Below are 56,032 nucleotides of genomic sequence, written 5' to 3' on the forward strand. Positions count from 1 at the left end.
CGGGTGATTCGGGCGTGCGGCGAGAGTGCGTGCCAGGCGTCGCGGGCCCACGAAGATCCGCCGGACAGGCCCTAGGAGACGTCCACGCCGTGGGCGCGGGCGAGCCCTTCGAGTCCGTCGGCCCACCCCTGGCCGAGGGCGCGCAGCTTCCAGACGGGTCGGCCCGCCGTCGTGTGCCGGTACACCTCGGCGACGGCCATGGCGCGGATGCCGGGGTCGGCGGGCGGCTGGAAACTCCACGCGTGACCGGCGCCCCCGTCCAGGTTCAGGGCGGCATGGGTGAGGGCACCGCAGGTCAGGCCCGTGTCGACGTCCATGTTGACGGCGATGGTGACGCGGTGGACGTGCGGGGGCAGCGCGGCGGGGCGCAGGGACGCGCGCTCGACCGCGTACGGTCCCCCGGTCTCCTTGCCCAGCAACCGGACCGCGCCGGAGGCGCCGTCGGGCTGGTTGTAGAAGACGAAGTCCTCGTCACCGGCGACCCGGCCGTCCGCGCCGGTCAGGAAGAGTGTCAGGTCGGCGTCGGCGCCCGCGAACTCGAAGGCGATCCGCACCTCGTGCCAGGCGTCCTCGGGGAGGACGACGCTCTGTCCCTGGGCGAGCGTGGTCGCGGGGGTACGACCCTGCGGCACGGTACAGCCCTGCGGCGCGGACTGCTTCTGCTTCCACTCGGCGAAGGGGCGGATGCGATACGGGTCCGGCAGGGCGGCGGCGTGCGCGTCGGGCACGTTCGCGCGCAGGTCGCCGTCCAGGCCGGCCAGGGTCGCCTCGCCGGTCACGGGCTCGTCCGCGGAGTCGTCCTGGGCGCTTTCGAGGAGGCTCCGCAGACCGGGCAGTCTGCTGACGTCCAGGGGCTTGAGGGTGCTGGACAGGTTCCCGGCGACGGTGGTGGTGACCGCGCAGACGACGCCCTGCCCGATGTCGAGGAAGCGCAGCGCGTCCTCGGTCCGCTGCCAGGGTCCGGCCTCGATCGCCTGGCGTGTCCAGCGGCCGTAGGCCACGAAGCCGAGTCGCTGGGTGTTCGGGAGGCGGGTGAGGACGGCGAGGTCGATCGCGGTGATGCCCGGTGCGGTGGCGAAGGCTTCCTTCAGCGTGGCGACGATGTTGGAGCCCATGGCGGTGAGCCACCACAGGGTGCGGTCCCGTTTGGTGAGCTTCTTGAGGGTGGGGCGGCCGGTGGGGGTGACGCCGGGTGTCTGGTCGGGCAGTGCGTCGATGTCCGGCTGCCGCATCACCACGGAGAGGACCGAGCCGTCGACGCCCACCGCGCAGCCCGAGGCGGGGTTGTCCGCGAAGGCGTGGTTGACCGCGCCGCACACGGTCTCCTCGTCGTTGCCGGTCAGCGACCGCCACCACTGGTCCGCCTCGGCGACGAGCCGGGTGTGCGCCTCGCGCAGCCGGGTCTCCTCGGCGGCGAGGTAGGCGGGGGCGTCCGCCTCCGCGTGCCGCTTGGCCGCGTTCCGCGCGCTGCGGGCCAACAGACCGAGCCCGGCGAGGTGATGAGCCTGTGCCTCGGCCAACGCCCAGGCCAGGTGCAGTCGTTGCGGCTCGGGGACGACGGGCGGTGTGAGCGTCGGGAAGGATTCGAGGTGGACGCTGGTCATCTGCCGTCGCAGCTCGTGCAACTCGGCGATGGCGGCGTCCCGTTGTGCCTCCTGCTGCGCCCGTTCCGCCTGGCGGCGGGCCCGTTCGAGCTGGGCGGCAGAGGGTGCCACGGTCCGGCGTCGCGCCTGCGGGCGACGGGCGCCGCGCAGTGCGGTGGACGCCTGGAAAGGACCGGCGCCGGAGGAGAACCGCGCGCCTCCGCTGCCCGCGCTGACGCGTGCGATCCGGGGTCCGACGGACGCGCGTACACCGCGTGTCGAGACGCGCACGCTCATCCCGGGTACGCCCACACGAAAGCCGAAGCCCACGGTTCTCCTCTTGTCCTGGACGGGGTCGGGCCGCTGACGGAGCCTGGTCTACCGGTAGAAGACGGCGACGCCGCCGTGGTGCGAGCAGGCGCCCTGGTGGTGGGCGGCGTAGCTGTAAGTGCCGTCGTTGCACTGGGCGGTGGCACCGGCGGGGTGGGACGTACCGCCACCGGAGGCGGAGGAGCCACCGGTCGAGGAACCGCCACCCGAGGTGGAGGAACCGCCCGACGAGGAACCGCCGGAGGACGAGCCGCCGCCCGAAGTGGTGGACTTGGCGGCCGAGTTGCCGGAGGCGGGCTGTGCGGTCCTGGTCACCGTGACCGTCGGGCGCGGCTTGGGCTTGGCGGTGACCGTGACGGTCGGCGCGGGGGCGGGCGTCTTCGTGGCCGTCGCCGTCGCCGTGACGGTGACCTTCGGGCGTGGCGCTCCGGCGCTGGCCGAACTGGATCCCCCGCCGCCGATGACGGACCCGGCGACGAGCAGCGCGATGCCGCCGGCCCATACCCGCTTGCGCTTGTACAGCGGCCGGATGTCGGGCACACGGACGGGCTCGGGCGGCTGGACGCCCCACGGCTGCCCCGGCTGGTACTGACTCACGCGAAGACCCCCCACGACGAACACCGGACACCTGCGGCCCGGACAGTTGAGGACTTTACAAAATCTCCTCACGGAGTGCGCACCCCCGTTACACAACCGGGACAACACGCGGCACCGAAGCGATCACACGGCGCAAGCACCCCGGCGAAGCCGGACCGGACATTCCGGTCGACACAGGCCAGACACCCTGGCTCGTCGGCCGAAAATCGCTGCCGTGACGGGCGGTGAGGGCGGAGACTCGTGTCATGGCTGACATGGGGGCGTTCCGGGAAGCGGCGATCGCGTGGGCGGCCGGTGGTTCCGGCGACCGGGCGCGGGACTTGGCGGGACGGCTGCCCGTCCGGGCGGTCGTGCTGCTCGAAGGACCGAGCGACGCGGCGGCGGTCGACGCGCTCGCCGCGCGCCGGGGGCGGGATCTGGCCGCCGAGGGGATCTGCGTCCTGCCGATGGGCGGCGCGACGAACGTCGGGCGCTTCGCCCGGCTGCTGGGGCCGTCCGGTCTGGGACTGCACCTCACGGGGCTGTGCGACGAGGCGGAGCGCCGCTACTACGCCCGCGTCCTGAAGCGGGCCGACGCCGCGCGGCAGGGTTTCTTCATCTGCGCGGCGGATCTGGAGGACGAGCTGATCCGCGCCCTGGGCGTCTCCCGGGTGACGGAGCTGATCCGGACCGAGGGCGATCTGCGCCCGCTGCAGACCTTCCTGCGCCAGCCGGAGCAGCGGGAGCGCACCCCGCAGCAGCAGTTGCGCCGCTTCCTCGGCACGAAGAAGGGGCGCAAGATCCACTATGGTCGCGTCCTCACCGAGGCTCTCGACCCGGACGGCGCCCCCGCCCCGCTGGCGGAACTGATGGCCAGCCTCTGACGAACCAGCCCGCCGCCAGCGACAATTGACGCCCCATCAACGCTCCATCAGCAACTGTCGCCCAGCGCGTCCATCTCCCCGCCGAACCGCATCTGATAGTGGGCGGCGTAGTCGCCGGAGCGCACCAGGCGGCACTCCTTGCCGTCGGCGTAGTCGATGAAGGAACCGGCCCTGTTGGCGCGGAAGGACCCCACGTGGTCCACGAACCGGCTGGGCAGGTCCACATAGCCGCCGCGCCAGATGTAGGACTCGCCCGTGCCGTCCTCGCCCCGCCACAGACAGGTCGCGTTGCTCGGGCAACCCGGCAGCGCCTGCGCCTGGGTGGAGGTGCCGAGCGTCGCCGCCACCACCGTCCCGACGACCAGCGCGAAACTCGCCCACCGTGACCTCATGCGGTTCTCCTCACTGTTCCGGCGGTTGATCGCCTCCATTCTCCGGCGCGAAGAACGCAAAGTGAAGATACGTCTCCTATTCGACAGTTCACCCACATCGGGACAGCCGCTCCCCGTTACACCGCCGTGTATCCCCCGTCCACGGTGAGCGTCGCGCCGTGGACGTGCGACGCCTCGTCGCTCACCAGGAAGGCGACGGCGGCGGCCACTTCGGCCGGGGTGCCGCCGCGCCGGGCGGGCGTCCGCGTGGTGATCGGGGCGAGGTGCTCCTCCATCGCCGCCACCTTCTCGGTCAGAGTCGGGCCCGGGGCAACGGTGTTGACGCGGACGCCGTAGGGACCGTACTCGTCCGCCCACGACGTGGTGAGGGAGTGCACGGCGGCCTTGGTCATGCTGTAGAGCGCCGAACGCGCCGCGCCCCGCAGTCCGTTGATGGAGCCGAGGTTGACCACGGCGCCCTGTCCGCGCTCGGCCATGGGCGGGGCCAGCAGCCCGGTGAGCAGGAACACCGAGCGCACGCTGACGGCGAGCGCCTGGTCGACGGTCTCCTGGGCGACCTCGGCGGTGGGGGTGGGCGCGAGGAGGAGCGCGGCGTTGTTCACGAGGATGTCGATGCGTCCGCCCGCCGCGTCGAGCGCGTCGGCGGCGAAGCGGCGGATCACGTCGGCGCCGCCGGAGAGGTCGGCGCCGACGAAGACCGCCGCGCCGCCGTCCTTCTCGATGCGGGCCACGACCTCCGCGCCGCGCCGCTCGTCGCGTCCGCTGACGACGACGAACGCGCCCTCGGCGGCGAGCCTCGTCGCGATGGCGGCGCCGAGACCCGTGGTGGAACCGGTGACCAGGGCCGTGCGCCCGGTGAACCGCTCAGTCATGTTGCCGTGCCTTCCGTGCGGGACCGGTTCCAGGTGCCGAACCGGTCGGGGGCTGCCCAAGCTGCCACCCGGAAAATGGACCCGCAAGTCCAGAAAATGGCAGGATGGCGGCATGGCACGACGACTCACCGCCAAGGGCACGGCGACCCGGCAGCGCATCGTCGAGGGCGCCGCCGAGGAGATCCGCGAGGGCGGCGCGACCGAGACGACCCTGGACGACATCCGCGCCCGCACGGCCACCAGCAAGAGCCAGCTCTTCCACTACTTCCCGGGCGGCAAGGAGGAGCTGCTGCTCGCCGTCGCCCGGTACGAGGCCGACCGCGTCCTGTCCGACCAGCAGCCCTACCTGGGTGCGCTGACGTCCTGGCAGGCGTGGTGGGACTGGCGGGACGCGGTGGTCGACCGCTATCGCGCACAGGGGCAGCGCTGCCCGCTCGGCACGCTCACCTCGCAGCTCACCCGGGCCACGCCGGGCGCGCAGGCGGTCACCAGGGAGCTGCTGGCGTCCTGGGAGGCGCAGATCGCGGCGGGGGTACGGGCCATGCGCGAGCAGGGCGCGGTACCGCCCGGTGTGGACGCGGGGCGTACGGCGGCGGCGCTGCTCGCCGCGATCCAGGGCGGGGTGTCGATCCTGATGTCGACCGGCTCCCTCACGCACCTGGAGGCGGCGCTGGACCTGGGCATCGAGCGGCTGCTCGGCGCGCCCGCGCGCTCAGCGGACTGACCGCTCCGGCGCGGGCGGCGCGTCGGGCGTCGTCAGGGCCAGCGGTCGGGCTCGCGGGGTGCCGGGTCGTCCGGCTCCAGGGTGGTGGTGGTGAGTTCGTCGCCGTCGAGAATCTGGTCGCCGTACAGGTCCTCGAGCCAGTTGGTCTGGTAGATGGTGTCGAGGTAGCGCTCGCCGAGGTCGGGGGCGATGGCCACGGCGGTGATGTCGGGGTTGCCGTGGCGCGCGAGCCATTCCGTCGCGCCGCTGACGACCGTGCCGGTGGAGCCGCCGAACAGGAAGCCGCGCCGGGCCATGCGGTGGCAGGCGCGGATCGTGTCGGCCTCCTCGACCCGGATGACCTCGTTGACGTACGACTCGTCGAGGAGCGGGGGTCTCATGCTCATGCCGAGCCCGGGGATCATCCGGCGGCCGGGTTCGCCGCCGAAGGCCACCGAGCCCACGCTGTCGACGGCGACGATGCGTACGGGGCGGTGCCACTGCCGGAAGTAGCGGGCGCAGCCCATCAGGGTCCCGGCGGTGCCCGTGCCGACGAACAGCACGTCCAGGCGCGGGAAGTGGCGGGCGATCTGCGGTGCGGTGGTGCGGTAGTGGGCCTGCCAGTTGCCGGGGTTGGTGTACTGGCTGAGCCACACGTACCGGTCGTCGGAGGCGCACAGCGAGCGGACGTACTCGAGCCGGGTGCCCAGGAACCCGCCGTTCTCGTCCAGGTCGGCGACGATGTGCACCCGGCTGCCGAGGGCTTCCATGAGCAGCCGGGTGGACAGGTTGCACCGGGAGTCCGTCACGCACAGGAACCGGTAGCCCTTGCTGGCGGCGATCATGCTGAGGGCGACGCCGAGGTTGCCGGACGAGGATTCGACGATGACGGAGTCCGGCTTCAGGATGCCGTCCCGTTCGGCGCTCTCCACCATCTCGTTCGCGGCCTTCAGCTTGATGGAGCCGGCGAAGTTGAATCCCTCGCACTTCAGATAGAGGGGGTGGTCGACGACCGAGGTGAGGTCGACGAAGAGGTGGCCTTCGTTGAAGTCATGGGGAGCGGATATGACGGGCACGGTGGGCCTCCTGGTACCGGGGACGGGTGGCGGACCGACTCAGCCGTACCGGCGCAGGTCGTGGAAGAAGTGGTCGATGACGCGGAGGTCGCCGGCTCTCGCCGCCTGGTCGTAGACGTACTTGCCGACGGCGAGGTCGAGGACGCCGAGACCGAACGGCGAGAAGATCACCGGCCGGTCGGCGGGCGGTGCCGCCCGGCCGAGCATCACGTCGTTGAGGGTGCCGTTGAGGAAGTCCCGGTCGCCGGTGCGCTGTTCGACCAGGTGCGGGGAGGTGTCGGCCTTGAGGCAGTGCTCGACGTCGTCGACGAAGTTGGCCGAGGCGAGGAGGACTTCGGGGGCGAGGTCGCGCAGGGAGATGTGCAGGACCACGGGGTTGTGCTTGAACAGGGCGGGGTCGGTGACATGGGGTTCGCCCGCGATCGTGGCGAAGACGACCAGGTCGCTGTCGCGGATCAGGTCCTCGGGCTGCTCGTGGACGGTGATCTCGGCGGTGGTGCCGCTCTGTTCGAGATAGCCGCGGAATCCTGCGGCGCTCTCGGCGGCGACGTCGTGCACGCCGATGGTGTCGAACATCCAGCCGGTTCCGGCGAGGAAGGTGTGGATGTAGCGGGCGATGAGACCCGTGCCGAAGAAGCCGACGCGGGTGGGGCGCTGCCGGGTGCGGCTGAGCCAGTCGGCGGCCAGCGCGGCGGAGGCCGCCGTCCTGGTCGCGCTGATGATGGAGCTCTCCAGGCAGGCGAACGGGTAGCCGGTCACCGGGTCGTTGAGGATGAGCACCGCGGAGGCGCGGGGCAGCCCGGAGCGCACGTTGTCCGGGAAGCTGGAGATCCACTTGATGCCGTCGACGGCTGCGGAGCCGCCGAGGGAGGCGGGCAGCGCGATGATGCGCGAGCTGGGGCGGTCGGGGAAGCGCAGGAAGTACGAGGGCGGGTTGACCGACTCCCCGGCGCCGTGCAACCGGTAGGTCGCCTCGACCAGTTCGGTGATCTGCTTCTCGCGTCCTTCGAGCGCCTGGCGCACCTGGTCGCCGGAGATCACGGCGAAGGACGGCACCGAGGGCGGCTCGGGCGCCACCGGCTGTGCGGGGGTGGTCAGTTGGCTGGTCATCGTGTGCCTTCCTGCGGGTTCTGGGCGCCGTCGGCCACGCGGCGGGGCTCGGCCATGCCGACCAGCACCCGGCGGTCTCCGGTGAAGGGCTCTCTGCTGTGCGCGGTACGGATGTTGTCCACGAGCAGCAGGTCACCGGCCTGCCAGGGCTCGCGCCTGGTGTGCTCCTCGTACGTGGCGTTGAGCACCTGGACGACGTCCTCGCCGATCGGACTTCCGTCCCCGAAACGGGTGTTGAACGGCAGCCCGTCCTCGCCGTACTCGTCCACCAGGTACTCGCGGACCTCCGGGGCGAGCGTCCACTCGTTGAGGAAGGCGATCTGGTTGAACCAGCAGCGCTCGCCGGTGACCGGGTGGCGGACCACGGCGGGGCGGCGCTGCGCGGTGCGCAGGGAGCCGTCCGGCTGCCAGGTGAAGTCGATGGCCCGGTCCCGGCAGTAGCGCTCGATCGCGGCGCGGTCGGCGGTGCCGAAGGACTCCTCCAGGGTGGCGCCGATCTCGTCGTTGTAGGAGCGGGTCAGCAGCCAGCCCTCGCGCTCGAAGCGCTCCGTGACACCGGCGGGGAGCGCCCGCAGGATCTCGGTCGCGTCCGCCACGGCGGTGGCGCCGCCCTGCTCGGGCGCGGTGAGGCAGGCGAAGAGCATGAGACCGGGAGGTTCGAGGGTGTAGCTCAGTTCGTGGTGCATGCACATCGGCTGGTTGGCGGGCCAGGCCGTGGAGGAGTAGACCCCCGGGGCGAACTCCTCGCGGGGCGCGAAGGATTCCCGTTCCGTCAGCAGACCGCCGGTCAACCGGGAGAAGACGGCGCCGACCTGCTCCTCGTCGCGCAGCCCCAGTCCGCGGATCAGCAGCGCGCCGTGCTCGGTGACCTGGGTGCGCAGCACCTCGCGGTACTGGGCAGCCCAACTCGGCGCGTCGGCGGGGGTGTCGACATGGGCCACCGCCGGTCTGTCCGGCCGCGACTCGACGTCGAGCGGCGCTGCCAGGGATGAGGTCGACATCTCGGTTCTTCCTTTCGGTTGCCGGTCCGCGGCACGGCGGGGTCGGGGGAGGGAGGTCTGGAGGGTCAGGAGGGGGCGAGGGGTGCCATGGCGGCGAGGACCGCCTTGGCCGCCTCGTCCGGGCGCAGCCGGGTGAAGTAGTGGCCGCCGTCGGGGAGTTCGTGCAGGTCGACGCGCTCGGCCAGGAACAGCCAGTCCCGGTGGGCGTCCGCGTGCCCTGCCGTGTACGGGTCGTCGGCGGCCACGACGACCGTGACCGGGGCGGTGAGTTTCGCCCGGGGCGGGTTCTCCAGGGCGTCGCGGAAGTAGCGGTGCGCGCAGAGGCAGTCGTGCCGGTAGGCGGCGCCGACGCGTCCGGCGTGCGGCGCGTCGAGTTCGGCCAGCTCGGTGTAGCCGCCCTCCGAGGCGAGCCGGGCGGCGATCTCGCTGTCGTCCCGGTCGTCCAACTCCGCGATGGCGGCGCGTCGTTCGGCCAGGGTGCCGGGCAACTGCGCGGCGAGGAACAGCCGGGTCACCTCGACGCCGCGTTCCTGGAGCAGCCGGGCGGTCTCGACGGCGGGCGCGGTGCCCGAGGAATGCCCCCACAGCATGACCCGGGTCAGTCCGCGGGCGGTGATCTCGTCGGCGACGCGCCGCGCCACCTCGGGGATCGGGGCGAACGGCTCCTGGTGGGCGGCGAGATCGTGTCCGGGCAGGTCCACCGCGAGGACCTGGGTGCCGGAGGCCGCCAGCGCACCGGCCATCGGCTGGTAGTTGACGGCGTGGCCGCCCGCGTAGGGGAAGCACACGAGGGTGCTCTCCGGTGTTCCGGCGGTGTGCGCCAGTGGCTGGAGCAGTTCGGTGCGCGAACCGGTGGCGCCGTCGAGGAGGGCGGCGAGGTCGGTGAGGACCGGGTGGCGGGTGATGTCCTTGAGGGACACCGCGCGGTCGAGCGCGATGGTGAGCTTCACCGCGGTGAGGGAAGTGCCGCCCAGGTCGAAGAAGTGGCCGGTGCGCCCGATCCGTTGCTCGGGCACACCCAGCAACTCCGCCCAGACGGCGGCGAGTCTGCGCTCCACCGCAGTGCGCGGGGCGTCCGCGGTCTCTTCCCGCTCGGGCGCGCTCTGTTCGGCCAGCGCGGTGAGCGCCTTGCGGTCGGTCTTGCCGTTGGCGGTCAGCGGGAGCGCGTCCTGCCAGTGGAAGGCGGACGGGACCATGTAGGCGGGCAGGTCGGCGGCGAGCGTGTCGCGCAGCTCGTCCACGGGAAGCTGCCGCCCGGAGTAGAAGGCGATCAGGTGCTTGCCCTGTCCGGGCCGCTCGGCGACGACCACCGCGCCGTCGCGCACGCCGGGCACCCGCAGCAGGGTGTTCTCGATCTCCCCGATCTCGATCCGGAAGCCCCGGATCTTGACCTGGTTGTCCCGGCGCCCGAGGAACTCCAGCTTGCCGCCGTGGTGCCAGCGCCCCCAGTCCCCGCCCAGGTAGAGCCGCTCGCCGGGGCGGAACGGGTCCTCCAGGTACGCCTCGCGGGTCCGCTCGGGGTCGTTGACGTACCCCCTGCCGACGCAGACGCCGGAGAAGGCGATGAGCCCTGGGGCGCCCAGCGGGACCAGGTCCAGGTGCTCGTCCACGACGTACACGCGCACGTTGTTGACCGCGCGGCCCAGCAGCACCCGCTCGCGGGGTCCGTCGATGATCTCGTGGTTGGTGTCGTCCGAAGTCTCGGTCAGCCCATAGGCGTTGAGGAGCTTGACGCCGGGCTGGACGGCGAACCAGCGCTGGGTGAGTTCCGGCTTGAGCGCCTCGCCGGTCACCGACACGCAGCGCAGGTCGGGAAGTTCGCGGGGGTGCTGCTCCAAGTAGGAGACCAGGACCTCCAGATAGGAGGGCACGAGCTGGGTGACGCCGACCCGCGCCTCGGTCAGCGTGTCGACGAAGCGCTCCACGTCGACCAGCACGTCCTGTCCGACCAGCAGGGTCCGGCCGCCCACGAGCAGCCCGGACACCAACTGCCACAGGGAGATGTCGAAGCACTGCGGTGCCGTCTGTGCCACCGTGTCGCCCTCGCCGATGCCCAGGTCGTCGATCTTGGCGAAGAGGTGGTTCACCATGCCCGCGTGCTCGCACATCGCCCCCTTCGGCTCACCGGTGGAGCCGGAGGTGAAGTAGATGTAGGCGAGCTGGCCGGGGTCCACCGCGATGCCCGGGTCGTCGTCGGGGTGCCCTTCGGCGTACGCGTCCTCGACGAGCAGCTTCTCGGCGTCGGGCACGGTGGTGAGCGCCTGGTCGAGGGTGTCGGTGCTGCCCTTCTCGGTCAGCACCAGCCGGCACCCGGCCCGGGACAGCGTGGCGGCGATCCGGCCGGGCGGGAAGTGCGGCTCGATCGGCAGATAGGCGCCGCCCGCCTTGAGGACCGCGAGGGTCGCGGCCAGCCAGTCGAGATTGCGTTCGGTGACGACCGCGACCACGTTCTCGCGCCCCAGCCCCCGGGAGAGCAGCGCGCGGGCCAACCGGTTGGCGCGGGCGTTGAGTTCGCCGTACGTCCACTGCCGCTCGCCCTGCACCGCGGCCACCGCGTCCGGGTGGGTCCGCACGCGCCGCTCGAAGAGTTCGTGCGCCCGCGCGTCGGGGAGCGCCCGCTCGGGTCCGGCCAGCCCCTCAAGGAGTTCGCACGTCTCCCGCGCCGACAGCAGGCTCTGCCGGGTGTGCTCGGCGTCCGGTCCTGCGGTCATCAGCTTCAGCGCGGTGAGGTGGTAACCGGCGATGCGGGCGGCGCCGCCGGTGTAGAGGACGTCGGTCCGGTAGCGCAGCCGCAGCACCGGCGCTTGCCCGTCCCCGGTCCAGCCCACGTGCAGCACGACGTCGTCGGCGAGGGTGCCGTCGCCCGCTCCGCAGGTGACCTCGTACGACGGTTCCGTCAGGGCCAGTTCGCGCCGGAGCGCGGCCACCGGGAAGTCCCGGTGCGCGAGCACGTCGGTCCGCGCGCGGTCGGCCGCCGCGACCAGGTCGCGCCAGGTGCCGGGGGCGGCGGAGAGGCGCAGCGGCAGGGGTGCGCCGGTCGCGTCGGCGAGGTGCCCCGTGACCACGTCCTGTTCGCCGGAGAGGGCGGCCAGCACCTTGGCGTGCACCACCAGCAGGAGGGTGTCGAAGGACACGTGCAGCTCACGCGCCAGCGCGTGCACGGCGTCCGCCAGTGCCTCGGGCACGGGCACCTCGTACTCGGCCACGCCGGGTGCCGGTTCCCCGGTCCACCTCGGGACCTGGGTGAAGCCTCCGGCGGTGAGTATCCGGCACCAGAAGTCCCGGTCCGCCTCCACGTGCGCTTCCATCGGTTACTCCCTCAACTCACGGTCGTTGCGGCGGCGTTGTCCAGGGACGGGGGTGTTCTGCGGCCGGACGCGGCGGGTGGCACGGCGGTCTCCGGCAGGTCGGCGGCGGGGTTGCCGCCCCAGCGCGCGTGCGGGGGGACCTCCTCGCCCTTCATCAGGAAGGAGTCGGGCGCGAGGACGGCGCCGTCGCCCACCTTCACGCCGTAGTGCACGTGCGCGCCGACGCCCAGCGTGCAGTCGGCGCCGATCCGGGTGACGGCGGACTTGAAGGTGCCGTCCTCCTGCGAGTGGCACTGGATCTTGCATCCGGCGTTGAGCGTGGCGCCGTCGCCGATGGCGGTGAGCGTGCGCTCGGTGATGAAGCTGCCGTCGTCGAAGACCATGCGACCGATGCGCACGCCCATCAGCCGCCAGATCAGGGGCTTGTAGGGGGTGCCGTTGAAGATGTTCAGGTGCCGGTCGGGGATCTTCCACACCCGCTCCTGCTTCCAGAAGGCGCGGTCGTAGATGGAGCACAACTGGGGGCGCAGCCTGCGGAAGGACAGCAGGCAGCGTTCCACCACGATGTAGTAGGCGGTGGAGAGGAACAGCGTCATCGCCATGTACACGGCGATCACGACGTGTCCGACCACGCCGTAGAGGTTCACGGTGGCCAGCGCCAGGAAGGTGAGCGCGAGGACGTGCACCCAGCGCACGAACAGCATCAGGGCCATCGAGCGCAGGTTGTAGCGGTTCTTCGCGGCGAGACCCTGGCGCAGCGCTTCGCCGCCTCTGAGGTGGTCGAACCGCGCGTCGCGCTCCACCGTGCGGGGGATCTCGAAGCACGGTGAGCCGAGCAGCCCGACGCCTTCGCGGATCTCGCCGTCCAGCGGCACCATCACCTTGGTGGCCAGCAGGCAGTTCTCGCCGGTCCTGCCGCCTGCGGGGTAGGCGATGTTGTTGCCGAGGAAGTTGTGCGCGCCGATCGTCGCCCGCGAGAGGCGGAACGAGGTCGCGGAGTAGTCGGCGTTCACGACGGAGAGCCCGTCGGCCACCATCGTGCCGCTGCCCACGGTGACAAGGAGCGGGCTCTCGTGCTGCATCTCGGTGCCGAAGTTCGAGCCCGTCTGCTCGACGTGCGAGAGGTCGTACCCGATGCCGCGCAGGTAGTTCACGATGTACGAGCTGTCGCCGAAGAGCCAGGCGAAGAATTTGACGTTGGTCATGCGCGCGGTCGCCCGGTGCACCGCGTACCGGAAGCCGTAGAGCGGGTACACGCGGTCCGGCCGGACGACGAGGCTCAGCAGGCGCGGGAGCGTGCACAGCGCGGCGAAGCCCAGGACGACGAAGCCGACGAAGAGGACCAGCGAGAGCAGCAGCGAGTCCCACGCCAGCTCGGACAGCGTTAGCGCGGCAGCGGGCTCCAGGCGCTTGCGGATCGCCGGAACCTCGGTGAACAGCATGTACATCCCGCCCACCCCGAGCGGGATGTACAGCAGGAACAACTGGAGCAGGGAGGCGCAGCCGAACCAGGTGCGGCGCAGGGCGCCGCACGGCGCCGGGGCGACGCGCAGATAGTCGACCTCGGTGGGCTGGGCGGGCGATCCGTGCCGGTGCTCGCCGTCGGGGACGACCTGACCCCGGTGCAGGGACGAGGAGTGGCCGAGCTGCGCGCCGTCGCCCATCGAGGTGTCGATGTCCAGGACGGTCTTCTCGCCGACGTACACGTCGCGGCCGAGGGTGACGCGTCCGGTCTGGATGCGTCCCGAGTGGGCGCGGTAGCCGAGCAGGAAGGTGTCCTTGCGGACGACCGTGCCGGAGCCGATGGTCAGCAGGTCGGTGCAGACCGGCATGGAGTGGGTGAGGATCGTGACGCCCTTGCCGATCCGCGCGCCCAGGGCCCGCAGATAGAGCACATAGAGCGGGTTTCCGACGAAGAGAAGCATCGGATTGGCGTGGAGCAGCGACTTGACGATCCAGAAGCGCAGGTAAGCGGCGCTCCAGACGGGGAATTCACGGGGTTTCCAGCGGCCGATGAGCACCCATTTGGCGATGAGCGGTATGGCGCACAGGACCAGGAATCCGGCGCCGCCGAACAGCAGTGACCGCAGATAGATGTCCCACAGACCCGAACCGCCGGCGACCCATTCGTATCCGATGGCGGTGCCGAATCCGGCGACCAGTGAATAACCGAGGAAACACAGCGTCTGAAAAGTTCCGCACAGGACATGGGAGGCGCGGCTCACTCGCGTCACCGGCTCCGGCGGCGCCGTCCGCATCAGCGGTGAGACGGAGACCGGGGCGTCCACCAGGGGCTCGGCGGTGCGGTCGAGAGCCGTGGCCAGGCTGCGGAGCGTGGGGTGCTGGTAGATGTCCTTCATGGACGGCGAGGGCAGGTCTCCGCGTTTGCGGACCCGCGCGCAGAATTGCGCCATGACCAGGGAATTCGCGCCGAGGTCGTCGAAGAAATTGCCGTCGGGGGAAATACTCTCGACCCCTGTGACATCGGCCAGCACTTCCGCGAGGCGTGTTTCGGTGTCAGCCGTTGCGGGACCGGAACTGCCGCGCCTGACGACGGCGTCGCTTTCCGGTCCCTCCCTGTCAATCTCCGAGTGGACCTCCGAGGACTGCTCCACCATTTGATCTCCTCGAAGATGTCTGGATCGCTGGCCGCTTCAGTTTCGGCCCGCGACCGCGAGGCTGCCACTCCGAGTCGATCACCCCGGGACCGGGAATACGCCTGGCAAGCCCGTGATCCCTGGGTGCACGCGTGTGAGCGGCACTCCAGGGATCACCTGAACGGCGGAGCCGGGACGGGGTGGACAGAAGGTGCTCAGGCGACTGCTTCGAGTGACCGCGCCCATTCCTCGACGGTGCTCGTGGCGACGTCCGGCCTGCGGGTCAGCACCTGGCCGACGATCGCGTCGTGCAGGGCGGGGTCGGTGTCGGCGCAGGCGTCCGACAGGACGGTGACGCCGTAGTCGAGGTCGGCGGCCTGGAGGGCGGTGGACAGCACGATCCCGGCGGTGGAGACCCCGGCCAGGGCGAGGTGCTCGATGCCCTGGGCGTCGAGGATCTGCCGGAGGTTGTTGCCCGCGAAGGCGCTGACCCGGTTCTTGTGGACGACGGTCTCGCCCTCGGCGGGCGCGACCTCGGGGAGGATCGCGGCGCCGGGGTCGTCGGCCGTGTAGCGGCCCGACGGGAGGGCGCCGAAGATCTTGTTGCGGGGGTGCGCGTCGAGGTGCCCCTCGCTCAGTCGGAGCGCCACATGGATGACCGGCACACCCGCGGCACGCGCCGTATGGAGGGCGCGCACAGCTCGGGGCAGATAGCCGTCGGGCAGGTGAGGGGCGTGGGCCACCTGGAGATCCATGAGGAGCAGGGCGGTGCGGCGGGGCATGGGGGTGCCTTTCGTGCGTGGACACGTCCGGGGGGTCACTCGTGGACGCGTCCGGGGGGTCACTTCGCCGTCCGGGCGTCGGGCGTGGCAACCCGGCCGAGCGTGCGGTCGAACACCGTCAGCAGCAGGTAGAGGACACCGGCGCCGAGCATGACCCAGGCGAGGTGGTGCATCCCGCCGGTGTCGGCGTGGCGCCCGAAGGACGCGGCGGTCGCGGAGGAGGCGACCATCGAGCCGAGGTAGGCGAAGGTGCGCAGCAGTCCGGCCGAGGAGGCGATGCGGTCGGGGTCGGCCTGGAAGTAGACGGAGTTCTGCAGGGCCAGGTTGTTCAGCCCCTGCGGGACGCCGAAGACCAGGGCGGTCAGCGGCAGCATCCAGAACGGGCTCTTCCCGGAGAGCGTGAGGATCAGCAGACAGGCGACGATCTGTCCGACCGCGCCGGTCAGCAGCTTGGCGCGCACGCCCTTGCGGCGCCCGGAGACGATCGAGACCCCGATGGCCATCAGGAACATGGGGATCTGCGCCAGTCCGGCGTGGAAGGGGCTGAGCCCGTAGCCCTCCTCGGTCCACTGGCTGAAGCCGTAGAGGAAGGCGTAGGAGACGACATAGGCGACGAGCGCGCGGCCGTACGTCGCGATCAGCGGGGTGTTGCCGCCGAGGACCCTCAGGTCGATGAAGGGGTCGGCGGCGCGCAGTTCCCGCAGCGCGAAGGCGGTGCCCGCGGCGGCGGCGATCAGCAGCAGGTACCAGTCGCGCAGATGCAGGTTCATCAGGAAGAGCAGCAGCGAGGTGAGCGTCGCGGCGAACAGGGCCATGCCGGGCAGGTCGAGCCGGGCGGTCGCGGGTCCGGGCTCGCCCGTCGCGGGGGCTGATTTCGGCAGCCGCCACAGGCCGAGCAGAACTGCGGCCACCGCCAGCGGGACGTTCAGCGCGAAGGTGGCGCGCCAGCCGCCGACCGCGATCAGCAGTCCGCCGAGCAGCGGACCGATGACGGCGATGGTCTGGTTGGCGACCGCGAGCGCGGTGAGCACCCCGCCGGGGCTGTCGTGGCCGGTGCGCCGGGCTTCGCTGCGCAGCAGCGCCATCGCGGCGGGGTAGCCCGCGCAGGTGCCGAACCCGAGCAGGACGCGCGCGACGATCAGCACCCCGAGGTCGGGCGCGAGGGTGCCGACGACACCGGCCACGCCGACCAGACTCGTGCTGATCAGGAACAGTCTGCGCGGCCCGAACAGGTCGATGAGCCGCCCCACGACGGGCTGCCCGAGCGAGGTGGCCAGGTAGAGCGCGGAGACGAGCCAGGCGGTCTGGGAGGCGGGCGCACCGAGGGCGGCGCCGATGGGGACGAGCGCGACGGAGATGATCGTCGAGTTGATGGGGTTGAGGACGGAGCCCAGCATCATCGGCGGCAGCAGCCGCCGGTCGAAGCCGGGCCTGCCCGTCCCGGGTATCGCGTCCGTCTTCGCCTCAGTCACGGGTCAGCCGCTCCAGTACGGCCATGGCGGCGATCACGGTCTGCCGCTCGTCCTCGGTGCACTTCTCCAGCAACCGCCCCGCGAGCCATTCCGTACGAGCCTGCCGCCCCTCCGCCACGCGGCGCCTGCCGTCCGCCGTCAGCACGATGAGCAGGCGGCGCCCGTCGTCCGGGTCGGGGTGGCGCTCCAGCAGACCCATCGCGGCGAGCGAGGCGACGGTCGCGGTCATCGACTGGTGCCGTACGCCCTCGTCGGCGGCCAGTTCACTCGCCGTGACCCCGCCCTTGTCGGACAGCCGGGCCAGGACCGACGCCTGCCCCAGGGTGAGGTCGTCGACCTCGGACGCCTTCAGGATGCGGCGGCGCAACCGGCTGATGACCGTGCGCACGTCGCGCGACGCCTGGATCGCGGAGGGCGGCAGACCGGCGCCGGGGTTCGGGTGCTCACTCATGCGGCTTCTCACTCATGCGACCCACCGTAATCTCTACAGGCTTGGCTGTACAGCTTTGCCTGTGCAGCGTGATCACGAAGGTCCCGTACGGACTACCATCCGTGAGGTAACGCTTCCGAACAGTCACGGGCGACATGGCTCTCCGGCTGGGTAGGCGTAGGGGCCGGAGTGGAGGTGCGCATGACCGGACTGGCGGTCCCGCTGTGGGACGTGAGCAACGGGCAGGGGCTGCGACAGCTCGCGGAGCTGGGGCTGGCCCTGGTGCTGTCGACTGTCATCGGCTGGGAGCGGGCGGCCCAGCAGAAGAGCGCGGGGCTGCGCACGCACACCCTGGTCGGCATCGCCAGCGCCCTGATGATGGAGGTCTCGCAGTACGGCTTCACGGATGTGCTGGGTCTGGAGCACGTGTCGTTCGACCCCTCGCGGGTGGCGGCCCAGATCGTCTCCGGGATCGGCTTCATCGGCGGTGGCATCATCTTCGTGCGCCGTGACGCGGTACGCGGTCTGACCACGGCCGCCACGGTCTGGCTCACCTGCGCGGTCGGCATGGCCTGCGGGGGCGGGCTGCCGATCCTCGCCGTCGCGGTCACCGCCCTGCACTTCCTGGTCGTACGCGGCTACACGCGCTTCGCCGCCGGGGTGATGCCCTCGACGCCCTCCGCCTACGAGCTGCACATGACCTACCGCACCGGCACCGCGCTGCTGCCCCGGCTCATGGAGACCTGCACTCAGCGCGGATTCCGCATCGTCCAGGTCAAGGTCGAGCGGCTGCCCGGGCAGACCGACCCCGCCGCCCATGTCCTGCTCGAACTGGAGGGCATGGGCGACACCGGCGAGCTGGCCTCGGAGCTGTTCCAGGACCCCGGCGTGATCGACGTCGCGCTCAACGCGTCCACGGACGACGACTGACGCTCCCGCACCGAGACGCGCTCCCCTCCCCGCCGACAGGACGGACAATGGAGGGGAGGAGCCGAGCCATGGCACGGATGACGGTCGACGGTGACGAACTGGTCGTACACCTGTCGCTGCGCGAACGGGCGGCGGCCCGACATGCCGACGTCCGCGTACCGCTGGCGGCGGTCCGGCGGGTGACCGCCGAACCCGACTGGTGGCGTGCCCTGCGGGGACTCCCCCGGCGCGGCACCCGGCGGACCGGCACCCGCGTCCACCAGGCGGGGACGGACTTCACCGTCGTACGGCCCGGCAGACCCGCCGTGTGCGTGGAACTCCGTCCGCCCGCGCCCTTCCGGCTCCTCGCCGTCTCGGCGCCGACGGAGGCGCAGGCCCGGAGCGTCGCTCGGGCGCTCGGGCGGAGCGCGCCGGTGCTCGACACGTCCACGCGGTACCGGCAGCCGCTCCCGGTGCCCGGCGAGGGCCCGTCCAGAGCGGCGCTGACGGAGAGCCGTTCGAGTTTCGTTTCGGACCGACCGGCAACCCGGTTCCGGGACGGCCCGGTCGCGGAATCCCGGTCGGCCGGGCACAGGCGAGGAGGGTGAGCCCAGATGGCGCGTTCGGTCGGCATCGACCTCGGTACGACGAACTCGGTGGTCTCGGTGCTGGAGGGCGGCGAGCCCACCGTCATCACCAACACCGAAGGGACCCGGACCACCCCGTCGGTCGTGGCCTTCGCCAAGAGCGGCGAGGTGCTGGTCGGCGAGGTCGCCAAGCGGCAGGCCGTGACGAACGTCGAGCGCACCGCGCGCTCCGTCAAGCGGCATGTGGGCGACCACGGCTGGCGGTTCCCCGACGAGGGGGACATCGACGGCAGGCGGTACACCGCGCAGGAGATCTCCGCGCGGGTGCTGCAGAAGCTGAAGCGGGACGCGGAGGCGTACCTCGGCGAGGACGTCACCGACGCCGTGGTCACCGTCCCCGCCTACTTCGACGACGCGCAGCGGCAGGCGACCAAGGAGGCAGGCGAGATCGCGGGTCTGAACGTCCTGCGGATCGTCAACGAGCCGACGGCGGCGGCGCTGGCGTACGGTCTGGACAAGGAGAACGACCAGACGGTCCTCGTCTTCGACCTCGGCGGCGGCACCTTCGACGTGTCGCTCCTGGAGATCGGTGAGGGCGTCATCGAGGTCAAGGCCACCAACGGCGACACGCACCTCGGCGGCGACGACTGGGACCAGCGGGTCGTCGACCACCTGGTCACGACGTTCAAGAACCATCACGGCATCGACCTCTCCAAGGACAAGATGGCCGTGCAGCGGCTGCGCGAGGCAGCCGAGAAGGCGAAGATCGAGCTGTCCAGCGCGACCGAGACGACCATCGCGCTGCCGTACATCAGCGCCTCCGCCGACGGTCCGATGCACCTGGAGGAGAAGCTGACCCGCGCGCAGTTCCAGCAGTTGACGGAGGATCTGCTGGAGCGCTGCAAGGGACCGTTCCACAGCGCGGTCAAGGACGCCGGGATCAAGCTGTCCGACATCGACCATGTGATCCTGGTCGGCGGTTCGACCCGGATGCCGGCGGTGACGGAACTGGTGCGGGAGCTGACCGGCAAGGACCCGCACAAGGGCGTCAACCCCGACGAGGTCGTGGCCGTCGGCGCCAGCCTCCAGGCAGGTGTCCTCAAGGGTGAGGTCAAGGACATCCTGCTGCTCGACGTGACCCCGCTGTCCCTGGGCATCGAGACCAAGGGCGGCATCATGACCAAGCTGATCGAGCGCAACACCACGATTCCCACGCGCCGTTCGGAGATCTTCACCACCGCCGAGGACAACCAGCCCTCGGTGAGCGTGCAGGTCTTCCAGGGCGAGCGGGAGATCGCGGCGTACAACAAGAAGCTCGGCATGTTCGAGCTGACCGGGCTGCCGCCCGCCCCGCGGTCGGTGCCGCAGATCGAGGTGGCCTTCGACATCGACGCCAACGGGATCATGCACGTCTCCGCCAAGGACCTCGGCACCGGCAGGGAACAGAAGATGACGGTCACCGGCGGCTCGGCGCTCGGCAAGGACGACATCGACCGCATGGTCCGCGAGGCGGAGCAGTACGCGGAGGAGGACCACCGCCGCCGCGAGGACGCCGAGACCCGCAATCAGGCCGAACAGCTCGTCTACTCCACCGAGAAGCTGATCAGGGACAACCCCGAGAAGATCCCGGCGGACGCGCGCCACGAGACGGAGACCGCGATCGCGGACCTCAAGGAGCGGCTCAAGGGCGACGACACCGCCGCGATCCGGCAGTCCCTGGAGCGGGCGAGCGAGTCGGCGCAGAAGCTCGGCGCCGCCCTCTACGACACGGCGCGGGCGGAGAGCGCGGGCGGCGCGGAGAGCCAGCCGCCGCCGTCCGAAGGGGGCTCCACCACCGGCTCCCCGGACGAAGAGGTGGTGGACGCCGAGATCGTGGACGACGACAAGCGGGAGACGGGCTGAACATGCCGAGAGACCGGTCTCAGCGGGCGCAGCCCACGTCCAGCACCTCGATCACATCGCCGTGCACGGTGTAGACGAGCCAGCACCACTCGCCGAACGCCGCGGCCAGCTCAGGCGGTTCGGACTCGGCGTCCTTGGTGACCGCGTCGATGAGCGCGATGATCTCCGCGTGCGTCTCGTCGGGCACGCCGAAGAGCACGTTCGCCGCCTGGGGGATCAGTTCGACTCGCATGGGCGCCTCGCGACCGTCCGAAAGTCCCGTACGACCACCATAAGTCGACCCACCGCGTCCTTGTCGGCCCACGGGCAGGAATGAATGCCGCTTTCGTGCCTACTCGTACAGCATGACTCGACCCAATGACGACGTCGCGGCGCTGTTCCAGGAGTACGCGGACCTGATCTCGATCACCGGCGGGGAGGCGTACAAGGCGCGCGTCTACGAGAAGGCCGCGCGCGCCGTCGGCGGCTACCACGCGGACGTGTCCACCCTCGACGCCAAGGGGCTGCGGGAGATCCCCGGGGTCGGCAAGTCGATCGCGGAGAAGATCGAGGAGTACGTCCGCACCGGCGGTGTCACGGCGGTCGAAGAGCTGCGCGCGAAGATCCCGGCGGGTGTCCGGCGCCTGACGGCCATTCCCACCCTCGGTCCCAAGAAGGCGATGGCGCTCTACGACGAGCTGGGCATCTCCTCGGTCGAGGAACTTCTCGACGCGATCCACGCCGAGAAACTGCGCGAGCTGAAGGGCTTCGGCCCGAAGACGGAGGAGAAGATCCTCCACGGCGTGGAGTTGCTTCAGGCGTCCGGCGACCGCGTCCTGATCGACGTGGCCATGGACCTCGCGGACGAGATCGTGGCGGCGCTGTCCCAGGTGCCCGGCTGCCGTCGCTGCACCTGCGCGGGGTCGCTGCGCCGGATGCGGGAGACGATCGGTGACATCGACATCCTCGTGGCGGCCGAGAAGTCCGAGCCGTTGATGAAGGCGTTCACCGAACTCCCCTACGTCACCGAGGTGATCGCCCACGGCCCGTCGAAGACCTCGGTGCGCACCGACCGGGGACTCTCCGTGGACCTGCGGGTCGTACCGCCGGACTCCTGGGGCGCGGCACTGCAGTACTTCACCGGGTCCAAGGCGCACAACATCCGCACCCGGGAGCTGGCCGTGCACCAGGGGCTGAAGCTGTCCGAGTACGGTCTGTTCGACGTCGAGAGCGGGGAGAAGATCGTCTCCGAGACCGAGGAGGAGGTGTACGCCCGGCTCGGACTGCCGTGGATTCCGCCGCCGCTGCGTGAGGACCGGGGCGAGATCGAGGCCGGGCTGCGCGACGAACTCCCCGACCTGGTCCAGGAGTCGGACCTGCGCGGCGATCTGCACACCCACACCGATCTGACCGACGGACTCGCCCCGCTGGAGGAGATGGCGGAGGCGGCCGCGGCGCGCGGCTACGCGTACCTCGCGATCACCGACCACGGACCCGACCTGTACATGCAGCGGATGACCGAGGAACGGATGCTGGCCCAGCGCGAGCAGGTGCGCAAGCTCGACGGGACGTACGGCAAGCGGGGCAGGCGGCGCGGGATGCGGCTGCTGCACGGTGTCGAGCTGAACATCGGTCCGGACGGCGACGTGGACTGGCCCGAGGAGTTCCTGGCGGGCTTCGACCTGTGCGTGGCCTCGGTGCACTCGCACTTCGACCAGAGCCGCGAGGCGCTGACCCGGCGGATCGTCCGGGCCTGCGAGAACCCGTACGTCAACATCATCGGTCACCCCACCACCCGCCTCATCGGCAGGCGGAAACCGCTGGACGCCGACCTGGACGAGGTCTTCGCCGCCTGCGCCCGCACCGGCACCGCCCTGGAGATCAACTCCCACCCGGACCGCCTCGACCTGCGCGACGAGGACATCCTGCGCGCCCGCCGCCACGGCGTGAAGTTCGCCGTCGACAGCGACGCCCACGCGGCGATCCACCTGGCCAACACGCGTTACGGCGTGGGGACGGCGCAGCGGGGGTGGCTGACCAGGGACGACGTGATCAACACGTGGCCGGAGACGCGGTTGCGGCGCTTTCTGCGCAAGGGACGGCGGTCCGGCGCCCGGAACCGCTCCTGAGTGTCACCGGTCCCGCAACCGCTCCGCGCACCACTCCCCCGCCAGTCGCGCGACCTCCTCCAGGGCGCCCGGTTCCTCGAAGAGGTGGGTCGCGCCGGGTACGACGTGCAGCTCGTGCGGGACCCGCAGCCGTGCCGCCGCCTCCTCGTTGAGCCGCAGCACCTCGGGGTCGTCGCCGCCGACCAGCAGGAGGACCGGGGCGCGCACCTGCTCCAGCGCGTCCCCGGCCAGGTCGGGACGCCCGCCCCGGGAGACCACGGCGTAGACCCGCACCGGCCGCTCGGCCGCGGCCACCAGCGCGGCGGCGGCACCGGTGCTCGCCCCGAACAGCGCCACGGGTAGCTCCCTCGTGCTCTCCGGCTCCGCCAGCCAGTCGATCGCCGCCACCAGCCGACGCCCGAGCAGCGGAATGTCGAACCGGTGCTCGCCGCTGACCACGTCCTCCAGTTCCTCGCGTTCGCTGAGGAGGTCCATCAGCAGGGTCCCGAACCCGGCGTTCCGCAGCTCACCGGCGACCATGCGGTTGCGCGGACTGTGCCGCGAACTCCCGCTGCCGTGCGCGAACAACACCACCGCCCGCGCCCCGTCGGGCAACCCGAGATCACCCTCCAGCGCGGCGCCCTCGGCGGGAATCAGCACCATCTCGGAGATCACCGCGACCATCTCCCTCCGGGACCGGTCGACACCGGCCCCTCCGTACGGCGCCTCCCGCGTACCCGCCCAGCGGGGGTCTGCACACCGCACGAGGGGCCGACAGCCCTCGCGGATCGAACTCCCTCAGCGCCTCTCAGGCGGTCGCGAACCCGAAGCCGATGTCGTCCTCGATGACCGTGCGGGGCGAGACGGGGATCCTTTCCGGGTGCTCGAGCCCGAGGCGGCGGAACTCGATCCCGTCTCTCCAGACCGTTCGCAGGACTTCCTTGAGGAATTCCGTGGTGAGCTGCTCTCCGGCGCAGCGGCGGTAGCCGAAGCCGAAGGGCGCGTAGCCCGCCGTGTCGCAGACCGGGTAGGGCGTGCCGTCGACCACGCCGTAGACGGCGCCGTAGGCGCTGTTGGTCAGCTCGGCGCGGCGACCGTCCTCGACGGTGAACGGCGCGGGCGGGAAGGGGCAGCGGGCGAGTCCGGCCTGGTGGCTCTTCTTCTCGTCGTTGTCGGCGCTGGTGGGTGCCGTGCGGTAGCGGTCGGGGTCGAAGTCGTCCGGGTTCTGCCAGTGCAGGGGGTCGCGGCTGGTGGCGGAGTGGGGGGTGACCACGCTGAGGGAGCCCGGGGCGAGCCCGCGTACGGCTTCTACGGTGGACATGCTGCCGGGGTTCGGGGAGATGGTGCGGAACAGCTCCATGACGTACCGGTCGAGCGGGGTGAACGCGCCCTCCGCCCGGTCGGGGGCGTCGGCCATGGTCCGGGTGAACCACGAGCGGGCGGCCGGGTCGCCGTCGCTCGTCTCCATGCGGCTCATGGTGCGGTAGAGCATGTTGCCCCACTGGCTGAAGGCCAGGAAGTTGTGGAAGCACTCGAAGACGATGTCCTTGCGCCGGAAGTGCTCCCCTCCCCCGCCGTTCTTGAGCCAGTAGTGGACGAACGTCCCTTCCGGGTCCGGGATTTCGCGGTCGATGACGGCCTGCACCCGACGGTCGATCCACTCGCGCAGGAACGACCGCAGTTCGCGCACCCGCATGAAGTTCTCGTGGACGATCTCCTCGGTGGGGAACCAGTGGCCGAGCACGGCGGTGAAGCTGGTTCCGATCAATGAAGAACGTGACCCCTTCTTCCTCGGGGTTGGGCGCTCACCCGTGCCGCGTTCTCCTTGCTCAGGACGAGGTCGATGAGCGGCAGGGCCGGGCGCTCGCCGACGCTCTGGGTGCCCAGCAGGTACGGCTTCACCGCGTGGCTGACGTAGTCCGGTTCGAAGGACGGCGGGAACAGGCCGACCGATGCGCCGGGTGTGTTCATGGTGCTCTCCTCGGGCTGTGGTTGTCCGCTCGCGGGCGCGGGGGCGGTGTCAGCGGCCCTGCCAGTGGGGCGAGCGCTTCTCGGCGAAGGCGCGGGCGCCTTCCCGCGCGTCCTGGGAGGCGAGGACGGGGGTGACGATCCGGTCCTGCTCGCGCAGGGCGTCCTGGTCGCGGAAGGCGGTGCGCTCGTTGACGACGCGTTTGACGGCGGCGATGGCCAGCGGGGCGTTGTGCGCGACGCGGTCGGCGAGTTCCAGTGCCGTGGTGAGCGCTCCTCCGGGGTCGGTGAGGTGGTTGACGAGGCCGAGCCGCTCTGCGCGTTCGGCGGGCAACGGGTCCCCGGTGAGCAGGAGTTCGAGTGCGATGTTGCGGGGGATGCGCTCGGGCAGGCGCACCATGCCACCCTCGGGAGGGACGATGCCGTAGTGGACCTCGGTCTGGCCGAAGGTGGCGTTCCGCGCGGCCACGATCATGTCGCAGGCGAGCGCCATCTCCGTGCCGCCGCCCAGCGCGTAGCCTTCGACGGCGGCGATGAGCGGAGTCTTGAGGTCGGTGCGGGTGATGCCCGCGAATCCCCGTCCCTCGATGACGGGCGTGTCTCCGCGTGCGAATGCCTTGAGGTCCATCCCGGCGCTGAAGACGCCGCCCGCTCCGGTGAGGACGCCCACGACGAGGTCGTCGCGTCGTTCGAGTTCGTCGACGGCGGCTGCCAGCGCGTGCGCGGTGGCGCCGTCGACGGCGTTGCGGGCCTTCGGCCGGTCGATGGTGATGACGAAGACGTTGCCGTGCTGTTCGGTGCGCACCACGGGGGTGCTCGTCGGCTCGGTCATGATGCCGGTTCCCTTCTCCCGCCCCCGGGTGGTTGTCCCTCCCGTTCGTCTTCAGCCGACCACTCCGGCCGTACGCAGGTCCGTGATCTGCTGGTCGTCGTAGCCCACGTCGCGCAGTACCGCGTCGGTGTGTTCGCCGAGGTCGGGTGCGGGGCGCGGCGGGACCTTGCGCGCCTGGTCGAGTCGTACGGGGCTGTCGACGGTCAGCGGCGGCGAGGCGCTGCCGTCGTCGATGGGGACGACGATCCGGTTGGCGACGAGCTGCGGATCGTGGGCGAACTCCTCGATGGTCTGGACGACTCCGTAGGTGAGTCCGGCGGCGTCGAGCACCTCGCGCCATTCGGCGAGGGGTTTGGCGGCGAAGGTCTTGTCGAGGAGCGCGGCGATCTCGGCTGCGTGGGCGCGACGGCTGGGCGTGTCGGCGTACTTGGGGTTCTGCGCGGCTTCGGGACGGCCGATGGCCTTGAGGAACAGGGGGACTTGCTTGTCCTCGTTGGCGAACGCCAGCAGCAGCCAGCGGTCGTCCGCGGTGCGGTAGGCGTTGGCGAGCGCGTTCGGCGGGTCGGAACGGTCCACGGGGCGCGGCGACTTGCCGCCGAGGAGTACGGCCTGGAGCCACATGCTCGCCGCCCAGGCGCCCTCCGCGATCAGCGACGCCTCGACGCGCGAGCCCTCGCCGGTCCGCTCCCGCCGGTACAGCGCGGTCATGATGCCCGCGTACAGGGTGACGGCGGTCGGGTGGTCGCCCGAGCCGAAGGCGTTCATGGCGGGCGGCGCGTCGCGCTGGCGGGTGACGTCCATCAGTCCGCTGCGCGCCCAGTAGGCGGTGACGTCGAACCCCGGCAGGTGGGCATCGGGTCCTTCCTCGCCGAAGCCGGTGATGTCGGCGTAGACCAACCGAGGGTTGAGGGAGGCGAGGTCGTCGTAGTCCAGGCCCAGCTTGGTCCGGGTGCGGGGCGGGAAGTTGGTGACGAACACGTCCGCCCATTTCACGAGCCGTTCGAGCACGGCCCTGGCACCGGGCGACTTCAGGTCGAGGGCGATGCTGCGCTTGTTGCGGTTGTCCAGTTGCCAGGGGTAATTGACGCCGTCGACACGGGGGTTGGGCGGGACGCGGCTGAGGGCGCGGTAGGAGTCGCCGGTGCGGGGCGGTTCCACCTTGACGACGTCGGCGCCGAAGTCGCCGAGCATGGTGGCCGCGGCGGGGCCGGCGATGAAGCTGGCGACGTCCACGACGTGGAGTCCGTCCAGCAGGGGCGTGTCGGTCATGACGGTTCATCCCTTCCGAGCGGGTCGGGGTCAGCGGGCCGGTGTCGCCGGCAGGAAGGCGTTGTAGCCGGTGATGTCTCGGCCGACGATCAGCGCCTGGACGGTGTCGGTGCCCTCGTAGGTGTCGATGGCCTCGATGTCGCACAGGTGCCTGGCCACGTGGTAGTCGAGGATGATCCCGTTGCCGCCGAGCATGTCGCGGGCGTCGGCGAGGATGGCGCGGGCACGCTCGGTGTAGTGCATCTTGGCCAGGGAGACCCGCGGCATCGAGTACTTGCCCTCGTCCATCAACTGGGCGAGCCGGAACTGCATGCACACCATGTCGGTGACGTCGGCGAGCATCCGCGCGAGCCGGTACTGGATGAGCTGGAAGGCCGCGAGGGGCATCCCGAACTGCTTGCGCTCCTTGGCATAGGCCAGCGCTGTCTCGTACCCGGCGATGGCCGCGCCGACCGACTCCCAGGCCACGCAGTAGCGTGAGGCCAGCAGGACCTTCTCGGTGTCGCGGAAGGTGTGGCAGTTCTCCAGTTTGTTCTCGGCCGGAACCCGGACGTCCTTCAGGGAGATCTGCGCGTTCTGCACGCAACGCAGCGCCGTCTTGCCCGTGATGGCCTCCGCGTCGAAACCGGGGGTGCCCTTCTCGACCACATAGCCGCCCACGTGCCCGTCGTCGCCGCGTGCCCAGATGATGACGTGGTCGGCGAAGGTGGCGTTGCCGATCCACCGCTTGTAGCCGTTGAGCACATAGGAGTCGCCGTCCCGGCGGGCGGTCGTCTGGAGCTTGACCACGTCGGTGCCGTGCGCGGGCTCCGTCAGACCGAAGGCGCCGATCTTCTCCAGACGCGCCATCGGCGGCAGGAAGCGCTGCTTCTGTTCCTCCGAGCCCAGCAGCGCGATGGATGCCATGGCGAGCGCCGAGTGGACGCCCATGAAGGTGGAGATGCTCAGGTCGCCGCGGGCCAGCTCCATGATGACGATCCCGGCCGTCACGTTGCTCATCCCGGGACAGCCGTAACCGGGAACCTGGAAGCCAGCGATACCCAACTGCGCGAGCTTCGGCACCAGTTCGTGCGGGAACGCGGCGCGCTCCCAGTAGGGGTTGATGACCGGGAGGACCTCCTGGTTCATGAAGTCTCGGACCTCGTGCCTGAGTCGCTGCTGCTCCTCCGTGAGCAACTCCTCCAGCAGGTAGTAGTCGGAGTGCTCGGGACCGCCCAGCACCGGCGGCTGCACCACCTGTCCGTTGCCCGCCGGTCCGACGGCGCCCAGAGTGCCCTGGCCCGCGTCTGCTGCCGTGCCCTGTGTCGCGTTCATGTGCTGCGTCCTTCCGGGCTGCGGGGACCGGATTCGTCACCGGTCGCCCCTGTGGTTTCGAGGCTAGGAGCGGGCGGCGCGGCAGACATTGTGCGCAGAGTACGAAGTTTCCGGCGATATTGATGCCCATAGACCGTTTTGCCGGTTTCGCCCGGCTCGTAGGCTCGGTGCGTGAAGCCGCTGCATGCGGCACGCAAGGCCGACGAACCGCGAGAGACGATGGAGGAACCTCCCATGCGATCACAGCGCACACGGCGTCTTGCCGCGATCTCCGCCGCAGGCTTCCTGCTGGCGGGCGGGACCGCCCTCGGCGCGGCGGGCACCGCTTCCGCCGCCCCGTCGCACACCGACCACAGCACCTACGGCTACAGCCGCGACGACGGTGGCGGGCACCACCACAACGGCTGGTGGGACGACGACGATGACGACTACGGCTGGTCGGGCCATGGTGGTTACGGCCATGACGGCTACGGCGGCCATGGTGGCCACGGCGGGTACGGCGGTCATGGTGGCCATGGCGGTGGCGGTCACGGCGGTGGTGGCGGTCACGGCGGTGGCGGTCACTGACCCCGACGCGACCTGAGACGGTGGGCGACCCGCGACCGGCGGGCCGCCCATCGCGGGTCGGGAGCCCTCACCCGCCCGCCCCGGCACCGGCACCGGCACCGGCACCAGTCGGAGGGACGATCTCCCTCTTGAGGATCTTGCCGGTGGGTCCCTTCGGCAGCGCGTCCGTGATCCACACCTTGCGCGGATACTTGTAGGCGGCGACCCGGTCCTTGACGTACGCCCGCAGTTCGTCGGCCGTCGCCCGCGCGCCCGGCTTGAGGACGACGGCCGCACCGACCTCCTGGCCCAGATCGGGATCGGGAAGGCCGACGACGGCGGCATCGGCGACCGCCGGATGCCCGTACAGCACGGATTCCAGTTCCCGTGGATACACGTTGTAGCCGCCGCGAATAATGAGATCCTTGTTCCGGCCGACAATCCAGAAATACCCGTCCTGGTCGACCCGGGCGAGATCACCGGTGTGGAACCAGCCGTCCCGTATCGCTTCAGCGGTCTCCTCGGGGCGCTGCCAGTATCCCTTCATCACATTGTGTCCACGGATCGCGATCTCACCTATTTCGCCGCGAGGGAGTTCCTCACCGTCATGACCGATCACGCGCATTTCCACACCGGTGATCGGAGTCCCCACCGAACCGGGCCGGGGTCCGGATCGCAGGGTATTGAACGAGGCGACGGGAGAGGTTTCCGACAGGCCGTATCCCTCTAGCACCACACAGTCGAATGCCTCCCGGAAATCATGCTGCACCTGGGGCGGCAGGGCGGCTCCACCGGAAAGGGCGAGCCGGAGCAGGGAGTCGTCGAAAGTATCCAGGTCGGGCTGCTCCAGCAGTCTGCCGAAAATGGTCGGCACTCCGGCCACGACCGTCACCTGATGCCCGGAGAGGATTTCCAGCGCCCGTCGCGCGTCGAATCGCGGCAGCAAGGTCAGACAGGCGCCCGAGGCGACCGCGGCGTTGAGGGTGCAGGTCTGCCCGAAGGCGTGGAACAGCGGCAGGCCGCCGAAGATCACGTCGGCGGGCGCGAGCCGGAGCAGTTCGGTGGCCACGATGTCCCGGTTGCGGGTGAGGTTGGCGTGGGTCAGCTCGGCACCCTTCGGTCGGCCTGTGGTTCCCGAGGTGTAGAGGAGCACCGCGGTGTCGCCCTCGCCTCGGTCGACCACGTCGTCGGCGGACGCGTTCCTGGACGCGAAGACCTCGTCGAGGCCGTCGGAGCCGAGGACGACCACCTCGGCTCCGGTCTGCCCGGCTCCGGCCCGCGCCTCGTCGGCGACGTCGTGCCAGGCGAACAGCAGCCGGGTCCCGGAGTCGCCGAGGTAATAGGCGACCTCCCGGGACTTGAGCAGGGGGTTCATGGGCACGACGACACCCCCGGCCCGAAGCGCCCCGAAATAGCAGATCGCGAACTCGGGGGTGTTCGGCAGCATGATCCCCACCCTGTCCCCCGGTCTCAGACCGGACTCCCGAAGGAAATCCGCCGCACGGGCACTGAGGTCGTCCAGTGAGCGATAGGAGACGGTGCGGTCTCCGATACGCAAAGCCGTTCGGTCCGGGTGGACCTGGGCACTGACTGTCACTTGCGCTGCGAGATTCACGTCGTACTCACCCCAACTGTCGGGCGTGACCTTCGGAGAAATTACGGACACGAATAACCAATCCGTCCGGAACTCCACTGTACGACCATTTCGCAGTACAGTACTTCCGTGGAGACAAACAGCACCGAGGTCGCACGACTGCTGTCGGCCGTGGCTTCGAAAGTCAAGGTGCACATTTCACAGGTCACCGAAGACGTATGGGAATACATCGTTTCGGAGATCCCCGATCTGCGGGGCGACGAAGCGATTTTCGCCATGCACAGAGCCAGCGTCAACGAGAACATCGCCACGATCCTGCACATGTACGAGAGCAATGTCCCGTCGGAGAACGTCGGGAGTCCGCCCGCGGCGGTCGAGTACGCGCGGCGACTGGCCCAGCGGGGAATCTCGGTGAGCGCGCTCGTGCGCGCCTACCGCATCGGCCACTGCCGTTTCCTGCAGTGGTGCATGCGGGAGCTGAGCCAGCAGGACCCCGACGGCGAGGTCTGCGCGGCTGCCGCCCACCGCATGCTCACCATGAGCTTCCGGTACATCGACCAGGTGTCCGAGTACGTGATCGAGGTGCACCAGACCGAGCGGGACAGGTGGTTGCGCAACCAGACCGCTGTACGGACCGCTCAGGTGAAGGCGTTGATCGGGCACGAGCAGGTGGACAGGGAACGCGCCGACACGGACCTCGGGTACCGGCTCGACCAGAACCATGTCGGAATCATCCTCTGGCTCCCCGAGATGACGTCCTCCGACGAGAGCCGGATCGACCGCCTCGACCGCCTCGCGAGCGAGATCGCCGGTCAACTCGGCTGTCGTGAGCGTCCGTTGTTCATCGTGCAGGACGACTGCCTGGCCTGGGCGTGGCTGCCCTGCGGAACGAACCGCGCGGTGCCTCTCGACGTGATCCCGACCGTGGTGGAGAACCGGGACTCAAGTGCCCGTGTGGCGGTGGGAGATGTCGAGCACGGTGCGGCGGGATTCCGCACCACGCACCGACAGGCGCTCAGGGCGCAGGAGTTGGCGATGGCGGCGACGCCCGGCTCGCGGGTGACCGTCTTCGGCGCCGTCAGTCCCGTCGCCCTGCTGTGCGCGGACATCGACGACACGCGCACCTGGGTGTGGAACGTCCTCGGCGATCTCGCCGTGGACGACGAACACTGTGCCCGCCTCCGCGAGACCCTGCTCGTCTTCCTCAGTACCGGCTGCAGTTACACCGCCACCGCGAACCGGCAGATCCTCCACAAGAACACGGTGCAGTACCGGGTCCGCAAGGCGGAGGAGGCCGTCGGCAGCCCGGTCGCCGAACGCCGCACCGACCTGGAGGTCGCCCTCCTGGCGTGTCAGCACCTGGGGACGTCGGTCCTGCGCCCGGCTCACCCCGCCGCCACGGACGAGGCCAACACGCCGAGCCGTTCCGAAACCATGACCTGACGTACCGTCACCGCGACAGGATCGGCGGGGCCGGGGCGCGAGACCCCGGCCCCGCGCCGAATCAGCCCGCGCGTCCCGCGAGTTCGGCGCCCGTGTCCTCGTTGCGCAGCCAGATCGTGCGCTGCGGGAACGGGATGTCGATGCCCGCGGTGTCCAGTGCCTCCTTCACGCGGCGGCGGAGTTCCCGGGTGACGCCCCACTGCTGGAGCGGGACGGTCTTGACCGCGAGGCGGACGACGACGCCGTCGGCGTCCAGGGACTGCACGCCCCACACGCTGGGGTCCTCCAGGAGGAGGTCGGTGAAGGCGGGGTCCTGGCGGAGGGCGCGGCCGGTGTCCTCCAGAACCTGGTAGACGGTGTCGAGGTGGGAGTCGTAGGCGACGGCGACGTCGAGGACGGCGCGGGCCCAGTCCTGGCTGTCGTTGCGGACCCGCAGGACCTCGCCGTTGCGGATGTGCCACAGACCGCCGTTCAGATCGCGGACGTGCGTCAGGCGCAGACCGACGTGCTCGACCTCGCCCACGGCCTCGCCGAGGTCGACGGTGTCCCCCACGCCGTACTGGTCCTCGAACATGATGAGCAGCCCGGAGAGATAGTCGGCGACCAGGCTCTGCGCGCCGAAGCCGATGGCCAGACCGACCACACCGGCGCTCGCGAGCAGCGGGCCGAGGGCTATGCCGACCTGGTCGAGGATCATGGCGGTGCCGAGCAGGGCCAGCACGATCGTGACCACGCTGCCGAGGACCGAGCCGATCGTCCGCGCCCGCTGCTCACGGCGCTGCGAGGCGCGGGAGCGGTCCCGGAGCAGAACGGCTGCCCCTCGCCCGGAGCGCGGACGGCGCGGCTCGCCCTCTTCTCCGCCGGGTTCCAGAACACGCTGCACGACCCGGGTGATGGCCCGCTGGGCGACCCAGCGGATCACTCCCAGGACGACGACGATGAGCGCGATGCGCAGCGGCACTTCGACCAGCGCCGTGGTGTGCTGCTCCAGCCAGTCGGGCCACGCGGCGAGCTGGACGGCGGTGGCTGCCTCGGGGTGCGAGGCGAGGTGCGGTGTCGGCACGACTACTCCGTTTGCTGACGACTTTCACGTTCGGGTGCCGCCCCTACCCCGGATCACGCCAGGCATGATCGACCAGGTCGGACGGGGTTCTCGGTCCCGCCGCCGACCGCCCTCCCGCCGCCCGTCAACCCCCGTTGACACTTCGTCCGCCGTACCGGGACGCCTCGCCCGATTCCGTGATCATCTCGGGCATGATGAGCCGCCCGATCGGCTACGACACCCCCTGGAGCGAGCATGTCCCTCATCCCGTCCGAGCTGCGGTACGCCGAGTCTCACGAGTGGGTGCGCCCGGAAGCCGACGGTGCGATGAGCATCGGACTCACCGACCACGCGCAGAAGGCGCTCGGCGATGTCGTCTTCGTGGAGCTCCCGGTGATCGGGAAGACCTTCGAGGCTGGTGAGCCCGTCGGTACGGTCGAGTCGGTCAAGGCCGCCAGCGAGTTCTACGCGCCGGTGGGCGGCGAGGTGATCGCCGTCAACGACGAGGTCGCCGAGGACCCCGAGCTGATCAACCAGGAGCCCTACGACACCTGGCTCGTCCGGCTCAAGCCGTCGAACACGAGCGACTACGAGAAGCTTCTCGACGCCACCGCGTACCAGGCGGTCATCGCGGAGTGAACCCTCCCGGTCCCGACCGCGTTCCCTTCCGCGCGTTGCGCCGGAGGAGATCGGCGTTCAGCGCCGTGGCGAACAGGCACCAGGCCGCGTAGGGGGTCAGGGCGAGGGCTGCCGCCCGGTCGGTGGCAGCCGTTCGCCGCAGGAGGTGCGCGTTGCCGAGGTCCAGCAGGACGGTGCCGAGCAGTCCGGCCGCCAGGTTCCGCCGCCGGAAGCAGAGGTGGCTCCAGGCGGCGTTCAGCGCGAGGTCGGCGCCCAGGGCGACGGCCAGTCGCGCCCGCTCCCGGCCCCGCGTCCGGCCGAGCGCCCTTCCTCCGGCCCAGGCGATCGACGCGTACAGCGGCGTCCAGACCGCGCCGAACGCCCAGCCGGGCGGCTGCCAGGCGGGCTTGTCCAGTGACCGGTACCAGGTGCTGTCGGCGTCGACCGCGCGCGCCCCGGCCACGGCGGTCGCGGCGACCGCGACGGCGGCAGTGGCGGTCCACCGGCGCGTGGCGCCCGGCGGCGGATTCTGTCGAGTGGTCCTCACGAAGGTCATCCGTACCCCCTTTCCCGGTGCGGCCCGCACGAACGGATCTTCCGCCCACAACGGGGAACCCGTGGGGCGGGACGCGCGCCCGACGGGACACGGGCGGACGCGTCGTACGAGAGACCGCAACGCCGTACCGCCGAGGGCGGACCGGTGCGGGTGAGGAGGCGACATGGGTGACAGAGAAGAGCGGGGCGGCAAGGAGGACCAGGGCAACCGGGGGTACGGACACAAGCCGTTCAAGCGGTCCCGGAGTCATTTCACGGACCGGATCACCGCCGACGGCCGCGACGGCTGGCCGGTGGAGCCGGGCCGTTACCGGCTGGTGGTCTCCCGCGCCTGCCCGTGGGCCAGCCGGGCGGTGATCTCCCGTCGGCTGCTCGGTCTGGAAGAGGCGCTGCCGATGGCGGTGACCGACCCGATCCAGGACGACCGGAGCTGGCGCTTCACCCTGGACCCCGACGGCCGCGACCCGGTGCTCGGCATCCGCTACCTCGCCGAGGCGTACGAGAAGCGGGAGCCGGGCGCGCCCGGCGGGGTGAGCGTGCCCGCGATCGTGGACGTGCCCAGCGGCGAGCTGGTGACCAACGACTACCAGCAGCTCACCCTCGACCTGGCGACCGAGTGGACCGCCCTGCACCGCGAGGGCGCGCCGGACCTGTACCCGGAGCCGCTGCGCGAGGAGATCGACGAGGTGATGGAGGGCGTCTACCGGGACGTCAACAACGGTGTCTACCGTGCCGGGTTCGCCACCCACCAGAAGGAGTACGAGGAGGCGTGCGCCGGGGTCTTCCGGCGCCTTGAGACGCTGGCCGAGCGGCTCGCCGGGCAGCGCTATCTGGTCGGGGACACGATCACCGAGGCGGACATCCGGCTGTTCACCACCCTGGTCCGCTTCGACCCGGTCTACCACGGGCACTTCAAGTGCAATCTGTGGAAGCTGACGGAGAACCCGGTGCTGTGGGCGTACGCGCGGGACCTGTTCCAGACGCCGGGGTTCGGCGACACCGTGGACTTCGACCACATCAAACGGCACTACTACCAGGTCCACTCCGGCATCAACCCGACCGGCATCGTGCCGCTCGGCCCGGACCTCGGCGGCTGGACGACCCCGCACCACCGCGAGCGGCTGGGCGGCCGTCCCTTCGGCGACGGAACGCCTCCCGGTCCCGTGCCGCCCGGTGAGCGGGTCGGTCCTCCGGGGCAGCCCGCATGAGAAGCGTCTGGCGAGGAAGAAGCCTCCCATGGCGAAGAACACGACCAAACGCAAACTGCCGCTGGCCTACAAGCCGGTCGGCTTCGTCCTGAGCTGGACCGGCGGCGCGCTGGCCGGGCTGGCGTTCCGCAAGGCGTGGATGGCGATACGGCACGAGGAGGACGCCCCCGACGCGCTCGACCGCGACCGCGGCTGGGGCGAGATCCTCTTCGCGGCGGCGCTCCAGGGCGCGATCTTCGCGGTGGTGCGCAGCGCGGTCGACCGCACGGGGGCGAAGGCCATCGAGCGGTCGACCGGGGTGTGGCCGGTCGCGGACCAGGGGGGACGGGACTGATCCGGACGGGCGCCGTGGCACGGCGCGGTTCGGTTCGGCGGGTGGACGGGCGGCTCCGGCTCCGGCTCCGGCTCGTCCAACTGCCGAACCGGGCGCCGGGGATGGGCACGGGGCCGGACGGGGGTACACCTCGTCCGCGTCTTAGGCCGGATGCCGCGTCAGGATGCGAGGTCCCTCCGCCCCGCCGGAGGATCACGATCATGCGTCTCCTCACTTTCGCCCCGTCATGTGTCCGTCCCGCGCGACCCCGTGGTGCGCGGCTCCTCATATCCGCCCTCGCCTGCGGCGCCCTGCTGACGGCGGCCACGGGCTGCGGCGGCACCGACGGCCGGGCGAAGCCCGGCGGACCGGCGCACAACGGCAACCCGGCGGCGGCCGGCTCCGCGCACCCGGTGAACGGTCCGGGCATCCCCGGCATCGGAGAGCGGACCGGGGCGCGCATCCCGTCCGGCACACGTCAGCTCGTGGTGGTCTACGGCGAGGACCGGGACTCCGCCGACAGCCTGGCCGTGCTGTACGAGAAGCACGGCACGACGTGGGACCGCACCGCCGCCTGGCCCGCGCACAACGGGCGCCGCGGCTGGACGACGGACCATCAGCTCGACGACGAACGCAGTCCCGCCGGTGTCTTCACCCTCACCGACGCCGGAGGCTCGCTCAGGAGCCCGGGCACCAAGCTGCCGTACTGGTACGACGACAACGCCTTCGCCGCCTCCATCAACCAGGACGACGAGAACCACGCCCACGACTTCGACTACGTCATCGCCATCGACTACAACCACGTCAAGGGCACCCCGCCCTTCGACTGGAACCGCCCCGAGGGCGTCGAGAAGGGCGGCGGCATCTGGCTCCACGTCGACCACGGCGACGGCACCTCCGCCTGCGTCACCGTCCCCGAGTCCGCGATGAAGACCCTCCTTCACACCCTCGACCCGGCCCAGCACCCGGCCGTGGTGATGGGTGACCGGGAGCGCCTGATGCAGTGACCGGCGCTCTCGGTAGCGTGGGCATCTGCCGCATGGAGTGTCCATGCGTCCGGCGTGGCCGTGGGACGGCTGCCGACGAGGAGTGGTGAGGCCGCGATGAGTGAACCGACGAAGCCCGAGGTCCACGTTCCGGAGGGGGACGCTCCTGCCGAGCTGACCGTCCGGGACCTGGTCGTCGGGGACGGGCCCGAGGTGAAGCCGGGCATGGTGGTCAGGGTGCACTACGTCGGGGTGACCTTCGCGTCCGGGAAGGAGTTCGACGCCTCCTGGGACCGGGGCGAGCCGTACAAGTTCGGTCTGGGCAGCGGCAAGGTCATCAAGGGCTGGGACCGCGGAGTGCGGGGGATGAGGGTCGGCGGTCGGCGCGAGATCATCGTCCCCCCGCGGCTCGGCTACGGCAATCAGTCGCCCTCGCCGCTGATCCCGCCGGGCTCGACCCTGGTCTTCGTGGTGGACCTGCTGGACGCGTACTCCCCCGTCACCGGGTGGAGCAAAGACCAGTAACCCTGGCCGCTCCTCCAGGAATGGGGACCGCACGCACACACTCCCCCGTCGAACTATGTTGTCCCACCACATACGACCCCGACCTACGCGTTCCTACCGTGTGGCGACACGCAATCCGTCCCCGTCACACGCCAGGAAGTGGTGCCGATGTCGTCACCTACAAGCGCCCCGTCCGCTCCAGCGAAGCTCCCCCGCATCGTCGCCGCCAGTCTCGTCGGGACCACCATCGAGTGGTACGACTTCTTCCTGTACGGGTCGGCGGCGGCGCTGGTGTTCAACAAGCTGTTCTTCCCGGACTCCGATCCGCTGGTCGGGACGCTGCTCGCGTTCGTGACGTACGCGGCGGGGTTCGCCGCCCGGCCGCTCGGGGCGCTGGTGTTCGGGCACTTCGGCGACCGGCTGGGGCGCAAGCGGCTGCTGGTGCTCAGCCTGCTGCTGATGGGCGGGGCGACCTTCGCCATCGGTCTGCTGCCGACCCACGCGGCCGTCGGCACCGCCGCGCCGGTCCTGCTCACCGTGCTGCGGCTGGTGCAGGGGTTCGCGCTCGGCGGTGAGTGGGGCGGCGCCGTACTGCTGGTCTCCGAACACGGGGACGCGCGACGCCGGGGCTTCTGGGCCGCGTGGCCCCAGACCGGCGCGCCCGCCGGGCAGTTGCTCGCCACCGGTGTGCTGTCGCTGCTCACCGCCCTGCTCTCGGACGCCGCCTTCACCGACTGGGGCTGGCGCATCCCCTTCCTCCTCTCCGGCGTGCTGGTGCTCGTGGGTCTGTGGATCCGTCTGTCGGTCGACGAATCCCCCGTCTTCAAGGAGGCGTTGGCACGGGCCGAGTCCCATGGCGACCGCGCGACGGAGAAGCTGCCGCTGGTCTCCGTGCTGCGGCACCACTGGCGCGAGGTGCTCATCGCGATGGGCGCCCGGATGGCGGAGAACATCAGTTACTACCTCATCACCGCCTTCATCCTCGTCTACGCCACCACCGCCGCCGACGTCTCCCGGCAGACCGCGCTGAACGCCGTCCTCATCGGCTCCGCCGTGCACTTCGCCGTGATCCCCGCCTGGGGCGCGCTCTCCGACCGGGTCGGGCGGCGGCCGGTCTATCTGTTCGGGGCGATCGGCATCGGTCTGTGGATCTTCCCGTTCTTCTCCCTGATCGACACCGGCTCCTTCGGTCTGCTGATCCTGGCCGTCGCCGTCGGTCTGACGCTGAACGGCGCCATGTACGCTCCCCAGGCCGCCTTCTTCGCGGAGATGTTCGCCACCCGGGTGCGCTACTCGGGCGCCTCCATCGGCGCCCAGTTCGCCTCCGTGGCCGCCGGGGCGCCCGCACCGCTCATCGCCACCGCCCTGTTCGCGGAGTACGACAGCGCGACCCCCATCGCCCTCTACATGATCGCCGCGGCCCTGGTGACCGTGGTCGCCGTGGCGGTGGCCCGCGAGACCCGGCAGCGGGACCTCGGGGAGATCGGCGCCGGTGATCTCCGGGACGCTTCCCCGGACCCGGCGGCGAAGGCGGTGACCTCCTGATCCGGGTCTCCTGAGCAGAGTGGTCCGTGGTGCCGTTTCACCTGGCCGGTCGCCCCCGCTGCGGGGCGACCGGTCAGGTGCGTCTAGGACCGGTCAACCCGTGCAGCCGCAGCGCCAGTTGGATCTCCAGGGCGCGGGACGGGGTCTGCCAGTCGGCACCCAGGAGCCGGCCCACCCGTTCCAGCCGTTGGGCCACGGTGTTCACGTGCACATGGAGGGTGTCCCTGGTCCGGGCGGGGCTCATGCCGCAGGCGAAGTAGGCGTCCAGCGTGCGCAGCAGGTCGGTGCCGCGCCGTTCGTCGTAGGCCACGAGCGGGCCGATGGTGCGCTCGACGAAGCCGCCGATGTCCCGGTCGGCGGCGAGCAGCAGTCCGAGGAAGCCGAAGTCCTCGGCCGCCGCGCCGTCCCCGCCGCGTCCGAGGAGGTGCAGCGCGTCGAGGCAGCGGCGCCCCTCGGCATAGGCGGCGGCCACCGCGTCGGGTCGGTCGGCGAGGCCGGTGACCGGGGCGGAGGCGCCGACGGTGACCGGCTGGCTGACGGCGGTGCCGAGGTCGCGGGCGGTGCGGCGGGCCAGTTCGGTGGCGCCGTCTCCTTCGGCCAGCGGGAGCAGCAGCACGGTGCCGCCGTCGCGTGCGGCGGCCAGGCCGTGCCGGGTGGCGGCGAGGTGGGAGGCGGCGGACCACAGGCGTCGGCGGGCGGCGGCTTCCTCGTCGGCGTCGGCCGTGGGGGCGTCGAGCCGGGCGGCGAGGACGACATGGGTGGCGTCCAGGTCGGCGTGGAAACGGGCGGCGCGTTCGCGCAGCAGGCGGGGGTCGCGGTCGCGGGCGTCGAGGAGGTCGTCCAACAGCTCGCCGCGTACCCGGCGTTCGGCCTCGGCGGCGGAGCGGCGGGCGAGGAGGAGCAGTGAGGTGACCATGGCGGCGCGTTCCAGGGTGAGCTGGTCGACCGGATCGAGGTCCGGGTGGCCGCGCAGGATCAGGGCGCCTAGGGATTCGCCGCCCGCGACGAGGGCGGCGATCCAGTCGGTGCCGTGCCGTACCGCGTGGCCCTCGGAGCGGGAGGCTTCCAGGGCTTCGGCGGGTGCGGTGCCGGTCTCGGTGAACTCGACGGTGGCGCCGAGGACTTCGGAGACGGCGGCCGCCACGTCCGCGACTCCCCCGCCGCGCAGGACGAGTTCGGCGAGACGGTCGTGCACCTCCGAGGCGCGTTCGATGACGGAGCTGCGGTCGCGGATGATCTCGTTGGCGCGTTCGAGCCCGGCCAGGGCCGTGCGGGTCTCGGTGAGCAGGTTGGTGGCGTCGATGGCGGCTGCGGCGAGGGCGGCGAACGAGCCGAGCAGGGCGCTCTGTTCGCGTTCGAAGACCCTGGCGCGCCGGTCGGCGGCGTACAGGACGCCGATGACGTGCGGGCCGAGCATGAGCGGTACGCCGAGGATCGCGACCAGTCCCTCGTCGCGCACCGCGGCGTCGATGGTGAGGGTGTGCCGGAAGCGGGCGTCCTGGAAGTAGTCCTCGGTGACGTATGGCCGGGCGGTCTGCGCGACGAGCCCGCCGAGCCCCTCGCCCATGCCGAGGCGGAGCTGCTGGAAGCGGGCGGAGACGCAGCCCTCGGTCACCTGGAGGTAGGTGTCGCCGCGCTCGGGGTCGTTGAGGCTGAGGTAGGCGGTGTCGGTGCCGAGCAGGGAGCGGGCGCGTTGCACGATGGCCCGCAGGACAGCGTCCGCGTCGCGGAGTCCCGCCAGGTCGTGGGCGGTCTCGAAGAGCGCGGAGAGTTCCGCCTCGCGGCGGCGGCGCCCTTCCAGCTCCGCGCGGACGCGCAGCGCGAGGAGCTTGGCGTGCTCCAGCGCGGCGATCCGCTCGGCGGGCAGACCTTCGGCGCGGGCGAGGAGCACTGGGCGTTCGTACGTCTCCGGGGAGGCGTCCCGGGCGAGGAGTTCGAGGTACGGGATCTCCGTACCCGGTGGGGGCGGTGCCGCGACGGTCCCGGTGCCGGGGCCCGCGGCCTGGTGGGCTTGATCGCGAGACATGGTCACAGCATCGCCCATCGGCCGCCGGACGCGTCAGCCCTGTGGATAACTCCGTCCGCGGGCTCCGTGAGCCCGTTCAGTGGGCCGTCCATCCGCCGTCCATCACCAGGGAGGTGCCGGTGATGAAGGAGGACTGCGGGGCGCACAGATAGGCGACCGCTTCCGCGACCTCCTCCGGTTCGATGAGCCGCTGGAGGGCGCTGTCCTTGAGCAGGACCTCGGAGAGCACGCGTTCCTCGGGGATGCCGTGGGTCCGGGCCTGGTCGGCGATCTGCTTCTCGACCAGTGGGGTGCGCACATAGGCGGGGTTCACACAGTTCGAGGTCACGCCGTGGGGGGCGCCTTCGAGGGCGGCCGTCTTGGACAGTCCCTCAAGACCGTGTTTGGCGGCCACATAGGCGGACTTGAAAGCCGAGGCGCGCAGACCATGGACGGAGGACACATTGACGATGCGGCCCCAGCCCTGCGCGTACATGTGGGGCAGCGCGCCCCGGATCAGCCGGAACGGCGCCTCCAGCATCACGGTCAGCACGGTGTGGAAGACCTCGGGCGGAAAGTCCTCCAGCGGACGCACCAACTGCAGCCCGGCGTTGTTGACGAGGACATCGGTACCCGCGGCCGCGCGCTCGGCGGCGTCGAGATCGGTGAGGTCGAGGACGTACGGGACGACCGCGCCCCCGCCCGCCAGGTCCCCCGCGCGCTCGGTCAGTTCGGCAAGACCCTGCGCGTCCCGGTCCACGGCTCTGACCTCGGCCCCGGCGGCGGCGAGCCGCAGCGCGCAGGCCCGGCCGATGCCACTGGCCGCTCCGGTGACGAGGGCGACGCGGCCGCCGAGGTCCAGGGGGACGGAGGAGGGGCGGGGGCCGGGCTGCGGGCTGGGCGAGGTCATGTGGCGACCCTAAGTGGAAGGGGCGGCTCACCACATGTGGTGATGACCCATACTTCAGCCGCTGGTCATAGGGTCGAACCATGTGGGTGCATCGGACATGGCCTGCTTGATCCGGAACAGCGCGAAGTCGTCCAGGTCCGGCAGCGCGTCCACCGCGTACCAGCCGACCTCCAGCGACTCGTCGTCGTTGACCCGTGCCTCGCCCCCGGTCGCCCGGCAGCGGAAGGTGGTGTCCATGTACTGGCAGACGTCGCCGTTGCCGTAGGTGACCGGTCCCAGTGCCTGGACGAGGACGACCCGCTCGACGACGCAGTGCACCGCCGTCTCCTCGTGGACCTCCCGCACGGCGCAGGCCGCGGGCTGCTCGCCCGGCTCCGGGATGCCGCCGATCACCGACCACTCGCCGGTGTCGGAGCGGCGGCCCAGGAGCACCCGGCCCGCGTCGTCGAAGACGATCGCGGTGACTCCGGGGAGCCAGAGCAACTGGTGGCCCGCGGAGGCCCGGAGCGTACGGATGAATTCAGGTGTAGCCATGGGGCCGACCCTATGGCCCCGCACTCCCCCGGCGGACCGCTTCCGGGGGCGTACGGCGGTCGTACGGCTACGCGCGACCGGCGCGCCGCCCGCGCATCTGGGCGCCGATCGCCCAGCCGAGCCCGCCCGCGGCGACCAGGACCAGCGCCAGCTCGGGCAGGACGCCGAGCCGGGTCGCGGGCGTCTCGGAGGAGCGCAGCGGGATCTTCTCGTCGAGGTAGGCGGGCACGAACATGCCCGTCTTCCGGGTGACCCTGCCGTCCGGCATGATCACCGCGCTGACGCCGCTGGTGACGGGCACGGTCACCGCCCGGCTGTGCTCGACGGCGCGGACGCGGGACATGGCGAGCTGCTGGTAGGTCATCTCGCTGCGGTCGAAGGTGGCGTTGTTGCTCGGCACGGAGATCATCTGGGCGCCGTGGGTGACGGTGTCGCGCACCGCCCAGTCGAACGCCGCCTCGTAGCAGGTGGCGAGGCCGACCTTGGTGCCGTCCATGCGGAACACGCCGGGCTTGTCGCCCCGGCTGAAGTCCTGGCGGACCATGCCGGTCCACTCGCTGTTGATCGCGCCGACGAGCGAGCGCAGCGGCAGGTACTCGCCGAAGGGCTGGATCTGGCGCTTGTCGTAGGTCTGGGTGGGACCCTTGCCCGGGGTCCACAGGATCTGCTCGTTGTAGAGCTTGCCGTTGCGCTCGACGACCGAGCCGACCGAGATCGGCACGCCGACCGCCTTGGCGGCGTCGTCGATGACGATGGCGGCGTCGGGGTAGGCGAAGGGGTCGATGTCGGAGGAGTTCTCCGGCCACAGCACGAAGTCGGGGCGAGGTGCCTTGCCCGCCTTGACGGCGGCGGCGAGCTTGAGGGTCTCGCGCGCGTGGTAGTCGAGCACCGCCCGGCGCTGGGCGTTGAACTCCAGGCCCGAGCGGGGCACGTTGCCCTGGATGAGCGCGACCGTGGCGGTGCCGTCCTCGGCCTTGTCGCTCACCAGGGCGCGGGCGGCGACGGCGCCCACGACCGGCACGGCGACGCTGAGCAGCGCGACCACGGCGGCCGAGCGGCGCACCTCGCGGGCGCGGCGGCGCTCGGTGACGAGCCGTACCGCCTCGTAAAGGCCGAAGCCGCACAGGACGACCGCGAAGCCGAGCACGGGGGTGCCGCCCACCGCGGCGAGCGGCAGGAAGACGCCGTCCGCCTGACCGAAGGCGATCTTGCCCCAGGGGAAGCCGCCGAACGGCATCCGGGCGCGGACCGCCTCGCCCGCGATCCACAGGGCGGCGGCCCACACCGGCCACGCGGGCAGCCGGGAGACGGTGGCGATACCCACGCCGACCAGGGCGACGAAGATCGCTTCGATGGCGACCAGCGCGAGCCAGGGACCGGGGCCGACCTCCACGCCGGTCCACACCAGCAGCGGCAGCAGGAAGCCGAGCCCGAAGAGGTAGCCGAGGCCGAGGGCCGCCTTCCAGGTGCGGCCGCGCAGCACCCACGCCAGACCGGCGAAGGCGGGCAGGGCCAGCCACCACAGGGGGCGCGGCGGGAAGCTGAGGTACAGCAGCACACCGCACAGGGCGGAGGCGGCGGCCGGGATCAGACGCAGCAGACGGCGGCGGCCCGGCGAGACGGGCGGCCGGAGCTGTTCCGGCTGGTCCACGGAGGTTGCGGTGACGGTCACGCGGGGAGTCTACGGCGCGGGGCGCGACCGCTGACAGCGCGGTCCGGGCCGCCGACCTGCGCGGTCCGTGGTCCGGGGCGGAACGGTGGCGGCTCTCTGTGGTGCAACCCCATGTGGTCCGCGCATGTGTGGCGGCACCATGTGGTCGTTGCCCCCGTCCGCAAGTCCGACGCCTCATCCCCACCCGGAATCGCGACCCTCCCGCGCAACTCGTCCACAAAGCGGCCATCAGCCGTTACGGTGTGCCCCAGCCTCGGCGGTGCGGCCGGTCCCGGTGCGCGCGGCGAGGCTGCGACCACAGGTCGGGGGACCGGGTGCGAGGGGCGACGGTGGGGTCGACGGGGATGACGCGCGCGACGGAGACGGACGCGGAGCGGGCGGGGCGGAACGTTTCGGACGGGGCGGGCATGATCCTTCTCGGTCTGTGCGCGCTGTGGGCGCTGATCACGGCGGCGGTGCACGACGGGCGTCCCGAGGGCATGCTGCTGGCGGTGCTCGCGGCGGCGGCCGGGTGTGCCACGGGCCGGATATCCGGGGCGCTGCTCCCGGTGGCGGCGCCGGGCGCGGGGGCGGCTGTCGGGCTGGTGCTCGCGGTGACGATGCCCGCGCTGCTGCCCGGACCGCCGTACGCCGTACCGCTCGGGCACACCGGTGCCACCGCGGCCCTGCTGGCGCTGGCCACGGGCGCGGCGTGCTGTGCGGCGCGGGCGACGCCGGTACCCGCGCTGAGGTCGGCGCTGTGGCTGCTGGCCGTACTGATCGTGCTGACCGGAGTCGTCACGGGGTCGCCGGTCGGGTGCGTCGCGAGTGGCGCGGTGCTGCTCTGCTCGCTCGCCGCGGGCTCGATGCCGCACCGGGGTGTCGGGGTGGCGGGGCTGGCCCTGGCGGCGGCCGGCGCGGCGGGCGGGGTGTGGGCGGTGGCGGCGGGTGTGCTGCCCGGCGGGCTCGTGGAGGCGGTGACCGACCGGCTCGGTCCGTACCGCGTCCACCTGTGGCAGGACGCGCTGGAGCTGGCCGGGCGTGCGCCGGTGTCCGGGGTCGGTCCGGGTCTCTACGGTCAGCCCGGCGGTGCGGCGCCCGGCGTCCCCGCCGAGGTGAAGCCGCACTCGGCGCCGTTGCAGTTGCTGGCCGAGCAGGGGCTCGTCGGGGTGCTGCTGCTCGCGGCCGTCTACTGCTGGGTGCTGCACGCCCTGTGGCGCGCCCCGCGTCCGACCCCGGTCGTGCTGACGGCGGGCGCGGCTCTGACGGTCCTCGCCGTGCTCGCCTCACTGGGCAACGTGCTGAGCTTCACCACCGTGACGGCGGGCGCGGGTCTGCTCGCCGGGTGGGCGACGGCGCGCCCGTGGGTGGACGAGGAGCGGATGGCGCGCGAGGAAGTGGTGGCTGGGGAGCGTACGTCGATCTGAGCGGAGTGGTGCCTCTGGATATGTGAGGACGGCACGTGTGGGCACCGCACATGTGGCGACGGCACATATGAACGCCGCACACACCGACACCCTGCAATCAGGCGTGGGGACCACCCCGGTCTCCCCCACCCACACCCCTCAGCGCGCAGACCCCGCCGTCCCCGCCCGCAGCCGGGACCGGATGACCCGCACCGCCGACTCCGCGTTGTCCACGGTGACGGTGAACGTGTGGCCGTCCCACAGGCTCAGCTCGATCCCCTCGCCCCGGCGCACCACGACCGCCGTGCCGCGCTCCGGGCGCCAGCGGTAGCCCCAGCCGCCCCAGTGGCGCGGGGTGACGTGCGGGATGAAGTCGGCGCCGACGACGTCGGACAGCGGGATGCGGCGACGGGGCAGTCCCACATGGCCGCAGCGCACTTCCAGGCAGTCCCGGTCGAGGATGAGGTCCACATGGACGAAGGCGAGTGTGCCGTAGAGGACGAGCAGGCCGGCCGCGATGCAGCCGACGACGGACATGACGAGCGGGATGACGCCGGACGTCCAGGCGGACTGGACGGCCAGCGCGATGCCGAGCGCCAGGCAGGCAGCGCCGACCAGCGCCAGCAGCCATTGCACCCGGTTGGTGGCGCGACCGGTCCAGACGTCGGGGTGCGAGTCCTCGGCGTCGTGGTGCTCCCTCATGCCTATGAGGTTACTCAGGTTTCGCTGCGCCGGTACCCGGTCGCGCTCGGTGACTGCTCCGGGCGGCCCACCGGAACCGACGGCGGCGCTCCGTCACCGCCGGTCGGCCAGCCGTTCCGTCGCCGGGAGCAGTCGTCCCTCCGCGTAGTGCAGCGCGGGTGCGGGCAGCTCGCCCTGGCGGCCGCTGAGGATCACGGTCAGGGTGCCCTCGGCCGGGGCGTCCGGCGCGGGCTGTTCGCCGATGCGGCGCAGCGCCTGGGCGGCGATGGCACCGGCGGAGGCGTGCAGGACGAGCGGGGCGGCGCCGGGGCGCTGGAGGGCGGCGCGGATACGTTCCGCCACCAGCTCGTAGTGGGTGCAGCCGAGGACGACGGTCGTCACGTCCTCGGGGGTGAGTTCCGCGGCGGCGGCGACGGTGGCTTCGATGGCGCGCTCGTCGGCGTGCTCCACGGCTTCGGCAAGACCCCAGCAGGGCACCTCGGTGACCTGGACGCCCTGGGCGAACTCCTCGATGAGTCCGCGCTGGTAGGGGCTGCCGGTGGTGGCGGGGGTCGCCCAGATGGCGACGGAGCCGCCCCCGGCGGCGGCAGGCTTGATCGCCGGGACGGTGCCGATCACCGGGATGCCGGGTTCGAGGCGGGCGCGGATCGCGGGCAGCGCGTGCACGGTGGCGGTGTTGCAGCCGATGATCAGGGCGTCGGGCCGGTGGGCGGCGGCGGCCTCGGCGACGGCGAGGGCGCGGCGGGTCAGGTCCTCGGGCGTGCGGGGACCCCAGGGCATGCCGTCGGGGTCGAGGGAGAGGACGAGATCGGCGTCGGGTCGCAGGCGACGTACTGCGGCGGTCGCCGCGAGAAGGCCGATTCCGGAGTCCATGAGCGCGATCTTCACCCGGCCACGATAGTCGATGGCCCGCGCACGGGCCGTCCCGTGGGGCAGACTGCGGCCGTGAGCGCCATCCTGTGGACCGCCGTCGCCTCTCTCGTCGTCTGGTGCTGGCTGCTGTTCGGCCAGGGGTTCTTCTGGCGGACCGACGTACGGCTGCCGCCCCGCCGGGAACCGGACGCGTGGCCGTCGGTGTGCGTGGTCGTGCCGGCCCGGGACGAGGCGGAGGTGCTGCCCGCGAGTCTGCCCTCGCTGCTGGCGCAGGACTACCCGGGGCGGGCCGAGGTCTTCCTGGTGGACGACGGCAGCACCGACGGCACCGGGGAGCTGGCGCGGGAGCTGTCAGGGCGTCACGGCGGGCTGCCGCTGACGGTGACCTCGCCGGGTGAGCCGCCCTCGGGCTGGACGGGCAAGCTGTGGGCGGTGCGGCACGGCATCGGGCTGGCCCGCACTCGGGAGCCGGAGTATCTGCTGCTGACGGACGCCGACATCGCGCACGCGCCGGACAGCCTGCGCGCGCTGGTGGCGGCGGCAGGGGCGGGCGGTTTCGACCTGGTGTCGCAGATGGCGCGGCTGCGGGTGGCGAGCCCGTGGGAGCGGCTCGTGGTCCCGGCGTTCGTGTACTTCTTCGCCCAGTTGTATCCGTTCCGGTGGATCGGCCGGAAGGGCGGGCGTACGGCGGCAGCGGCGGGTGGCTGCGTGCTGCTGCGCGCGGACGCGGCCGAGCGGGCGCGGATCCCGGACGCCATCCGGCAGGCCGTGATCGACGACGTGGCGCTCGCGCGCGCGGTACGCGGTTCGGGCGGTCGCATCTGGCTGGGGCTGGCGGACCGGGTGGACAGTGTGCGCCCGTATCCGGGGCTGGGTGATCTGTGGCGGATGGTCTCGCGCAGCGCTTACGCGCAACTGCGGCACAACCCGTTGCTGCTGCTCGGCACGGTGGCCGGTCTCGCCCTGGTGTACCTGGTGCCGCCCGGCACGGTGGTGGCCGGAGCGGTGCTGGGCGACGCGGCGGCGACGGCCGTGGGCGCGGTCGCGTGGGCGGTGATGGCGGGGACGTACGTGCCGATGCTGCGTTACTACCGGCAGCCTTTGTGGCTCGCTCCCCTGCTGCCGTTCACGGCGTTCCTCTATCTCCTGATGACGGTGGACTCGGCGGTGCGGCACTACCGGGGGCGGGGCGCCGCGTGGAAGGGGCGCACGTACGCGCGCCCCGACGCGGTGGCCGACGAGGGCTGACCGAAGGCGGTCATTTCCGCCCGGGGGTCCAGTTCATGCCCCATCCGTAGGCGCGGTCGACGGTCCGCTGCGGGCTCATCCCGCGTTCGGGCACGAGGTAGCGGGCCTCGCGCCGGACGACGAGGTCGCCGCCCTCGTTGGTGAGCAGCGCGAGCGCGCACACGGTGGAGGGCACCGCGCACTCGTCGAGGGAGAAGTCGACGGGGGCGCCGTGCTGGGGGCGCAGGGTGACGGTGGCGTTCAGCCCGGCGAAGGAGGTGGCGCCCTCGTAGATGGTGACGAAGACCAGGATGCGCCGGAAGTCGGCGGCGTGGTCGAGGTTGACGGTGAGGTTCTCGCCGTCGGCCGAGGCGCCGGTGCGGTCGTCGCCGTCGAGGTGGATGTACGGCGGCCGGTGCAGGGTGCCGAAGGCGTTGCCGAGTGCCTGGACGACGCCCTTGCGGCCGTCGGTGAGTTCGTAGAGGGCGCACAGGTCGAGGTCGAGGTCCCGGGCGGGACCCTTGGTCCATCTGGTCGCGCGCATCCGCCAGTTGAGGTTGACGCGGAGGGCTCCGGAGGTGGCGCCCTGTTTGGCGAGCGAGACGGCGGGGGCGGCCTTGGTGAGGGTGATCTTGGCGGGTTGAGCAGTTGACTCGGATGCAACGTACGGGAGTTGGGGTTCCGGTCGCCCCAACCCGGTCGCGGGCTGCCGGGGTTCGGGTGTCACGGGCTCGGGTCGCCTGACCTCGCGGCGCGCGGTGACGCCGTACTCCTGCGCCAGTCCCTCCAGTCCGCTGCCGTACCCCTGTCCGACGGCGCGGAACTTCCAGCCGCCCTGGCGGCGGTACAGCTCGCCGAGCACGAGGGCGGTCTCCACGCTCGCGCCGGTGTTGTCGTAGTGGGCGACGGTCTCGCCGTCGGGACCGGTGACGCGGACGCCGAGGCCGGGGACCTGGCCGAAGGTGCCGCCGTCCGCCGTCGCGGCGAGGACGATCCGTTCGACGGCGTCCTCCACGCGCGTGAGGTCGACGGTGAAGACGTCGGTGGCGAGGCCGTCCTCGCGGCGTGTCTCCTCGTGCCGGACGGCGCCGGAGGGGTGTGCGGGGTGGTCGCGGGTGAGGTGGTCGGCGTCGGAGCGGATCCTGCCGGAGGTCAGCAGGAGGGCGGCGATCTCCGTCGCGGGTGTGCCGGGTCCCGCGCGTCGGGTCGTTTCCAGGCGCAGCACCGTCGTGGGCACCGGCGTGTTGGAACCTTTCGGCATCGTCATGTCCGCCCCCATCCGATCGTGCCTTTTCCGGTCCCGCGACCGTACCGGTGATCGTCCCGACCGCCCCCCGCGCGGGTGTCGCGAACTCCCCTGCCCCGCACGGCAGAACCGCACGCCGATCCCCGCCAACCCGTTGGAAACTCGCCCTTTACACGATCCAAACGTCGGATGGCGTCCATTTTTGCCAAGTTCGCTCGGATTAGCGATCCAAGTTCGCCACCGACACGGAAAACAACCTTCTTATCGGTCTCCCCAACCAGCACATCGTGGGCTTAACTTATGTGCCATGACCTCCCCCCGCTCCACCTATGGCGGCGGCTACTACTCCGCCTCCTTCCCGGACACCCCGATCTACGACTCGCTCGTGGCCGAGCGGGGCACCCCGCAGATCGCCCCGATCCGCGTCCCGGCCGCCTACGACACGCACGGCGGCAACCTCCCCGTCGGCAACATGCCGGGCGCCAACATGGGCGGCAGCAACCTCCCCGCGCTGCCCTCGGCGCTGCCCGCGCTCCCGGCCGCCCCGTCGCAGCCGGCTCCCGCGTCCTACGGCTACCCGCAGGCGCAGCAGCCCGCGCCTCTGCAGCAGGCGCCCACCGCGTACATCCCGCAGCAGGCCGCCGCGCCGCGCGGTTACCCGGGACCCCAGCAGCCCCAGCCGCCGCGCCCCGCCGCGCCCACCGGGTACGAGGCGATGCGTCCGGCCGCGCCGCGCCCGCCGCAGCAGCCGTACCAGGACCCGTACAACAACCAGCAGCAGCAGTACCGGGGCTACTGATCGCACCACCCCGTGGTCGGTGCCGTCCGGTGAGGTGGCGCCGTGGGGAGTCGGCCGGACACCGCTCCGGGCGCTGACGGACGACGGGGGGAAGGTCGTCGTACAGCGCGAACGCGCACGTCGGACGGACGCCGCCACCGAGCAGAGTCTCGGTGGCGGCGTCCGTGCGTGCGTCCGGCGGCGAACAGGGTGGGACCGGTCTGCAGTTCGGGTCGCGGGCGGGGAACCGGCGGCGGGGTCCGGTCGTTCGCAAAGATGAGAATCTCGTGAGAGTCGTCCGCCGGACGTGGCACCGCTCTCCCCCGCTCGCGCCGGGGGCAGCGCGGTCCGGCGGTCCTCACGTCGGGGCGAGGGGGTGGGGCCGTGCGTGCGATCAGCGGTCTGTGGCGCTGGCGGGGCAGTCCGCTGCGGCGGCCGACCGACCGGGCCGAGGCATGGGTGTGCCTCGTCGCGCTGCTGCTCATCTGTACGGCCGCGCCCGCGATCGGCTGGCTGACGGGTACGGCCGCCCAGGACTCGTTGCGCCGTTCGGTGGCCGAGCAGCGCCACACCCGGCAGCGCGTGCCCGCGACCGTGCTGCGCCGGATGGCCTACCACCCGCCCGAGACCGACCCCGACGCCGGTGCCGGGCGCACCGTCCGCAGCCGGGTCCTGGCCGGGTGGACGGCGCCGGACGGGACGCGTCGGCACGGCGCGGTCCTCAGCGGCCTCAAGTCCCCGCACCGGGGCGACCGTTTCATGGTCTGGACGGACCGGCAGGGGCACATGACGAGCCGCCCGCTGGACTCGACCACCGCCCGGGCGCATGCCGTACTGGCCGGATTCGGGGCGGCGTTGCTCGCCGCCGCGCTGGTCGAGACGGCCCGGCGGGTGGTGGTGTGGCGCATGGTCCGCCGCAGATACGCGCGTTGGGACCAGGCGTGGGAACGCGCGGGCCCCGACTGGGGCAAGGCCGGGACAGGGAGCTGACCTGCTTCGCGGCTCTGGTCAACCCGGCGTCCGCGCACACGCTACGGTGGACCGGCCGACTCCCTTTCGGCATCGACCCGCGCGCGAGCGAGCCGAAGGCCGCGCCGGAGTCCGGAGCGCACCCGCGCCGGCCCCCGGGCCGCGGCGGTCGCCTTCCCGGCACCCGGCGACGGAGCCCCAGAGGCGGACGAGCACACGTACCACGAGGTGGGGGCACAGCAACGCCATGGCACAGGGCACGGTCCAGGTGACGCACACCGGTACGTCGCGATGGCGGCGCCGCACGGGTGAGTACGCCTCGCTCGCCGCCGCCCTGGAGGCCGCCGCGGAGGGCGACGTCCTCACCATCGCCCCCGGCACCTACCGGGAGAACCTCGTCGTCGGCCGTCCGGTGACCCTGCGCGGACCCGAGGGCGCGCCGGGCTCGGTGCGGATCGCGCCCGTGGACGGGGTGCCGCTCACGGTGCGCGCCTCGGCCGTGGTGCAGGGGCTGCACGTGGAGGGCCAGGACGGCACGGCACCCGCGCTGCTGGTCGAGGACGGCACGCCCGAGCTGACGGATCTGCGGATCGTGACACGCTCGGCCGTCGGCATCGAGGTGCGCGGCGGGGCACGCCCGACGGTGCGCCGCTGCACGGTCGACAACCCTGCCGGTGCCGGGATCGCCGTGCTCGACGGGGGCGGCGGGGTGTTCGAGGAGTGCGAGGTCGTCGCGGCCGGGCAGGCCGGGGTGGCGGTCCGGGGCGGTGCGCGTCCGCGTCTGGAGCGCTGCCGGGTGCACCACGCGGCGGGTTCGGGGCTGAGCGTGACCGGGGAGAACTCCGCGCTGGAGGCGGTCGGTTGCGAGGTGTACGAGGTCCGGGGCGCGGGCGTGCACATCACGCGGCAGGCGACGGCGCAGCTCACCGACTGTGCCGTGCACCGCACTTCGGGCGACGGCGTCACGCTGGACACGGACGCCTCGCTGACGCTGGCCGACTGCCGGATCCACGACATCCCGGAGAACGCGGTCGATCTGCGTTCGCGCTCGGTGCTCACGCTGACCCGGACGACGGTGCAGCGCTTCGGGCGCAACGGTCTGTCGGTGTGGGACGCGGGCACCCGCGTGGACGCCAACCAGTGCGAGATCTCCGACAGCACCGGTGACTATCCGGCGGTGTGGGTGAGCGACGGTGCCACGGCGGTGCTCGACTCCTGCCGCGTGCACGACGTGCCGGACGCGCTGTTCGTCCTCGACCGGGGTTCGCGGGTGGACGTGGTGGACAGCGATCTCCACCAGGTGCGCAACACGGCCGTGTCGGTGAGCGACGGGGCGACGGCGCAACTGGACGACTGCCGGGTCCGCGACGCGGCGACCGGCGCCTGGTTCCGGGACCACGGCAGCGGCGGCACGCTCGCCAACTGTGTGCTGGAGGGCACCCAGACCGGTGTGATCGTCACCAAGGGCGCCGACCCTTCGCTCGAACGCTGTGTGGTGGAACGCCCTGCCGAGGCGGGTTTCTATGTGTCCGCCGGAGGTAGGGGCAGCTTCCTGAACTGCCGGGTGAGCGGCAGCGGTGGCTACGGCTTCCATGTGATCGACGGCTGTCGTACGACGCTGCGCGGCTGCCGCACGGAGCGGTGTGCGCGCGGGGGGTACGAGTTCGCCGACGCGGGACCCGGTTCCGGCTCGGGCACGGGTCCGGTGGTGGAGGACTGCACGAGCGACGAGTCCGGCGGCGGGCTGCGCTCCCCCGAGCCGCCGCGCGCGACCGCGGTGCAGACGGCGTCCCCGTCGACCGGCGGGCTGCTCGGTGCGATCCCGGGCCAGCGCGGCACCGACCCGGAGGCGCCCGTCGTCCCGGACGTGCCGGAGCCCGAGGTCCGTCAGTCCGAGGCGGTGCTCGGTGAACTCGACGCGCTGGTGGGCCTGGAGAGCGTCAAGCGCGAGGTGCGGGCGCTGACCGACATGATCGAGGTGGGCCGGCGCCGCCAGAGGGCGGGTCTGAAGGCTGCCTCGGTCAAGCGGCATCTGGTGTTCACCGGCTCCCCCGGCACCGGCAAGACGACGGTGGCCCGGCTCTACGGCGAGATCCTCGCCTCGCTCGGCGTGCTGGAGAAGGGGCATCTGGTCGAGGTGTCCCGGGTCGACCTGGTCGGTGAGCACATCGGCTCGACGGCGATCCGTACGCAGGAGGCGTTCGGGCGGGCGCGCGGCGGGGTGCTGTTCATCGACGAGGCGTACGCGCTCTCCCCCGAGGACGCCGGGCGGGACTTCGGCAAGGAGGCCATCGACACGCTGGTCAAGCTGATGGAGGACCAGCGGGACGCGGTGGTGGTGATCGTGGCGGGCTACACGGCCGAGATGGAGCGCTTCCTTTCCGTCAACCCGGGTGTGGCGTCGCGGTTCTCGCGGACGATCACTTTCGGGGACTACGGTCCCGAGGAGCTGCTGCGGATCGTGGAGCAGCAGGCGGACGAGCACGAGTACCGGCTGGCGGAGTCCACTCCGGAGGCGCTGCTGAAGTACTTCACCGAGTTGCCGAAGGGACCTGCCTTCGGCAACGGCCGTACCGCGCGGCAGACCTTCGAGGCGATGGTGGAGCACCACGCGGGCCGGGTCGCTCAGCTTCCCGACCCGAGCACCGACGATCTGACGCTGCTGTACGCGGAGGATCTGCCCGAACTCCCCTGAGCGGTCAGCTCATCGGCGCCTCATCCTCCTGGACCGAGGGGCGCTGTGCGGGCAGTCCGGGGTGGAGGCGGGCGAGCAGCCTGGCCCGGGCGCGGGCGAAGGCGGGGTCGTCCTGGTAGTCGGAGTGGCCCAGGATCGGGGCGGGCAGCGGGTGTTCGGGGCTGCGGCCGTAGGCCCTGGGGTCGGCGAGCGGTTCGTGGTCGACGTGGGGTTCGCCGGGGACACGGAGCGGGCCGCCGATGGGGTCGGTGCGGCGGTAGAGGTTGGTCCAGGGTCCGGTGTCGCGGTGCAGCGCGGCCAGGGCGTCGGGTCCGAAGTGGGCGGGGAACCAGCGGCCGTAGAGGCGTTCCAGCGGGGAGCCGTAGGTCAGCAGGGCGACGCGTTCGCGGGTGGCGGGGCTGAGCTGCCAGGCCGCGGCGGCGACGAGGACGCTGCCCTGGGAGTGCCCGGAGAGGACCAGGCGGCCGCCGGTGCGCTCGGTCCAGGTGGCGGTGCGCCAGGTGAGGTCGGGTACGGCGCGCTCGGCGTAGCAGGGGGGCGCGAAGGGGTGGGCGGCGCGTGGCCAGAAGGTGCCCACGTCCCAGAGGATGCCTATGGTGCGCCGGGCGGAGGCGTCCTTGTAGGCGCGGCGCCCCCAGGTGACGAAGAGCAGCAGGCCGACGCCGACCAGCCAGGAACCGAGGGCCTGGGCGGTCTCGGCGGCGATCCGGACCGGTTCGTCGGTGCCCTGCGCGGCGCGGGCGGGCGGCAGTCCGGTGGTCTGGGAGCCGGTCAGTGCCGCCGCGCCGAGCAGCAGGGTGGTGACGGAGACGACGGCGAGGAGCAGGGGCGCGCGGTCGGTGAGGGTGGCCATGGCGCGGGTGCGGGCGATGGCGCGGGTGCGGGCGGGGTCCTCGGGTTCCCCGGGGTGCTGATGGCGCACGCGTACCCGTTCGGCGCGGGCGAGGCGCCCGACACGCACCCCGAGCAGGGCGGTCGTGGCGAGCAGGACCAGGAGGAGCGGGGGGATCGCGGACGCCTGCCAGGTCAGGGTGACGGGTGGTCCGGAGAGCGAGGAGCGGGTGCCGTCCAGCCAGTCGGCGACGCGCTGGGCGACCCCGCCGGAGGCGACTCCGCCGAGCGCGCAGGCGAGCAGGGCGACGGCCGGTCCGCCGAGACCGCTCATGGCGGCGCGGGGGTCGGGGTTGCGGCGGTACAGGTCGTACGCGACGACGGCGAGCGCCAGGACGAGGACGCCCTGGATCAGCATGAGCGTGCCGAAGACGGGGTCGCCGGGCAGCCGTCCGGCGGACTGCCAGCGGGGGCGGGACCAGCCGGCGTACAGCGCGGCGAGGAGCAGCAGGGCGAGGGCGCCGAGCGGGAGTCCGCGCACGAGGTGGCGGTCGGTCTTGGGGTCGAGGCGTGCCTCGCTGCGTCCCCGGCGGCAGACGACCACGACGACGGTGAGCGCCCAGCCGAGCAGGGCGGCGCCGAGGATCAGACCGAGGGTGTGGAGGAGGGCGGGGTGGTGGTCGCGGCGCAGGGCGGGGAAGGTGAGGGCGGCGGCGACGGTCAGCAGTCCGGCGGCGGTGTGGGCGGCGCGGAGCCGGGCGCCGAGGCGGCGGCCGTACCAGAAGCCGGGGCTGGCCAGGGCTCCGGCGTCGGGGTCGGTCTCGGAGGTACGAACCATCGGGCGGTGGGACTCGTACGCGCTCCAGGTGCGGTGGGAGAGGTACCAGAGCAGGGCGGTCAGCGCGGTGGGTGCCAGGGCGGCGAGGGCGAGGCGGCGTCCGGGTGCGCTCCACCAGCCGTGCCCCGCGGGCGAGAGGAAGGACAGCCAGGAGTGGCGGCCGGAGCAGGCGGTGACGCCCGCGCACTGCCAGGCGACCAGGTCGAGGGCGACCTCGCAGGCGGCGGCGACCAGCAGCACGGTGAGGGAGAGCGCGGCGAGGCGGACGAGGAGCCCGTAGAGGCGGATGGTGCGGGTGCGGCCGGGGGCGGCGGGGCGCATCCAGTGGGCGAGGTTGACGACCATGAAGGGCAGGAGCAGCAGCCAGAGGGCGCGGCTGGCGTTGCCGGAGGTGAGGTTGCACCAGACGTACGCCTCCTGGACCGGTTCGCCGCGTGATCCGCCGTCGCGGTCTGGTTCGTCGCGGGGTCTGCCGCCGCTCGTGGCGTCGTCGGGGTCCTCGGGCGGACCGGCGTCCTCGGCGCGGCGGAAGACGGCGGCCGTGTCGTCGCCGGTGACGCGGACCGTGCGCGGGTCGCCGAGCATCTTCTCCGGGGTCGTGCCGCCGACCCCGTGCACCAGCAGCTCCAGGTCCGGGCGTGCCGTCGGGGGCGCCGTGGGGGAAGGCGCCGGTTCCGGCGCGGTGGGGTGTTTCTGCGCGCCTGCCACTGTTCGCTCGCATTCGTGTGACGCGGTCGGGATGACGCGCACGGCGAGCGTTTCCCGTGCGGGCTCCATGCGGGGTTCCGTGCGGGGTTTTTGTGCCGTGCGGGAATCAGGTTCTCCGCTTCGCGCGCTGCGCACACCCGCCGTCACTTTTCGTTACCGAATCTTCCCGATTCGTGCGACTGCCGCCGGTGTGGGTGCGGCACATATGTGGCCGCACCCCAGGTAAGCGGCGTGACAGGTGGTGGCGCGGCCTGTGGGGCGGCGTGACAAGATGAGACGCCCGCACAGCCGCGCCGGACGGAACGTCCTGGTCGGACCAGG

The 56,032-nt window shown here is 71.7% G+C and carries 49 protein-coding genes; 19 read left to right on the top strand and 30 right to left on the bottom strand.

From position 1 onward, the window contains the following. Nucleotides 1-71: 71 nt before the first annotated feature. Nucleotides 72-1,880, bottom strand: coding sequence for a TerD family protein (locus IF655_RS02820; protein ID WP_206775388.1), 1,809 nt, complete (start codon nt 1,878-1,880; stop codon nt 72-74). An 81-nt stretch (nt 1,881-1,961) separates the two neighbouring features. Further along, the gene (locus tag IF655_RS02825; protein ID WP_307814844.1) at nt 1,962-2,510 is read right to left on the bottom strand and encodes a DUF3761 domain-containing protein; all 549 of its coding nucleotides are present in this window, start codon (nt 2,508-2,510) and stop codon (nt 1,962-1,964) included. Between the two features lie 245 nt (nt 2,511-2,755). On the opposite strand from IF655_RS02825, the gene IF655_RS02830 reads away from it, so the two are divergent. Next, entirely contained in the window at nt 2,756-3,373 is a 618-nt protein-coding gene (locus IF655_RS02830) for a TOPRIM nucleotidyl transferase/hydrolase domain-containing protein (protein ID WP_199581875.1), read from the top strand. A 47-nt stretch (nt 3,374-3,420) separates the two neighbouring features. Here the strand turns inward: IF655_RS02830 and IF655_RS02835 are convergent, their stop codons facing one another. Both IF655_RS02835 and IF655_RS02840 read right to left on the bottom strand, forming a co-directional pair. Continuing rightward, entirely contained in the window at nt 3,421-3,765 is a 345-nt protein-coding gene (locus tag IF655_RS02835) for a peptidase inhibitor family I36 protein (protein WP_199581876.1), read from the bottom strand. Between the two features lie 116 nt (nt 3,766-3,881). Beyond that, entirely contained in the window at nt 3,882-4,637 is a 756-nt protein-coding gene (locus IF655_RS02840) for an SDR family NAD(P)-dependent oxidoreductase (protein WP_199581877.1), read from the bottom strand. Nucleotides 4,638-4,749: 112 nt separating this feature from the next. Here IF655_RS02840 and IF655_RS02845 point away from each other — a divergent pair, with 112 nt between their 5' ends. Further along, nucleotides 4,750-5,361, top strand: coding sequence for a TetR/AcrR family transcriptional regulator (locus IF655_RS02845; RefSeq protein ID WP_199581878.1), 612 nt, complete (start codon nt 4,750-4,752; stop codon nt 5,359-5,361). 32 nt (nt 5,362-5,393) lie between these two features. On the opposite strand, the gene sbnA is transcribed toward IF655_RS02845, so the two are convergent. The 8 genes from sbnA to IF655_RS02885 all read right to left on the bottom strand — a co-directional run bounded on the left by sbnA (nt 5,394) and on the right by IF655_RS02885 (nt 17,137). Beyond that, nucleotides 5,394-6,416 carry a 2,3-diaminopropionate biosynthesis protein SbnA gene (gene sbnA / locus IF655_RS02850; RefSeq protein WP_199581879.1) on the bottom strand — a complete coding sequence of 341 codons (1,023 nt, stop codon included), beginning with the start codon at nt 6,414-6,416 and terminating at the stop codon, nt 5,394-5,396. 39 nt (nt 6,417-6,455) lie between these two features. Beyond that, nucleotides 6,456-7,526: a 2,3-diaminopropionate biosynthesis protein SbnB gene (sbnB, locus tag IF655_RS02855; RefSeq protein WP_199581880.1), complete on the bottom strand. Its 1,071-nt coding sequence runs from the start codon at nt 7,524-7,526 to the stop codon at nt 6,456-6,458. Then, nucleotides 7,523-8,527, bottom strand: a complete 1,005-nt coding sequence (locus IF655_RS02860) for a TauD/TfdA family dioxygenase (protein WP_199581881.1) — start codon at nt 8,525-8,527, stop codon at nt 7,523-7,525. The genes sbnB and IF655_RS02860 overlap by 4 nt, the downstream gene beginning before the upstream one ends. 65 nt (nt 8,528-8,592) lie before the next feature. Further along, nucleotides 8,593-11,835 carry an amino acid adenylation domain-containing protein gene (locus IF655_RS02865; RefSeq protein WP_199581882.1) on the bottom strand — a complete coding sequence of 1,081 codons (3,243 nt, stop codon included), beginning with the start codon at nt 11,833-11,835 and terminating at the stop codon, nt 8,593-8,595. Between the two features lie 11 nt (nt 11,836-11,846). Then, nucleotides 11,847-14,453 (bottom strand): Pls/PosA family non-ribosomal peptide synthetase, encoded by a 2,607-nt coding sequence (locus tag IF655_RS02870; RefSeq protein WP_199581883.1) that lies wholly within the window; start codon nt 14,451-14,453, stop codon nt 11,847-11,849. 194 nt (nt 14,454-14,647) lie between these two features. Then, nucleotides 14,648-15,214 carry a cysteine hydrolase family protein gene (locus tag IF655_RS02875; protein WP_199581884.1) on the bottom strand — a complete coding sequence of 189 codons (567 nt, stop codon included), beginning with the start codon at nt 15,212-15,214 and terminating at the stop codon, nt 14,648-14,650. Between the two features lie 59 nt (nt 15,215-15,273). Continuing rightward, nucleotides 15,274-16,614 (bottom strand): MFS transporter, encoded by a 1,341-nt coding sequence (locus IF655_RS02880; RefSeq protein WP_206775413.1) that lies wholly within the window; start codon nt 16,612-16,614, stop codon nt 15,274-15,276. 64 nt (nt 16,615-16,678) lie between these two features. Further along, nucleotides 16,679-17,137, bottom strand: coding sequence for a MarR family winged helix-turn-helix transcriptional regulator (locus IF655_RS02885; protein ID WP_199581886.1), 459 nt, complete (start codon nt 17,135-17,137; stop codon nt 16,679-16,681). 180 nt (nt 17,138-17,317) lie between these two features. On the opposite strand from IF655_RS02885, the gene IF655_RS02890 reads away from it, so the two are divergent. The 3 genes from IF655_RS02890 (at nt 17,318) to dnaK (ending at nt 20,514) form a co-directional block, all read left to right on the top strand. After that, a complete protein-coding gene (locus IF655_RS02890; protein ID WP_199581887.1) occupies nt 17,318-18,046 on the top strand; it encodes an MgtC/SapB family protein in 729 nt (242 codons plus the stop codon). Between the two features lie 68 nt (nt 18,047-18,114). Then, complete coding sequence (locus IF655_RS02895) at nt 18,115-18,633, top strand: hypothetical protein (RefSeq protein ID WP_199581888.1); 519 nt, start codon at nt 18,115-18,117, stop codon at nt 18,631-18,633. Between the two features lie 6 nt (nt 18,634-18,639). Continuing rightward, complete coding sequence (gene dnaK, locus IF655_RS02900) at nt 18,640-20,514, top strand: molecular chaperone DnaK (protein WP_199581889.1); 1,875 nt, start codon at nt 18,640-18,642, stop codon at nt 20,512-20,514. Nucleotides 20,515-20,533: 19 nt separating this feature from the next. Here the strand turns inward: dnaK and IF655_RS02905 are convergent, their stop codons facing one another. Continuing rightward, on the bottom strand, nt 20,534-20,746 hold the full coding sequence (locus IF655_RS02905) for a hypothetical protein (protein ID WP_199581890.1): 213 nt from the start codon (nt 20,744-20,746) through the stop codon (nt 20,534-20,536). A gap of 112 nt (nt 20,747-20,858) precedes the next feature. Between IF655_RS02905 and polX the strand changes: the two genes are divergently transcribed. Continuing rightward, complete coding sequence (gene polX / locus IF655_RS02910) at nt 20,859-22,622, top strand: DNA polymerase/3'-5' exonuclease PolX (protein WP_199581891.1); 1,764 nt, start codon at nt 20,859-20,861, stop codon at nt 22,620-22,622. A 3-nt stretch (nt 22,623-22,625) separates the two neighbouring features. Here the strand turns inward: polX and IF655_RS02915 are convergent, their stop codons facing one another. The 6 genes from IF655_RS02915 to IF655_RS02940 all read right to left on the bottom strand — a co-directional run bounded on the left by IF655_RS02915 (nt 22,626) and on the right by IF655_RS02940 (nt 27,984). Then, entirely contained in the window at nt 22,626-23,276 is a 651-nt protein-coding gene (locus IF655_RS02915; RefSeq protein WP_199581892.1) for a dienelactone hydrolase family protein, read from the bottom strand. A 133-nt stretch (nt 23,277-23,409) separates the two neighbouring features. After that, nucleotides 23,410-24,369: a hypothetical protein gene (locus IF655_RS02920; protein WP_199581893.1), complete on the bottom strand. Its 960-nt coding sequence runs from the start codon at nt 24,367-24,369 to the stop codon at nt 23,410-23,412. Continuing rightward, nucleotides 24,366-24,572 (bottom strand): hypothetical protein, encoded by a 207-nt coding sequence (locus IF655_RS02925; RefSeq protein ID WP_199581894.1) that lies wholly within the window; start codon nt 24,570-24,572, stop codon nt 24,366-24,368. The genes IF655_RS02920 and IF655_RS02925 overlap by 4 nt, the downstream gene beginning before the upstream one ends. Nucleotides 24,573-24,621: 49 nt before the next feature. Then, nucleotides 24,622-25,401: a crotonase/enoyl-CoA hydratase family protein gene (locus IF655_RS02930; RefSeq protein ID WP_199581895.1), complete on the bottom strand. Its 780-nt coding sequence runs from the start codon at nt 25,399-25,401 to the stop codon at nt 24,622-24,624. A gap of 51 nt (nt 25,402-25,452) precedes the next feature. Further along, nucleotides 25,453-26,670: a CaiB/BaiF CoA-transferase family protein gene (locus IF655_RS02935; RefSeq protein ID WP_199581896.1), complete on the bottom strand. Its 1,218-nt coding sequence runs from the start codon at nt 26,668-26,670 to the stop codon at nt 25,453-25,455. A 30-nt stretch (nt 26,671-26,700) separates the two neighbouring features. After that, nucleotides 26,701-27,984, bottom strand: coding sequence for an acyl-CoA dehydrogenase family protein (locus IF655_RS02940; protein ID WP_199581897.1), 1,284 nt, complete (start codon nt 27,982-27,984; stop codon nt 26,701-26,703). Between the two features lie 234 nt (nt 27,985-28,218). Between IF655_RS02940 and IF655_RS02945 the strand changes: the two genes are divergently transcribed. Beyond that, nucleotides 28,219-28,551 (top strand): hypothetical protein, encoded by a 333-nt coding sequence (locus IF655_RS02945; protein WP_199581898.1) that lies wholly within the window; start codon nt 28,219-28,221, stop codon nt 28,549-28,551. 67 nt (nt 28,552-28,618) lie between these two features. Here the strand turns inward: IF655_RS02945 and IF655_RS02950 are convergent, their stop codons facing one another. Further along, nucleotides 28,619-30,145 (bottom strand): long-chain fatty acid--CoA ligase, encoded by a 1,527-nt coding sequence (locus IF655_RS02950; protein WP_199581899.1) that lies wholly within the window; start codon nt 30,143-30,145, stop codon nt 28,619-28,621. Between the two features lie 255 nt (nt 30,146-30,400). Between IF655_RS02950 and IF655_RS02955 the strand changes: the two genes are divergently transcribed. After that, nucleotides 30,401-31,567: a CdaR family transcriptional regulator gene (locus IF655_RS02955; RefSeq protein ID WP_199581900.1), complete on the top strand. Its 1,167-nt coding sequence runs from the start codon at nt 30,401-30,403 to the stop codon at nt 31,565-31,567. Between the two features lie 61 nt (nt 31,568-31,628). On the opposite strand, the gene IF655_RS02960 is transcribed toward IF655_RS02955, so the two are convergent. Then, nucleotides 31,629-32,630 carry a mechanosensitive ion channel family protein gene (locus IF655_RS02960; protein ID WP_199581901.1) on the bottom strand — a complete coding sequence of 334 codons (1,002 nt, stop codon included), beginning with the start codon at nt 32,628-32,630 and terminating at the stop codon, nt 31,629-31,631. 234 nt (nt 32,631-32,864) lie between these two features. On the opposite strand from IF655_RS02960, the gene gcvH reads away from it, so the two are divergent. After that, the gene (gene gcvH / locus IF655_RS02965) at nt 32,865-33,248 is read left to right on the top strand and encodes a glycine cleavage system protein GcvH (RefSeq protein ID WP_199581902.1); all 384 of its coding nucleotides are present in this window, start codon (nt 32,865-32,867) and stop codon (nt 33,246-33,248) included. Here the strand turns inward: gcvH and IF655_RS02970 are convergent. Continuing rightward, nucleotides 33,235-33,774 (bottom strand): TspO/MBR family protein, encoded by a 540-nt coding sequence (locus IF655_RS02970; protein ID WP_199581903.1) that lies wholly within the window; start codon nt 33,772-33,774, stop codon nt 33,235-33,237. The genes gcvH and IF655_RS02970 overlap by 14 nt on opposite strands. Nucleotides 33,775-33,946: 172 nt before the next feature. Here IF655_RS02970 and IF655_RS02975 point away from each other — a divergent pair, with 172 nt between their 5' ends. From IF655_RS02975 to IF655_RS02995, 5 genes are all read left to right on the top strand, one after another. Then, complete coding sequence (locus tag IF655_RS02975; protein WP_199581904.1) at nt 33,947-34,990, top strand: glutathione S-transferase family protein; 1,044 nt, start codon at nt 33,947-33,949, stop codon at nt 34,988-34,990. Nucleotides 34,991-35,018: 28 nt separating this feature from the next. Beyond that, nucleotides 35,019-35,324: a DUF4235 domain-containing protein gene (locus IF655_RS02980; RefSeq protein WP_199581905.1), complete on the top strand. Its 306-nt coding sequence runs from the start codon at nt 35,019-35,021 to the stop codon at nt 35,322-35,324. A 200-nt stretch (nt 35,325-35,524) separates the two neighbouring features. Continuing rightward, the gene (locus IF655_RS02985; protein WP_199581906.1) at nt 35,525-36,310 is read left to right on the top strand and encodes a hypothetical protein; all 786 of its coding nucleotides are present in this window, start codon (nt 35,525-35,527) and stop codon (nt 36,308-36,310) included. A 96-nt stretch (nt 36,311-36,406) separates the two neighbouring features. Next, nucleotides 36,407-36,814 (top strand): FKBP-type peptidyl-prolyl cis-trans isomerase, encoded by a 408-nt coding sequence (locus tag IF655_RS02990; protein ID WP_199581907.1) that lies wholly within the window; start codon nt 36,407-36,409, stop codon nt 36,812-36,814. 147 nt (nt 36,815-36,961) lie between these two features. Next, entirely contained in the window at nt 36,962-38,338 is a 1,377-nt protein-coding gene (locus tag IF655_RS02995; protein WP_199581908.1) for an MFS transporter, read from the top strand. Nucleotides 38,339-38,411: 73 nt separating this feature from the next. Here IF655_RS02995 and IF655_RS03000 read toward each other — a convergent pair whose 3' ends face one another. The 4 genes from IF655_RS03000 to lnt all read right to left on the bottom strand — a co-directional run bounded on the left by IF655_RS03000 (nt 38,412) and on the right by lnt (nt 43,459). Continuing rightward, a complete protein-coding gene (locus tag IF655_RS03000) occupies nt 38,412-40,364 on the bottom strand; it encodes a helix-turn-helix domain-containing protein (RefSeq protein ID WP_199581909.1) in 1,953 nt (650 codons plus the stop codon). A gap of 76 nt (nt 40,365-40,440) precedes the next feature. Further along, on the bottom strand, nt 40,441-41,253 hold the full coding sequence (locus IF655_RS03005) for a 3-hydroxybutyrate dehydrogenase (protein ID WP_199581910.1): 813 nt from the start codon (nt 41,251-41,253) through the stop codon (nt 40,441-40,443). A gap of 54 nt (nt 41,254-41,307) precedes the next feature. Then, complete coding sequence (locus IF655_RS03010) at nt 41,308-41,787, bottom strand: NUDIX domain-containing protein (protein WP_199581911.1); 480 nt, start codon at nt 41,785-41,787, stop codon at nt 41,308-41,310. A 67-nt stretch (nt 41,788-41,854) separates the two neighbouring features. Next, nucleotides 41,855-43,459: an apolipoprotein N-acyltransferase gene (gene lnt / locus IF655_RS03015; protein WP_199581912.1), complete on the bottom strand. Its 1,605-nt coding sequence runs from the start codon at nt 43,457-43,459 to the stop codon at nt 41,855-41,857. Between the two features lie 344 nt (nt 43,460-43,803). On the opposite strand from lnt, the gene IF655_RS03020 reads away from it, so the two are divergent. Beyond that, nucleotides 43,804-44,865, top strand: coding sequence for an O-antigen ligase (locus IF655_RS03020; protein WP_199581913.1), 1,062 nt, complete (start codon nt 43,804-43,806; stop codon nt 44,863-44,865). A gap of 138 nt (nt 44,866-45,003) precedes the next feature. On the opposite strand, the gene IF655_RS03025 is transcribed toward IF655_RS03020, so the two are convergent. Together IF655_RS03025 and IF655_RS03030 are read right to left on the bottom strand one after the other, a co-directional pair. Further along, on the bottom strand, nt 45,004-45,546 hold the full coding sequence (locus IF655_RS03025; protein WP_199581914.1) for a hypothetical protein: 543 nt from the start codon (nt 45,544-45,546) through the stop codon (nt 45,004-45,006). Between the two features lie 93 nt (nt 45,547-45,639). After that, a complete protein-coding gene (locus IF655_RS03030; RefSeq protein ID WP_199581915.1) occupies nt 45,640-46,434 on the bottom strand; it encodes a glutamate racemase in 795 nt (264 codons plus the stop codon). Between the two features lie 57 nt (nt 46,435-46,491). On the opposite strand from IF655_RS03030, the gene IF655_RS03035 reads away from it, so the two are divergent. Beyond that, on the top strand, nt 46,492-47,667 hold the full coding sequence (locus IF655_RS03035; RefSeq protein ID WP_199581916.1) for a glycosyltransferase: 1,176 nt from the start codon (nt 46,492-46,494) through the stop codon (nt 47,665-47,667). Between the two features lie 10 nt (nt 47,668-47,677). Here the strand turns inward: IF655_RS03035 and IF655_RS03040 are convergent, their stop codons facing one another. Further along, on the bottom strand, nt 47,678-48,913 hold the full coding sequence (locus tag IF655_RS03040; RefSeq protein WP_242488518.1) for a TerD family protein: 1,236 nt from the start codon (nt 48,911-48,913) through the stop codon (nt 47,678-47,680). A 286-nt stretch (nt 48,914-49,199) separates the two neighbouring features. On the opposite strand from IF655_RS03040, the gene IF655_RS03045 reads away from it, so the two are divergent. From IF655_RS03045 to IF655_RS03055, 3 genes are all read left to right on the top strand, one after another. Next, nucleotides 49,200-49,691, top strand: a complete 492-nt coding sequence (locus tag IF655_RS03045; protein WP_199581918.1) for a DUF6643 family protein — start codon at nt 49,200-49,202, stop codon at nt 49,689-49,691. Nucleotides 49,692-50,054: 363 nt separating this feature from the next. After that, nucleotides 50,055-50,660, top strand: a complete 606-nt coding sequence (locus IF655_RS03050; RefSeq protein WP_199581919.1) for a hypothetical protein — start codon at nt 50,055-50,057, stop codon at nt 50,658-50,660. A 226-nt stretch (nt 50,661-50,886) separates the two neighbouring features. Then, nucleotides 50,887-53,334, top strand: a complete 2,448-nt coding sequence (locus IF655_RS03055; RefSeq protein ID WP_199581920.1) for a right-handed parallel beta-helix repeat-containing protein — start codon at nt 50,887-50,889, stop codon at nt 53,332-53,334. A gap of 4 nt (nt 53,335-53,338) precedes the next feature. Here the strand turns inward: IF655_RS03055 and IF655_RS03060 are convergent, their stop codons facing one another. Then, nucleotides 53,339-55,711 carry a hypothetical protein gene (locus tag IF655_RS03060; RefSeq protein WP_374100160.1) on the bottom strand — a complete coding sequence of 791 codons (2,373 nt, stop codon included), beginning with the start codon at nt 55,709-55,711 and terminating at the stop codon, nt 53,339-53,341. Between the last annotated feature and the right edge of the window lie 321 nt (nt 55,712-56,032).

This window comes from Streptomyces sp. DSM 110735 (assembly GCF_016482685.1).
Lineage (GTDB): Bacteria > Actinomycetota > Actinomycetes > Streptomycetales > Streptomycetaceae > Streptomyces.

Excerpts from the sequence above, each read along its gene's own strand:
- IF655_RS03025 (WP_199581914.1), bottom strand. The coding sequence starts at position 45,546 with ATGAGGGAGCACCACGACGCCGAGGACTCGCACCCCGACGTCTGGACC.
- IF655_RS02895 (WP_199581888.1), top strand. The coding sequence starts at position 18,115 with ATGGCACGGATGACGGTCGACGGTGACGAACTGGTCGTACACCTGTCG.
- polX (WP_199581891.1), top strand. The coding sequence starts at position 20,859 with ATGACTCGACCCAATGACGACGTCGCGGCGCTGTTCCAGGAGTACGCG.
- IF655_RS02885 (WP_199581886.1), bottom strand. The coding sequence starts at position 17,137 with ATGAGTGAGCACCCGAACCCCGGCGCCGGTCTGCCGCCCTCCGCGATC.
- IF655_RS02820 (WP_206775388.1), bottom strand. The coding sequence starts at position 1,880 with ATGAGCGTGCGCGTCTCGACACGCGGTGTACGCGCGTCCGTCGGACCC.
- IF655_RS02925 (WP_199581894.1), bottom strand. The coding sequence starts at position 24,572 with ATGAACACACCCGGCGCATCGGTCGGCCTGTTCCCGCCGTCCTTCGAA.
- IF655_RS02890 (WP_199581887.1), top strand. The coding sequence starts at position 17,318 with ATGACCGGACTGGCGGTCCCGCTGTGGGACGTGAGCAACGGGCAGGGG.
- IF655_RS02935 (WP_199581896.1), bottom strand. The coding sequence starts at position 26,670 with ATGACCGACACGCCCCTGCTGGACGGACTCCACGTCGTGGACGTCGCC.
- IF655_RS02875 (WP_199581884.1), bottom strand. The coding sequence starts at position 15,214 with ATGCCCCGCCGCACCGCCCTGCTCCTCATGGATCTCCAGGTGGCCCAC.
- IF655_RS02945 (WP_199581898.1), top strand. The coding sequence starts at position 28,219 with ATGCGATCACAGCGCACACGGCGTCTTGCCGCGATCTCCGCCGCAGGC.
- IF655_RS03005 (WP_199581910.1), bottom strand. The coding sequence starts at position 41,253 with ATGACCTCGCCCAGCCCGCAGCCCGGCCCCCGCCCCTCCTCCGTCCCC.
- IF655_RS03000 (WP_199581909.1), bottom strand. The coding sequence starts at position 40,364 with ATGTCTCGCGATCAAGCCCACCAGGCCGCGGGCCCCGGCACCGGGACC.
- IF655_RS02880 (WP_206775413.1), bottom strand. The coding sequence starts at position 16,614 with ATGATGCTGGGCTCCGTCCTCAACCCCATCAACTCGACGATCATCTCC.
- IF655_RS02845 (WP_199581878.1), top strand. The coding sequence starts at position 4,750 with ATGGCACGACGACTCACCGCCAAGGGCACGGCGACCCGGCAGCGCATC.
- gcvH (WP_199581902.1), top strand. The coding sequence starts at position 32,865 with ATGTCCCTCATCCCGTCCGAGCTGCGGTACGCCGAGTCTCACGAGTGG.
- IF655_RS02940 (WP_199581897.1), bottom strand. The coding sequence starts at position 27,984 with ATGAACGCGACACAGGGCACGGCAGCAGACGCGGGCCAGGGCACTCTG.
- IF655_RS02980 (WP_199581905.1), top strand. The coding sequence starts at position 35,019 with ATGGCGAAGAACACGACCAAACGCAAACTGCCGCTGGCCTACAAGCCG.
- IF655_RS03045 (WP_199581918.1), top strand. The coding sequence starts at position 49,200 with ATGACCTCCCCCCGCTCCACCTATGGCGGCGGCTACTACTCCGCCTCC.
- IF655_RS02985 (WP_199581906.1), top strand. The coding sequence starts at position 35,525 with ATGCGTCTCCTCACTTTCGCCCCGTCATGTGTCCGTCCCGCGCGACCC.
- IF655_RS02830 (WP_199581875.1), top strand. The coding sequence starts at position 2,756 with ATGGCTGACATGGGGGCGTTCCGGGAAGCGGCGATCGCGTGGGCGGCC.
- IF655_RS02835 (WP_199581876.1), bottom strand. The coding sequence starts at position 3,765 with ATGAGGTCACGGTGGGCGAGTTTCGCGCTGGTCGTCGGGACGGTGGTG.
- IF655_RS02995 (WP_199581908.1), top strand. The coding sequence starts at position 36,962 with ATGTCGTCACCTACAAGCGCCCCGTCCGCTCCAGCGAAGCTCCCCCGC.
- IF655_RS03010 (WP_199581911.1), bottom strand. The coding sequence starts at position 41,787 with ATGGCTACACCTGAATTCATCCGTACGCTCCGGGCCTCCGCGGGCCAC.
- IF655_RS02870 (WP_199581883.1), bottom strand. The coding sequence starts at position 14,453 with ATGGTGGAGCAGTCCTCGGAGGTCCACTCGGAGATTGACAGGGAGGGA.
- IF655_RS03020 (WP_199581913.1), top strand. The coding sequence starts at position 43,804 with ATGACGCGCGCGACGGAGACGGACGCGGAGCGGGCGGGGCGGAACGTT.
- IF655_RS02930 (WP_199581895.1), bottom strand. The coding sequence starts at position 25,401 with ATGACCGAGCCGACGAGCACCCCCGTGGTGCGCACCGAACAGCACGGC.
- IF655_RS02905 (WP_199581890.1), bottom strand. The coding sequence starts at position 20,746 with ATGCGAGTCGAACTGATCCCCCAGGCGGCGAACGTGCTCTTCGGCGTG.
- sbnB (WP_199581880.1), bottom strand. The coding sequence starts at position 7,526 with ATGACCAGCCAACTGACCACCCCCGCACAGCCGGTGGCGCCCGAGCCG.
- IF655_RS03055 (WP_199581920.1), top strand. The coding sequence starts at position 50,887 with ATGGCACAGGGCACGGTCCAGGTGACGCACACCGGTACGTCGCGATGG.
- IF655_RS02865 (WP_199581882.1), bottom strand. The coding sequence starts at position 11,835 with ATGGAAGCGCACGTGGAGGCGGACCGGGACTTCTGGTGCCGGATACTC.
- IF655_RS02990 (WP_199581907.1), top strand. The coding sequence starts at position 36,407 with ATGAGTGAACCGACGAAGCCCGAGGTCCACGTTCCGGAGGGGGACGCT.
- IF655_RS02975 (WP_199581904.1), top strand. The coding sequence starts at position 33,947 with ATGGGTGACAGAGAAGAGCGGGGCGGCAAGGAGGACCAGGGCAACCGG.
- dnaK (WP_199581889.1), top strand. The coding sequence starts at position 18,640 with ATGGCGCGTTCGGTCGGCATCGACCTCGGTACGACGAACTCGGTGGTC.
- IF655_RS03040 (WP_242488518.1), bottom strand. The coding sequence starts at position 48,913 with ATGACGATGCCGAAAGGTTCCAACACGCCGGTGCCCACGACGGTGCTG.
- IF655_RS02840 (WP_199581877.1), bottom strand. The coding sequence starts at position 4,637 with ATGACTGAGCGGTTCACCGGGCGCACGGCCCTGGTCACCGGTTCCACC.
- IF655_RS02955 (WP_199581900.1), top strand. The coding sequence starts at position 30,401 with ATGCACAGAGCCAGCGTCAACGAGAACATCGCCACGATCCTGCACATG.
- IF655_RS02860 (WP_199581881.1), bottom strand. The coding sequence starts at position 8,527 with ATGTCGACCTCATCCCTGGCAGCGCCGCTCGACGTCGAGTCGCGGCCG.